We start from the raw sequence: 55,301 nt of genomic DNA, 5'->3' as shown, positions 1-55,301 counted from the left end.
TCGATCGCGTGCTGCAGGTTGGGCTCGGCCACCTGGATCGGCTGGAAGCGACGCTCCAGGGCCGGGTCCTTCTCGACGTACTTGCGGTACTCGTCGAGAGTGGTGGCACCGATGGTCTGCAGCTCGCCGCGCGCCAGCATCGGCTTGAGGATGCTCGCGGCGTCGATGGCACCCTCGGCGGCACCCGCCCCGACGAGGGTGTGGATCTCGTCGATGAACAGGATGATGTCGCCGCGCGTGCGGATCTCCTTGAGCACCTTCTTCAGGCGCTCCTCGAAGTCACCGCGGTAGCGGCTGCCGGCCACGAGCGCGCCCAGGTCCAGCGTGTAGAGCTGCTTGTCCTTGAGCGTCTCGGGCACGTCGCCGCGCACGATGTCCTGCGCGAGGCCCTCGACGACGGCGGTCTTGCCGACGCCGGGCTCCCCGATGAGGACCGGGTTGTTCTTGGTGCGGCGGGACAGCACCTGCATGACCCGCTCGATCTCCTTCTCGCGCCCGATGACCGGGTCGAGCTTGCCGTCGCGCGCAGCCTGCGTGAGGTTGCGCCCGAACTGGTCGAGGACGGCGCTGCCCGAGGGCTGACCCTCCTGCGGACCGCCGGCGGCGACGGGCTCCTTGCCCTGGTAGCCGGAGACGAGCTGGATGACCTGCTGGCGCACGCGGTTCAGGTCCGCGCCGAGCTTGTTGAGGACCTGGGCGGCGACGCCCTCGCCCTCGCGGATCAGGCCGAGCAGGATGTGCTCGGTCCCGATGTAGTTGTGGCCCAGCTGCAGCGCCTCGCGCAGCGACAGCTCGAGCACCTTCTTGGCGCGCGGGGTGAAGGGGATGTGGCCCGACGGAGCCTGCTGGCCCTCGCCGATGATCTCCTGCACCTGGGCGCGGACGGCCTCGAGCGAGATGCCGAGCGACTCGAGGGCCTTGGCGGCGACGCCCTCACCCTCGTGGATCAGGCCCAGCAGGATGTGCTCCGTGCCGATGTAGTTGTGGTTGAGCATCCGTGCCTCTTCTTGGGCAAGGACGACCACGCGACGGGCTCGGTCCGTGAATCTCTCGAACATGTGCACTCCTCACGAGCTGCGTGCCCACCGATCCCCGGGCTGGCGCACCGGGGGTCTACGAGCGGCGTTGTTCGATGCTAACGGCGGGGTGGTGCCCCGACTGCCCGTGTTCGCCGCAGGCGTGACGACGTCCCCGGGTTGCCCGGGGTCATTTATCGCCCGAGCGGGCAGGTCTAGCGTCGTTGAGCGCTGGTGGGGCTTTCCCGGGCGCGCAGGGGGCGACGACGCCGCCGGCCCAGCAACCCCGACACGCACGACTCCCAGGAAGTTGTCGAGGGGAGGGGTCCGATGGGTCCCCGACGAGTTCTTGTCCTGCTGTCCGCTGCTCTGCTCCTGGTGCTGACGCCGTCCGCGGCGAGCGCGCACCATCCGCCCGGCGACCCGGCACCGGAGCTGCTGGTGACCGGCCTGTCCGGCGGATGGGGCAGCACCGTCGGGCCGGACGGGGCCCTCTACGTCACCGAGCCGGTCGCCGGTGAGGTCTCGCGGGTCGATCCCCGCACGGGGGCGGTGACCCTGTTCGCCAGCGGTCTCCCGTCCAACAACGGCTCGGGCGTCACCGACGTGGCGTTCGTCGGCCGCACGGCGTACGTGCTCGTGACGTTCGTGACCCCCGAGGTCGGCGGCACCGGTGTCAACGGCATCTACCGGGTCGACGGGCCGACCACCTTCACCCTGCTGGCCGACCTCGGCGCCTACGCCGCGGCGAACCCGCCACCGACCGACTACTTCGTGGCGTCCGGGGTGCAGTACGCGTTCGCGCCCTACCGCGGCGGCTTCCTGGTCACCGACGGCCACCACAACCGCGTCTACCGGGTCGGGCTCGACGGCTCGGTCTCCGTGCAGATCGTCTTCGACAACATCGTCCCGACGGGCCTGGACGTCGACGGGTCGCGGGTCTACATGGCGGAGGCCGGGCCTCTGCCCCACCTCGCCGCGGACGGCAAGATCGTCACGTTCCGCTCGCGCTCGACGACGGCGACCGAGGTCGCGGCCGGCGGACCGCTGATGGTCGACGTCAAGGTCGGGCGAGGCCACGACCTCTACGCCCTCGCCCAGGGCGACTGGCCCCTCGGCGGACAGGCGGGCTCGCCGGCCGCCCCGAACACCGGGCAGCTGTTCTCGGTGGGACGGCACGGGTCGCTCGAACGGATCGCGGGCGGTCTGAACCAGCCGGTCTCGTTCCAGGTCATCCGGGGCACGGCCTACGTCGTGACGCTCGGCGGGGAGGTGTGGACGGTCGACCTCGGCCGCCGCGGGCACTGACGCACGAGGCGGAGGGCCGGGCCGAGCGCCCGGCCCTTCGTCGCGCCCCCTCGTCGAGGCCGGGGACGATCAGGCACCAACCCCCGACGTCGCGGCGCCCGTGCCCGTAGCCTGACGCAGATGACGACCCCCGACCTCGTCGTGCGCGCGGGCCGCGCCTGGATCGACGGCGCGCTGCGGCCTGCGCAGGTCCACGTCGCCGACGGCCGCATCACCGCGACCGACGGCCCGGTCCCGGACGGCGTCCCGGTGGTCGAGCTGGCCGACGACGAGGTGCTGCTGCCCGGCCTGGTCGACAGCCACGTGCACGTCAACGAGCCGGGCCGCACGGCCTGGGAGGGCTTCGCGTCGGCGACGCGCGCGGCGGCGGCCGGCGGGGTGACCACGCTGGTCGACATGCCGCTCAACTCGATCCCGCCGACGACGTCGGTCGACGCGCTCGACGCCAAGCTCGAGGCGACCGTCGGCAGGCTCAGCGTCGACGTGGCGTTCTGGGGCGGGGCGGTGCCGGGCAACCTCGGGACGCTCGGGCCGCTGCACGCGGCGGGGGTCCGGGGGTTCAAGGCGTTCCTCACGCCCTCGGGGGTCGACGAGTTCGGCCACCTCGACGCCGACCAGCTCGAGCGTGCGCTGGCCGAGGTCGCCGCGCTCGGCACCGTGCTCGTCGTGCACGCCGAGGACCCGGCCGACCTGCGCGGCGACGGCGCCCTGGGGCCGCGCTACGCGGACTTCCTGGCCAGCCGCCCGGCGGCCAGCGAGCGCCACGCCATCGCGCGCGTGATCGACGCGATGCGACGCACCGGCGCCCGGGCGCACGTCCTGCACCTGTCCGACGCCGGGTCGCTCGACCTGATCCGGTCCGCCAAGGCCGAGGGGCTGCCGCTCACGGTGGAGACGTGCCCCCACTACCTCGCGCTGCGGGCCGAGGACGTGCCCGAGGCGGCGACGCAGTTCAAGTGCTGCCCGCCCATCCGCGGCACGGCCAACCAGGAACTCCTGTGGGCCGCGGTGCTGGACGGGACCATCGACGCGATCGTCTCCGACCACTCGCCGTCCACCGCGGACCTCAAGAGCGCCGACTTCGGGCTGTCCTGGGGCGGCATCGCGGGCCTGCAGCTCGGGCTGTCGGTGGTGTGGACCGAGGCGCGGCGCCGCGGGGTGCCGCTGACCGACCTGCTCCCGCTGTTCACCACCGGTCCGGCCGCGGTCGCGGGGCTGCACGGTCTGGGCGTCCTCGCCGTCGGAGCGCCCGCCCACCTGGTCGCGTTCGCGCCCGACGCCGAGCGGGTGGTCGACGTGCACCGCCTCGAGCACCGCAACCCGGTCTCGCCGTACGACGGAGCGACGTTGGCGGGGTCGGTGCGGACGGTGTGGTTGCACGGGTCGGCGGTCGTGGAGCGCGGCGCGGTCACCCGACCCGGGACCGGCCGCGCGCTGCTGCCGGAGGTCGTCCGTGCGTGAGCCGTCAGGCCTCGCGGTGCTTGTGGCCCAGCGCCGCGGCGACCAGGGCGAGCACGCCCGCGAACAGCATGCCGACGCCGACGCCCTGCTCCCCGCCCACCTTGAGCAGGAGCGCCCCGACGCCCGCACCGACGAGGATCAGGGCCACCGCGAGGGAGCGACGCGCCCAGCCGTCGCCGGTGCCGCCGGCCAGGCGACTGTCCGCCGCGAGCCCGGTGAGCGTCGAGGTGACGACGACCGTGGTCACGTCCTTCACCGCGAGCCGGCGCGCGGTCGCGGCCTGCAGGCCCATGGCCACGGCGAGCAGGGCGGTGACGACGAGCGCCCACACGGTGCCCTCCTGCGGGGGAGCGACGAGCGCGCCGACGCCGAGCGCGACCGCAAGCACTCCGGTCGCGGCGAACGTGGTGCTCGTGCGGTGCGACCAGCCGGCCGGGGCGGTGCGCAGCACGCGTCCGCCCACCGCTGCACCGCCGAGGAACCCGACGAGCGCGAGGGCCGGGCCCAGGATCGGCAGGTCGTCGGCACCGGCGAGCGCCATGCCGAGGATGACCACGTTGCCGGTCATGTTCGCGGTGAAGACGCGGTCCAGACCCAGGTAGCCGACGGCGTCGACGATGCCGGTCGTGAACGTCAGTGCCAGCATGAGCACCAGGTGTCGGCGCGCGTCGTCCCAGGTCTTCATCACGGCGTCATGGTGGGGGTGCGGGACCGATGAGTGCAATCTTGCAGCCGGGCACGGGCGAGATCCGGGCGGCGTCCTACCTGCCGTCGACGCCGGCCACGGTCCTGTGGGGCCGGCTGCCGTGCGGTGCCGACGAGCCCGTCCTGCGCGTGGCACCGGGCACGGAGGTCACCATCGACACGGTCAGCCACGAGGGTCTGCTCGACGACCAGGGCAGCGACCCGCTGGCGTACTTCACCGGCCACGGCGTGGCGCCCGGCGACGTGCTGACCGACGCCGTCGAGATCGTCGGCACCCTCACCCGCTCCCCCCACGACGGGCCGCACGTCGTGACCGGTCCCGTCCACGTCGAGGGCGCGCAGCCGGGCGACCTGCTCGCCGTCACGGTGCTGGAGACCACGCCGCGCGTGCCGTACGGCGTGATCTCCAACCGGCACGGTCGGGGCGCGCTGGCCGGCGAGCTGCCGCGCGGCCCGTCGAACGTCTCGGTGTTCGCGACGGTCGCCGAGCGCGCGCAGGGCCTGGTCGGGTGCCTGCCCGCCGTCGAGGGTGGCGAGCGGCTGATCGAGTTCCCGCTCGCGCCGTTCCTCGGGATCATGGGGGTCGCGGTGCCCGGCGACGAGCGGCCGCACTCGGTGCCGCCCGGCGCGCACGGCGGGAACATCGACATCAACCTGCTGCAGGTGGGCGCCACGCTCTACCTCCCGGTGCTGGTGCCCGGCGCGCTCGCCTACGTCGGCGACCCCCACTTCGCGCAGGGCGACGGCGAGGTGGCGCTCACCGCGCTCGAGGCGTCGCTGCGGGTCACGCTGCGGTTCGACGTGGTGCCGGCGGACGAGGCGCTCGTGCGGTTCGGTCCGTTCGAGGGCCCGCTGGTCGAGACCCCGGAGTACCTGGTGCCGACCGGGCTCGACAAGGACCTGGGCGAGGCTGTGCGCAAGTGCGTCCGGGCCGCGCTCGCGCTGCTGCAGGCGCGCTGGGGGCTCGACGAGCACCTCGCCTACGCCTACCTGTCCGCGGCGACCGACATCGACATCTCCCAGGTGGTCGACCAGGTGTGCGGGGCGCACGCGCGGATCCGCGTCGCCGACCTGGACGGGATCACGCGATGATCCCCCCGGACCTGCAGGAGGCGTTCGACGCCTACGAGCGCGCGCTGGCCGGCGACGACGTCGAGGCCCTGGACGACGCCTTCGCGCCCGGACCGTCCACGATGCGCGGCGACAGCAACGGCCTCCTCGTCGGCCACGACGCCATCAGCGCGTTCCGCAGCACCCGCGGCGGCATCACGCCGCGGGTGCTGGACCGCGTGGAGTCCCGCCGGCTCGCCGACGACTGCTGGCTGATCGTCGCGACCTCCCGCTACGACGGCGGCGGGACGGGGCTGCAGACGCAGGTCTGGCAGCTGACGGACGGCCGCTGGCGGATCACCGCCGCGCACGTCACGGGCCGCACGCCCAGCTTCGACCGGTCGGTCTGGCGCACGGTCGGCGACCCGCTCTACCAGGGCGCGTTCGAGGGTCCGCTGCTCGGGCTGCGCGTCGCGGTCAAGGACGTGTTCGCGGTCCGCGGCTACCGCATCGGCGCCGGCAACCCCACCTGGTTGCGCGGCGCCGCCCGCGAGCGCCAGCACGCCCCCGCGGTGCTCGACCTGCTCAAGGGCGGGGCCTCCGTGCGCGGCCTGGCCCGGACCGACGAGCTCGCGTACTCGATCGCGGGCACCAACCCCCACTACGGCACCCCCGCCAACGGCGCCGTGCCAGGCGCGCTGCCGGGCGGGTCGTCGAGCGGCCCCGCCACGGCCGTCGCCACCGGGCAGGCCGACGTAGGGCTGGCCAGCGACACCGGCGGCTCGATCCGCGTGCCGGCGAGCTACCAGGGGCTGTGGGGGCTGCGCACGACCCACGGGCTGGTCCCCCGCCAGGGGATGGTGCCGCTCGCGCCGTCGTTCGACACGGTCGGCTGGCTCACCCGGGACGGGGCGACGCTCGAGCGGGTCGCGGCCTGGTGCCTCGAGGACGACGCGCCCCTGCTGCCGCCGCGCCGGGTGGTCCCGGTCGAGGTCCTGCAGCTGGTCGAGCCCGCCACCCGCGAGGCGTTCGAGGCGTGGGCCGCGGGGACCGCCGAGGAGGTCTCCGTCGGCCCGCTGGACGAGTGGGTCGAGGCCTTCCGCGTGCTGCAGGCGGCCGAGGCGTGGCGGGCGCACGGCGCCTGGCTCACCGCGCACCCGGACGCCGTCGGACCCGGCGTCCGCGAGCGGTTCGCGGTCGCGAGCGAGGTGACCCTTGCGCAGGAGGAGGCCGCCCGTGCCGAGGTCGAGCGGCTCGCCCAGACTGTGCGCGCCATCGCCGACGACGCCGTCCTCGTGCTCCCCACGACGCCCGGCCCGGCCCCGGCCCGCACCGCGAGCGCCGAGGAGCTCGACCGCGTCCGTGCGGTGACCCTGCGGATGACGGCGCTGGCCGGCATCGGCGGGCTGCCCGCCCTGTCGATCCCCGTGCTGCACTTCCCCTCGGAGCTCGGCCCGGCCCCGGTGGGCGTGTCCCTCGTCGGCCCCCGCGGCACCGACCTGTCCCTCGTCCGCCACGCCCGCTCCCTCGTCGCCAGTGCAGGAGGCCACGCATGACCGCCCCGGTGAACCCGCCGCCCCGCCTGCTCATGGGCCCCGGGCCGGTCAACGCCGACCCGCGCGTGCTGCGGGCGCTGTCCACGCCGCTGATCGGTCAGTACGACCCGGTCATGACGGGGTACATGACCGAGACGATGGCGCTCTACCGCGAGGTCTTCGCGACGACCAACGAGGCGACCCTGCTGGTCGACGGGACGTCCCGCGCGGGGATCGAGGCGGCGATCGTGTCCCTGGCCCGGCCCGGGCAGCGCGTGCTGGTGCCGGTGTTCGGCCGCTTCGGGCACCTGCTGGCGGAGATCGCGCTGCGGGCGCAGGCCGAGGTGCACACCATCGAGGTGCCCTGGGGCCAGGTGTTCACCGCGTCGGCCGTCGAGGAGGCGATCGTCCGGGTGCGCCCGCACCTGCTCGCGATGGTGCAGGGCGACACGTCGACCACGATGAACCAGCCGCTGGAGGAGCTGGGCCCGGTCTGCGAGCGCCACGGCGTCCTGCTCTACACCGACGCCACGGCGTCACTCGGCGGCAACCCGTTCGAGATGGACGCGTGGGGCATCGACGCCGCCACGGCCGGGCTGCAGAAGTGCCTGTCCGGGCCCTCGGGCAGCGCGCCGATCAGCCTGTCCGACCGCGCGGTCGAGGTGATCCACGGCCGCCGGCGCATCGAGGCCGGGCTCCGCGAGGAGTCGGACGAGGACGCGGGCGAACCCGTGCGCTCCAACTACTTCGACCTCGGCATGGTCCTCGACTACTGGGGTCCGCGGCGGCTCAACCACCACACCGAGGCGACGAGCATGCTGTACGCCGCCCGGGAGTGCGCGCGGATCCTCCTCGAGGAGGGCCGCCAGGCGGTCATCGACCGGCACGAGCGGGCCGGCGTGGCGATGCTCGCGGGCGTCCGCGGTCTGGGCCTGACCGTGTTCGGGGACGTCGCGCACAAGATGAACAACGTGGTCGCGGTCGAGATCCCGGACGGGGTGGACGGCGACGCAGCGCGCGGCGCCATGCTGCAGGACTTCGGGATCGAGATCGGCACGTCCTTCGGCCCGCTCCACGGGCGCGTCTGGCGGATCGGGACCATGGGCGCCAACGCGCGCCTGGACACCGTGCTGGTGACGCTCGCCGCCCTCGAGCAGGTGCTGCGGCGGGCCGGTGCGCGAGTTCCTCATGGGGGCGGCGTCGACGCCGCCTACTCGGCGTTCTGATGCTCGACGTCCACACCGCCGCCCGGCGCATCATGGCGCGTTGCGACGAGCTCGCGGCCTACACCTCGATGGCCGGCGGGATCGAGCGGGTCTACCTGTCCCCGGAGCATGCGCGCGTGAACCGGGTCGCCGCCCGCTGGATGCGCGAGGTGGGCCTCGACACGTGGCAGGACGAGGCCGGCAACCAGTGCGGCCACCTGGCCGGCCGGGACCCCGACGCACCCTCGCTGCTGCTGGGCTCCCACCTCGACACCGTCCGCGACGCCGGGCGGTACGACGGCATCCTCGGCGTGCTCATGGCGATCGAGGTGGTCCGCGCGCTCCGGCCGCAGCTGCCGACGTTCCGGTTCGGGCTCGACGTCGTCGCGTTCTGGGACGAGGAGGGCGCCCGGTTCGGCACGGCGCTGCTGGGCAGCTCGGCGATGGCCGGGCGCTGGAACGAGGCGTGGTGGGACCTCACCGACGAGCACGGCACCACGCTGCGCACCGCGTTCAGCGAGTTCGGGCTCGACCCGGGTCGCATCGGCGCGGCCGCGCGCTCCCGGGAGTCGCTGGCCGGGTACCTCGAGGCGCACATCGAGCAGGGCCCGGAGCTCGACGACGGCGGCGCGCCCCTGGGCGTGGTCACGTCGATCGCGAGCGCGCGCCGGTTCGCCGTGCAGATCGACGGCGAGGCCCGGCACGCGGGGGGCGCCCGGTACGAGAAGCGGCACGACGCGCTGCTCGGCGCCAGCGAGGTCGCGCTCGCCGTCGAGCGGCTGTGCCGGGCCGAGCACCACATCATCGGCACGGTCGGGCGGCTGGAGACGTTCCCGGGTGCGGTCAACGTGGTGCCCGGCGAGGCGCGGCTCACGGTCGACCTGCGCGGCGAGCACGACGACGACCGCGACCGCGTCTGGGGCAGCATCACGCGCGAGCTGGACGAGATCGCCGGCCGCCGCGGGCTGACCTGGTCCGCGCGCGAGCTGCACGAGGCCCCCGCGGTCAGGTGCGACACCCTGCTGCAGGACGTGGTCCGCGCCGGCATCGAGGACACCGGCCGTCGACACGTCCCGGCACTGTTCAGCCGCGCGGGTCACGACGCCATGGCGATCGGCGCGGTCACGGGCGTCGGCATGCTGTTCCTGCGCAACCCCGACGGCATCAGCCACCACCCGGACGAGGACGTCAGCCTGGCCGACGTCGAGACCGGGCTCCAGGCGCTGACGGCCACGGTGGAGCACCTGGCCCGCGAGACCGCCTGAGAGGATCGGTCTGTGGAGCCCCTCGTCTTCGACCCCGTCCCCGACATCCGGCTCATCGCGGTCGACATGGACGGGTCCCTGCTCGACGACGAGAAGCGGATCCACGACGACTTCTGGCCGCTGCTCGACGAGCTCGACCGCCGCGGGATCCGCCTGTGCCCCGCGAGCGGCCGCCAGTACGCCACGCTGCGCCGCCAGTTCGGCCGCGACGAGCTGGTCTACATCGCGGAGAACGGCTCGTACGTCGCGCAGCACGACGAGCAGATCAGCGCGGACGGGCTCGACCTGTCGACCGCCCGGGCCGCGATCGAGGTCGTGCGCTCGGCGGCGCACCTCGACCTGGGCACCGTCCTGTGCGGCAAGCGCTCCGCCTACGTCGAGCGCTCGGACGACGCCTTCCTCGACCAGGCGACGCCGTACTACGCGCGGCTCGAGGTCGTCGACGACCTGCTCGCCGTCGAGGACGAGGTGCTCAAGGTGGCGGTCTACGACTTCGGCTCGGCCGCCACGGGCGCGGGCCCGCTGCTCGAGCCGTTCGACGCGCTCGTCTCCGGCGAGCACTGGGTGGACGTCATGAGCCCCACCGCGGACAAGGGCCATGCCCTGCGCGCGGTGCAGACCGCCCTCGGCATCACCGCCGAGCAGACCATGGTGTTCGGCGACTACTTCAACGACATCGGCATGCTCGACGCCGCCTACTACTCGTTCGCGATGGACAACGCGCACCCGGACGTCCGCGCGCACGCCCGGTTCATCGCGCCGGCCAACACCGCCAACGGCGTGGTCCGGACCATCACGTCGGTGCTCGGGCTGTCATGAGCATCGCCGGCCTGGTGCTCACCCCCGGCTTCGGCGGGAGCCGCGAGAGCGGGCCTCTCGTCGCCGTCGAGAGGGCCGTCGCGCCGCTGCCCGTGCTGCGGCTGGACCTGCCGAAGACGGCGGCCCCTGCCGTCGCGGAGGTGCGGGCACGGGCCGAGGCGTTCGCGTCGTCCCTGGGCGTCGGCACGGAGCAGCTGGTCCTCGGCGGCCGCTCGTTCGGCGGGCGGATGTGCTCGATGGCCGTCGCCGAGGGCCTCCCCGCCGCCGGCCTCGTCCTCCTCTCCTACCCCCTGCACCCGCCGGGGAGGCCGGACACCCTGCGCATCGCTCACCTGCCCGACATCCGCGTCCCCGTGCTCGCCGTCTCCGGCTCGACCGACCCGTTCGGCTCGCCGGCCGAGCTGACGGAGCACCTCGCCACGATCCCCGGCCCGGTGACGACGGTCTTCCTCCCCGGCCCGCACCTGCCCACCAGCCAGGCCGCCGTGGCCGAGGCGGTCCGCGGCTGGCTGACCGCTCTCGACCGCGACTGACGACCTCGCCGCGGTCAGCGCGACGAAGTCGTCCCGCAGGTCGCGTCCACGCCCTACGCTCCCTCCGTGAGCTCCCGCCGACGCGCCGCCTGGATCGTCGTCGCGGCCGCGTTCGCGCTGGTCATCGTGCCGATCCTCTGGGTGCAGGGCGTGGGCCAGCGTGCCGTGCGGGGTGCCGACGACGTCCCGCCGACCCCGGTCGCTCTCGTGCTCGGCGCCGGCCTGCGGCCCGACGGCAGCCCGTCGGTGTACCTCACGCGCCGGCTCGACGCCGCACGTGCCCTGTACGAGCGCGGGGCGGTCGACGTGATCCTGGTGAGCGGCGACAACGCGCACGCGAACCACGACGAGCCGACCGCGATGCTCGACTGGCTGGTCGCGCACGGCGTCCCCGCCGACGACGTGGTCCGCGACCACGCCGGGTTCGACACCCACGACTCCTGCGTCCGGGCGCACGACGTGTTCGGCGTCGACGCCGCGGTCGTCGTCACGCAGGACTACCACCTGCGCCGCGCCCTCTTCTCGTGCACCGCGGCGGGGATCGCGGTCACGGGCGTCGGGGTGTCGTCGCAGTCCGTCCGGCCCGTGCAGGCGTTCACGTGGCGGGCCCGGGAGCTGCCGGCGTCGTGGAAGGCGGCGTTCGACGCCGCGACCGGGCGTACGCCGGTCTACGACGGACCGCCCGAGACGGCGGTACGGGACGCGCTGACGGGCTAGAGCTCGTTGGACCGGTGGTCGGGCCGCACGCTGTTGGCGTTGCGCGCCGCCGCCGGGACCACGCCGCGCTGCTCGAGGACGCGCACGACGAACGACGCGGCGACCATCGACGCTCCCGTGTAGGCCACCAGCGTGAGGACGGCGTCCAGCCATCCGAGCACCGTGTACCCGACCGGGAGCCTCGCGACGACAGTCGCGACGAACGGGCTGACGACGAGCCTGGCGACGAGCGCGACGGCCACCCCGGTCCAGAGCAGGCGGCGGGCGGTCCAGAGCGGCGGCATGACTGACCCCTTCGGCAGCGACGGTGCTGGCCACACGGTAGCGGCGCCGGCGGCCGGCGCCGCCGCGCGAGCGACGACGCGTCGTTGTGCGCGGCAGGTGCCCGCGCGACGATCGTCGGCATGGACTCCCTCGACGGCCTGCGCGGCGCGTTCGCCCCCGTGCCCGGCTACCTGGACGCCGCCACCTGCGGTCTGCCGGCGCGGGCGACGATCGAGGCGATGCGGGAGGCGCTCGACACCTGGCAGGCGGGGAAGGCGGACCTCGCCGTCTACGACGAGGCGGTCGTCGCCTCCCGGGCGGCGTTCGCCCGGCTGGTGGGCACGGACCCGTCCCGCGTCGCGATCGGCTCGCAGACGTCCGCGCTGGTCGGCACCGTCGCGGCGAGCCTGCCCGACGGCGCCGAGGTGCTGGTGGTCGACGGCGACTTCTCGTCTGTGGTGTTCCCGTTCCTCGCGCAGGCCGACCGGGGCGTCACCGTCCGGCACGCGCCGCTGGAGTCGCTGGCCGACGAGATCCGCCCGACCACCCACACGGTCGCGTTCGCGCTCGTGCAGTCGGTCGACGGCCGGGTCGCCGACGTCGACGCCGTCACCGCGGCGGCCGCCGCCGCGGGAGCACGGACGGTCTGCGACATCACGCAGGCCGCCGGCTGGCTGCCGATCGACGCCGGCCGGTTCGACGTCACCGTGTGCTCGGCCTACAAGTGGCTCTCGGCCCCGCGCGGGACGGCGTTCCTCACGGTAGGCCCCGAGCGGTCGCAGGAGATTCGGCCGGTCAACGCCAGCTGGTACGCGGGCGAGGAGATCTGGTCCTCCGTCTACGGCCCCGGCATGACGCTGGCCCGGGACGCGCGCCGGTTCGACGTCTCCCCCGCCTGGCTCTGCTGGGTGGGCGCGGTCCCCGCGCTCGAGGCGTTCGCCGCGGCCGACCCCGAGCAGGTCCGGCGCCACGCCGTCGGGCTCGCCGACAGCTTCCGGGAGGGGCTCGGCCTCGCGCCGGGCGGCAGCGCGATCGTGGCCCTGCCCGACGACGCTGCCGGCTCCCGACGCGCCCTGCTCGCGGCCGGCGGTACGCGCGCGGCAGGCCGCGGCGGCGGCGTCCGGCTCGCGTTCCACGTCTGGAACGACACCGCCGACGTCGACCGGGCCCTGGCTGCCCTGAGCAACTCCTGAGGGGAACCTGAGGGTCGGCTCGGGGGTCTCCCCGATATCCCTGGGCCGGACGACGGCGGAATCCTAGGATCGCAAGCAGCACCGGCACCGGCGCCCCGACGAGGTATCACCCGTCGAGCGGGCCGCACCTTCCCTGTCGTCGTCGACACCCCACAGAGGAACACCCATGTCTCAGGTCGCCGGATGGATCACCCATCGCTACCTCAAGTACGCCGTCATCGTCTTCTGGCTCGCGGTGCTGGCCCTGCTGGGCCCGCTGGCGGGCAAGCTCACGGGCGCGCAGGACAACGACGCGAAGTCCTGGCTCCCGAGCAACGCCGAGTCGACCGAGGTGCTCGACGTCGCCAGCAGCTTCGTGTCCGCCAACACCATCCCCGCGGTCATCGTCTTCGCGCGCGCCTCGGGCCTGACGCCCGACGACCTCGCCGCGATCCAGGCCGACGCGCAGGACTTCGGCACGCTCGACACGCTCGACGGGCAGGTCGTCGGCCCGATCCCCTCGGAGGACGGCCAGGCGGCGCAGATCATCGTCCCGCTCGACCTGGGCAAGGACGGCTGGAACCTCGCCGCCGACGCCGTCGCCGACCTGCGGGCCACCGCGGAGGACGGCCCCGACGGGCTCGACGTCTACGTCACCGGCCCGGCCGGCTCGGCCGCGGACTCGTCGAAGGCGTTCGAGGGCATCGACGGCACGCTGCTGTACGCGGCCGTCGCGGTCGTCATCGTCATCCTGCTCATCACGTACCGCAGCCCGATCCTCTGGCTCCTGCCGGTGATCTCGGCGGGCGTGGCGCTCACGGTGTCGCAGGCCGTCATCTACCTGCTGGCGGACAACTTCGACCTGACGGTCAACGCGCAGAGCGCCGGCATCCTCACGGTCCTGGTGTTCGGCGCGGGGACGGACTACGCGTTGCTGATCGTCGCCAGATACCGGGAAGAGCTCCGCAAACATCGTGACCGGCACGAGGCCATGGCCCTGGCGCTGCACCGGGCCAGCCCCGCGATCATCGCCAGCGGCGCGACCGTCGCCATCAGCATGCTCTGCCTCCTCTTCGCCACGATGAACTCGACCGCCGGCCTCGGCCCGGTCGCGGCGGTCGGCATCATCGTCGCGCTGCTGGTCATGCTCACCCTGCTGCCCGCGCTGCTGGTCACCTGCGGCCGGTGGATCTTCTGGCCCCGCACCCCGAGGCTCGGCGACGACGAGCCGTCGGTGCACGGCTTCTGGGCCCGGGTCGGGGGACGCATCGAGCGCCGCCCGCGCGCCACGTGGGTCGGCACGTCCGCGGCCCTCGCGGTCGCCTGCCTCGGCATCGTCGCGCTCAACGCCACCGGCCTGACCACCGAGGAGTCGTTCCGCGGGGTCCAGCCGTCGATCGAGGGCGAGAAGGTGCTCTCGGCCCACTTCCCGGGCGGCGCCGGGTCGCCCGTCGCCGTCATCGCGAACGCGGACCAGGCCACCCAGGTCGCCTCCGTCTTCGCCGACGTGGACGGCATCGACCCGACGAGCATCACCGAGCCCGTCGTCAAGGGCGACCTCGCGTACATCGAGGGCACCCTGACGTCGGCGCCCGACAGCGACGACGCCTACGACACGGTCGACCGGGTGCGCGACGCCGTGCATGCGGTGCCGGGCGCCGACGCCCTCGTCGGGGGCACCACGGCCGTCAACCTCGACGTCCAGCGCGCCTCGTCGGCGGACAACAAGCTGATCATCCCGATCATCCTGCTGGTCGTCTTCACCATCCTGATGATCCTGCTGAGGGCGGTGGTCGCCCCGCTGGTGCTCGTCGGCACGGTCGTGCTCTCGTTCGGCGCCGCCATCGGCATCAGCGCGCTCGTGTTCAAGTACGTCTTCGGCTACGCCGGGGCGGACACGTCCTTCCCGCTGTTCGTGTTCGTCTTCCTGGTCGCCCTGGGGATCGACTACAACATCTTCCTCATGACCCGGGTGCGGGAGGAGGCGATCCGGATCGGGCACCACCGCGGCTCGCTGGTCGGCCTGGCGGCCACCGGCGGGGTCATCACCTCGGCCGGGCTCGTCCTCGCCGGCACGTTCGCGGTGCTCGGCACGCTGCCGCTGGTGGCGTTCGCCGAGATCGGGTTCGCGGTCGCGTTCGGCGTCCTGCTGGACACCCTCGTGGTCAGGTCCGTGCTGGTCACGGCGCTGAACCTCGACATCGGCAAGGCGATGTGGTGGCCCAGCAGGCTCAGCAAGCAGGCGGACCCGGAGCCCGTCGAGGAGCCGGTGGCCGTCCCCGTCGGCTGACCTTCGCCTCGCGCACGGCCGAGATGCCCGGATCATCCCCAGATCCGGGCATCTCACGCTAGCGTCGGTTCGAGGGCCCCCTCGCGGGGCTTCGCCGGCACGAGGAGCACAGGTGACCGAGATCGCTGCCCCACCGTCCACCACTGCGCCGGCCACCCGCTGGTGGGCGCTCGAGCCGGACGCCGTCCGCGCCGAGCTCGACACGGATCTCGTCGCCGGTCTGTCCGCCGGCGAGGTGACGGCGCGGCGGGAGCGGTACGGGCCCAACACGCTCACGGCGCAGGCCGCGCCGTCGGTGTGGTCGGTGGTCTTCCAGCAGCTGCGTGACCCCATGAACATCATGCTCATCGCCGTCGCCGCGGTGAGCGCCGCCATCGGACAGGGCTCGACCGCCGTCATCGTCGGCTTCCTCGTGGTGATCAACGTCGTCATCGGCACGCGGCAGGAGATGCTCGCCCGCAAGAGCGTCGACGCCCTCGCCACCATGCAGGAGCCGCAGTCCCGGGTGCGGCGCGACGGAGTGCTCGTGCAGATCGCGGCGCGCGAGCTCGTGCCCGGCGACGTCGTCGAGCTGGAGGCGGGCGACATCGTGCCCGCGGACGGCCGGCTGGTCCGGACGGCCACGATGGAGACCCAGGAGGCGGCCCTCACCGGCGAGAGCGCGCCGATCGGCAAGGACGTCCTGACGCTTCCCGACGACGACGTCCCCCTGGGCGACCGCGCGAACATGGCGTTCCAGAACACGTCCGTGACCCGCGGCACGGGCACGATGCTCGTCACCGCCACCGGCATGACCACGCAGATCGGCACCATCGCGACCCTGCTCTCGTCGGTGGAGAAGACCAAGTCGCCGCTGCAGCGCGAGCTCGACAAGCTCACCAAGGTCCTCGGCGTGATCGCGTGGAGCGCGGTGGCCGTCATCGTGCTCATCGGGATCGCGCGCGGACAGTCGGCGAGCGACCTGCTGTTCCTCGCGACCGCCGTGGCCATCTCCGCTATCCCCACCGGCCTGCCGACGTTCGTGCAGGCGATGCTCGCGTACGGCGCGCGGCAGCTGGCGGACGCCAAGGCCGTGGTGGCCAACCTCAACGACGTGGAGACCCTCGGCGCCACCAGCTCGATCAACTCGGACAAGACCGGGACCCTGACCCTCAACGAGATGACGGTCACGGCGCTGTACACGGTCGGCCAGCACTTCACGGTCGAGGGCAACGGGTACGAGAAGTCCGGCCGGATCCTGCAGGCGGCCGGCGCGGACGTGCCCGACCTCACGCCGCTGGCGTACGGGCTCTGCCTGGCCAGCGACGCGACGGTGTCCGACGACGGCGCCGTCATCGGCGACCCCACGGAGGCCGCGCTGGTGGTGCTGGCCGCGAAGCTCGGGGTGGACGCCGAGGAGAGCCGCCGGACGTACCCGCGCGTCGCCGAGGTCCCGTTCGACTCGGCGTACAAGTTCATGGCGACTGCCCACTGGCTGCCGTGGCGCGGCGACCGGACGCTGGTCGAGGTGGTCAAGGGCGGGCCGGACGTGGTCCTGGCGCGCTGCACGCACGCACTCGCCGGTCCGGGCCAGACGGTCGAGCTCGAGACGATGCGCGCCGACATCGAGGCGGAGATGGAACGGCTCGCGGCGCAGGGTCTGCGCACCCTCGCCTTCGCGACGCGGTTCCTCACGCCGGCCGACGAGTCCGCGATCGTGGCGGACCCGATGTCGTACGTCGAGCAGCTCGTGTTCGTCGGCCTGGTCGGCATCGTCGACCCGCTGAGGCCGACGGCCAAGATCGCCGTCGAGATCGCGCTCAAGGCGGGCATCGAGGTCCGCATGATCACCGGGGACCACGCGGTGACCGCGAGCGCGATCGGCGCCCAGCTGGGCCTGGGCCCGGGCGCGATCAGCGGGCCCGAGCTCGCCCGCCTGACCGACGACGAGCTCCTCGAGCGGCTGCCGAACCTGCACGTCTTCGGCCGCGTCACGCCGGAGGACAAGCTCCGGCTGGTGCAGCTCATGCAGAAGGAAGGTCTCGTCGTCGCCATGACCGGGGACGCCGTGAACGACGCAGCCGCGATCAAGCAGGCCGACATCGGCGTGGCGATGGGCTCGGGCAGCGAGGTCACCAAGCAGGCCGCGCGCCTGGTGCTCACCGACGACAACTTCAGCACCCTGGTGCACGCGGTCGAGCTGGGCCGGAGCATCTACCAGAAGATCACGGCGTACATCCGGTTCCAGATGAGCCAGCTGATCGGCCTGGTCATCCTGTTCCTGGCCGCGAGCATCTTCGACATCGCGGACGGCGTGGCGATGACGCCGATGATGGTGCTGTTCCTCAACTTCTTCGTCTGCGTGTTCCCCGTGATCGCGATCATGCTCGACCCGGTGGGCCCCGGGATCATGGACCGGGCGCCGCGCGACCCCACCCAGGGCATCAGCAACGGCCACGCCGTGCGGCGGTGGCTCCTGTACGGCTTCGTGCTCTTCGCCTCGTCGGCGATCCCGCTGGTCGGCGGTCCGGACGAGCCGAGCCCGGACCACGCGACGGCGTCGATGACGATGGCGTTCGTCGTCATGGGCCTCGGCTCCGTGCTCTCGGGCCTCGTCCTGCGCCGCGAGCCCGAGTCCGGGCTGGCCGCCCCGCTCCTCACGGCCGTCAAGGTGCTGTCGATCCCCGTGATCCTCGTGGTGCTCGCCACCGAGCTGGGCTTCCTGCAGGAGTGGCTCACCACCCAGTCGCTGTCCGGCCCGCAGTGGCTGGCCTGCCTGGGGCTGGCCCTGCTGCTGCCGATCGTCGCCGAGCTGGACAAGGTGTTCATGCGCCGCCGGGCCGCGCGGCCGGTGGTCCTGACCACGCAGGACGCGGTGAGCCCGGCGCGCGCCCGGGTCTAGCGGTCGTCGCCGAGCACGGGCGGCGGCGCCTGCAGGTCGTAGGCGCGGAACAGCACGGCGTGCTCGACGCCCATCGCCCGTCCCTGCAGCCCCGCGATCATCGGCAGCATGTCCCGCGGCGCCGGGTGCCCGGGCAGGCCGGCGAGGTACTCGGCATGGGCCTCGAGCGACCGGACGCCCGCCTGCAGGGGCTCGCCGGTGACGTCGACGCCGTGGGTCGGGCGCGGGTCGCCGCCGACCAGCAGCCAGCGCGTCTCCCACGGCTCGAGGCCGCCGTCGAGCAGGTCGGTGAAGACCCACCGGTTGCCGGCGTCGCGCACCGCGTCCAGCGTCGCGAGCCCGGCCACGCGGTGGTCGGCCATGTTCAGGCCGGCGACGAACTCGACCTCCCACGAGCCGGTCACCACGGCGTCGGGCCGCACCTCGCGGATGCGCCGGGCGATGTCCCGCCGCAGGTCGAGGCCGTACTCCAGCACGCCGTCGGGGTGGTCGAGGAACTGCACGTCGGTGACCCCCACCGCGGCCGAGCCCGTGACCTGCTCGCGCGTGCGGATCTCGCGCGTCCGGTCCGGCGGCGAGCCGTCCATGCCCGCCTCGCCGCGCGTGAGCACCAGGTACGCCACCTCGACGCCCCGCGCGGTCCAGACGGCCACGGCGGACGACGTGCCGTACTCGACGTCGTCGGGGTGCGCCACGACGCACAGCACGCGGCGGAACTCGGAGTCCGGCAGCTCCGGCAGCAGCTCGGGCATCCTGCGACGCTAGCGGGCGTCCAGCGCGGACTGGAAGGCCCCCAGGGCGTCGGACGAGAAGAGCACGAACCGCACCAGCTCGATGCCGTGCGGCCGCGGGTGCCCGTCGGACCAGCCGGCGTCGGTCCCGTCCTCCCAGGCGCGCACGGTGCGCACGGCGACCTGTGCGACGTCACCGACCGCCCACCCGTAGACCCCCGCGCTCACGGCTGGGAACGCGATGCTCGACGCGCCGAGCCCCACCGCCAGCTCGAGCGGCCGGGCGAAGCACGACGAGAGCAGCACGGGGTCGGTCTGGCCGACGTGCCGGTCGGGGCCCACCGTGTGCACGACCCAGCGGGCCGGCAGCCGGAACGCCGGGKTCGCGACGGCGTCGCCGACGGGCAGCCCGTCCGGCAGCGTGGTCCGGCGCAGCTCCCGGCACGCCTCGAGCAGCTCGGGCCCGGCCGCCGCGTGGATCGCGCCGTCCACCCCTCCGCCGCCGAGCAGCGACGAGTTCGCGGCGTTGACGACGACGTCGACGTCCTGCGTGGTGATGTCGCCTCGGACGGCTTCGATCAGCATCGAGCCATCATCGCGTCGCCGCGCCGGCGGTGCACGGAGACGCAGCAAGGCCCCTCGGACGCTTACTCCGAGGGGCCTTTGCTGGTTGCCATGCTACCGAAGGCTGCCGCCCGGACGGGTGAACGACACACGGCCCGTCCACAAATTCTGTCCACAGCCCTGTGTTAACCGGATGTTTCCGCAGGTGAGCCTGTGGACAAGGGTGTGGGGAAACCGGTGGACAAAGAAAGGTCTCCGAAGCCCTTGTGGCCCCTTCCCGCGGGGGACTAGAAATCTCACATCGAGATCGACAGATCGAGAACCGCAGGTGAAGGATCCCGCCAGGGGAGACTGAAGCCGCAGGTCAGGTGGCCTCTTCGGAGATCGCGTGGACCGGGTGGACGACTGCTCCGGAGGGCCCGAACCTCGACGCACGACGCCTTTCGGGGAATCGAGCAGGCGGCGCAGAACGCCCTTCGGGGTGGTGGCGTCGGCGGCGACAGGCTGTGGATGTCGGGCCGACCGGAGAACGGACGACCACATCGTCGTGGCAACACGACGACCCGCGGATGACGACGCGGGGGTTGTTACGGACCGGGAGGTTGCTCGCAGTCGTCCCGCCCACGGCGGGCCGCAGGTGCTGGACTCCCCTCCGGGGTCGACGGCGCCGGTGGCGAACCGGGTGTCGGGACGTAGTCGCACCGTCAGCGCGGCGTCGGTCGCCGGTTCGCCGGGGACGGAAGACCTGAGAGCACGGAAGGCCCCTCGGACGCTTACTCCGAGGGGCCTTCTTCGTGCGTCCGATCCGAAGCGACCGTCAGGCGTCCGGCACCGACTCCAGCAGGATCGTCACCGGGCCGTCGTTGACCAGCTCGACCGCCATGTCCGCGCCGAACAGCCCCGTCGCCACCTCGAGCCCGCGGGCGCGCAGGTCCGCGACGACGGCATCGACCAGCGGTTGGGCCACGGGGCCCGGCGCCGCCGCGTTCCACGTGGGTCGCCGCCCCTTGCGGGTGTCGCCGTAGAGCGTGAACTGGCTGACGACGAGGACGGGGGCGCCGATGTCGACCGCGCACCGCTCGTCGCGCAGGATGCGCAGCTCGGCGATCTTGCGCGCGATCAGCTCGACCTGCGCGGGACCGTCGCCGGGCGTGACGCCGACCAGCGCGAGCAGCCCAGGTCGGTCGATCGCGCCGACGACGATGCCGTCGACGGTGACGGCGGCGCGCGTGACGCGCTGGACGACCGCCCTCACGGCCCGAACGCCGCGACGACCTCGCCCACCGGCGCACCGTGGCCGAGGACCGGTGTGAGCCCGACGGGCTCGACCAGGGCCGGGTCGACCCCGGCCACCGCGAGCGCGGCCGCGAGCACCGCGGGGCGCGGGCGCGACGAGCCGTCGACGACCTTGATCGCGACCGCCCCGCCGTCGGCCAGGCCGGCCGCGTAGACGCCGTCGGCCCCGTCCTTGGCCACCAGGCCGGGGACCGCCTCCATGAACCGGGTGGCGTCGCGACCCGTCCCGGCGACGTGCCAGGGGTGCGCGGACATCGCGGAGCCGACGCGCCGCTCCAGGCCGTCCCCGGCGGCCAGGCGCGCGAACGACCGGGCGAGCCCCCGCAGGGTCGTGGAGAAGAGGGGCGCCCCGCAGCCGTCGACGGTCGCCAGCTCGACCGGGACTCCCGTGAGCTCGGCGACCACGTCGCGCGTGGCCCGCTGCAGCGGGTGCGCCGGGTCCAGGTAGTCGTGGGTCGACCAGCCGGCGGCCACGCACGTCGCGAGCATGCCGGCGTGCTTGCCGGAGCAGTTCTGGGTCAGCGGCTCGGTGCCGTGGCCGTCGGCGCGCCACTGCCAGGCGGCGTCGGCGTCGAGCGGCCAGTCCGGGGTGTTCCGCAGGTCGTCGACCCCCAGGCCGGCGGCCGCGAGCACCGCCCGGACCACCTCGAGGTGCCCCGCCTCGGCGTTGTGGCTGGCGCACACGAGCGCGAGTGCGGCCCCCTCGACGTCCAGCCCCGCCCGCAGCATCGCGACCGCCTGGAGGGGCTTGAGCGACGACCGCGCCCACACCGTCGCGTCGGCGTCCCCGAGCACCCGTCGCTCGGACCCGTCGGGAGCGAGCACCACGACGTGGCCAGAGTGCACGGACTCGACCAGTCCCCCGCGCAGCACCCGCGCGAGCGGGACCGCGGCGGTGCCGATGTCGGGCACGCTCACCAGCCGCCCGACGGCCCGCTCGGGCGGCGCGGGCCCCCGCCGCGGCCCGAGTAGGGCGTGACCGCGGGCTTCACGTCGACGAGGTAGACGATCGCGCCGACGGCCGCGAGGAGCGCCAGGAACGACGGGAGGTGCGGCACGCCAGGGATCGGGATCACGCTGAACGAGACGGCGGTGGCGACCCCGACGATCGCGCCCCAGAAGCCCTTGGTCCGCTTGCCCGCACGCGGGAACGCGGACGACGGCCGCCGGAGCAGGTCGATGAGCGCCCACAGGCTGAGCCCGAAGATGGCGATGTAGAAGACGTAGAAGATGACGACCTGCAGGCTCACGATCACGGGCCGAGCCTACGAGACATCACGGGACGACCAGCAGGCCCTCGGCGCGCGCCGCGGCCGCGAGGTGCTCGTCCCAGGCGGCGACGACCAGGTCGGGCGACCGCAGCTCGAGCGCGGACGCGAGGTGCAGGGCGTCGGCGGCGCGCAGGGGGTGCCGCCCGACCAGGGCCGCGGCCGAGGTCGTCACGACGTCCCGCAGCTCGAGCACGTGCAGCCCGGGCCAGAGGCGTCCCCACGTGGCGAGCGCGTGGGCGGCGGCGTCGTCGTCCAGCCGTCCCGCGCGCCGACCCCCGGCGAGCACCGCGCGCACCTCCGCGTCGGCCAGGCGGGACGTGACCACCAGGTCTGCGCCGTCCCACAGCGCAGCGACCAGCGTGGACCCGGGCTCGTCGACGCAGAGCTTCACCAGCGCGCTGGTGTCCAGGTAGACGACCGCCATCTCAGCGGCGCAGCCGACGGACCAGGTCGGAGACCCCGCCCTTGGCCGCCGGGGCCGTGCGGTCCCCGTTGCGGGCCGGCGGGCGCGACGTCGCCGCCGCCGTCAGCAGGCCGTCGCGCTCGAGCCGGGTGAGCAGGTCCGCCGCGTCGATCGCGCTGAGCCGCGCGACGGGGATCCCGCGCTCGGTGATGACCACGTCCTCCCCCGCGCGCGCGGCCTCGATCCACTGCCTGAGCTCTGCGCGCAACGCGCTGACCGGGACGTCCACGGAGCGACCGTACCGAACCGGTGGGCCCCGCAGGCAGTGGTCGCGCGCTTCTCGATGGTGGATGCCCCCGCGCGCCCCGGGGCGAGCTGTTGACGATCGCGCTGGCCGCGTCCCTCAGATCTCCGGAAGCGAGTCCCGCGCCTCCTGCGGGGGCACGCCGGCCGCCTCGAGCAGGTCGACCACGAGCGAGCGGTGCAGCAGCACCAGGCTCTGCACCTGCCAGTCGTTCGCAGCCAGCCGGAACGGGTCGAGCGAGCGGGAGATGGCGAGCAGCTGCGTCCGGGCACGCTCCGGGTCGCGCCCGGCGCCGAGCGCGGCGGCGAGCTCCTCGGTCGCCCGCGCGGTGGCGTCGACCTGCGCGGCGATGGTCGCCATGTCATGGGTCTTCGCGTCGACCGCGGCCAGGGACCGGCGGGCCAGCACGCGGGCGTTGCGCATGGCGCGGTCGACGAGCACCGCGTTGCCCGCCAGACCGGCCAGCTCGTCGCGGTACCTCCGGATGGTCGGTGACACGCGGGCCAGCTCGCCGGCGTTGGTGGCGGTCTCGGACCACTCGTCGATCGCGGGCTGCGACGCGCGCCCGCGGACCAGCGCGTCCTCGACGTCGGCCGTCGACCCCGACGTCAGGCCGCGCCCGAGCACGCGGAGCACACCGGCCAGCTCCTCGACCGCGGCGCGCGCCAGCGCCCGGGGGTGCCGGCGCGGGTCCCGGGGGGTCAGCAGCGCCACCGCGAGCGCGACGGCGCCCCCGACGGCGGCGTCGACCCAACGCCCCAGCGGGCCGCCCGACGCCGACACGGCCGGGAGGCCGACGATCACGAGTGCCTGCACGCCCGCCTGCGTGGTGAGCATCTGCCCGCGGTCGATGAACCGCGCGATGATCGCCGCGAGGAACAGCACCACGGCCACCTGCCAGGCCCCGTTGCCGATGAGGTGCACCAGCAGGTCGCCCAGCGCGACGCCGATCGCGACGCCGACGGCCAGCTCCGCCACCCGCCGCACCGACCGGTCGGCGGTGAACCCGAGCGCCACCCAGGCGCTGACGGGCGCGAAGAACGGGAACGGGTGACCCACCACGTACCGGGCGATCGCGAACGCGATCGCGGCCGCCAGCGACGCCTGCAGGATCGGGAACCAGGCGGCACGCACCCTGGTCCAGCCCTGCCGGACCCGCGCCTCGACGACCACGCGCGCGCGCGAGTCGGTGCCCGTCACAGGCACCTCACAGCATCGGGTGCTGCCCCAGGCCGCGGGTCAGGGGCCCGCGCGCGGCCGGCCGGTCGACGGACACGCCGTCGCCGGGCACGATCTGCTCCTGGCCGGCGGCGACGGCCCCGCCCTCGCACTCGACGACCAGCTCGACGTCCGCGGGGACCGACCTCTTGACCACCGCGAGCGCGACGGGCCCGAGCTCGTGGTGCCGCGCGACGGTGGTGACCTGCCCGACGACCCGGCCGGGCTCCTGCGAGCTGTCGGTCTTCACGACGTCGTGCACGGCCGCGCCGGGCTCGGGCAGCAGGTGCCCCGACCCGTCCAGGTGCAGCAGGACGAGCCGGCGCGGCGGCCGGCCGAGGTTGTGCACGCGCGCCACCGTCTCCTGCCCGCGGTAGCAGCCCTTCTGCATGTGCACCGCGGTGCGGAGCCAGTCGAGCTCGTGCGGGATGGTCCGGTGGTCGACCTCGTGCGACGCCCGCGGCCGCCAGGCCTCGACGCGCGCGGCCTCGCTGGCCCAGGTGCCGACCAGCGGCCAGCCCGAGGCCTCGCGCGCGCGCACCTCCTCGAGCAGCCGGTCGCGAGGCACGAGCACCAGCCGCCAGGAGCGGTCGGCGCCGGGGTGCTCGTCGTCGGCAGGCCCGTAGCGCGTGCCGCCGACGGCCGTGGTCGGCCACGGGTCGCGCCAGGTCACGGGCTCGTCGGGCCCACCCTCGGCATCCACCGGCTCGCCGATGGCCGCCCAGGCGTCCGTCACGTCCGCGATCTCGACGCGCAGCATGAACTTCATGCGGTTCAGCCAGGCGGCGAGCGCGATCGGCGTCTCCGTGAGCAGCCAGGTGGTCTCGCCGTCGTCGACGACGCCCGCCGCGTGCTCGACGTGCCCCTGCGGGCTGAGGACCAGCAGCTCGGTCGACGTGCGGGGCGCGAGGGCGGTCAGCTCCTGCGAGGTGATCGAGTTCAGCCAGCTGAGCCGGTCCGGACCCGTCACGGTCACGACGCCGAGGTAGGACTGGTCGACGACCGCGCCGCCGCGGGAGAGGGCGCGCTGCTCCGCCGTCGGGTCGCCGTAGTGCCAGGCGACGCCGTCGTCGGGACCGGACGCCCGGACCGCGCCGTGCCGCGCGAGCAGGGGGCTGGCGTGCCGCGGCGGCTCGCCGTGCCCGACCGGCTCGGCGGGCGTCTCGACGGGTGCGTCGGTGGTCATCAGGCCTCGTCGTCGGTGAGGGCCTCGACGCGCGCGAGGCGGCCGGAGGCGTAGGACTGCATGGGGTGGCCGAACGCGGCGATGTCGTGCGCCCACATGAGCTCGCCGTTCACCAGGCCGTAGAGGCGCTTGCCGGCGCTGAGCTCCGCGCTGCTGGCGGTGCGGACGACCGCGTCGCTCACCAGGTCGATCCGGCCCTTGCCGACCGCGCCGATGTAGAGCGCGAGGTGCCCGGACGCGTCCGCGACCAGCAGCTCGACGGGGTGCTGGTCCGGCGTGAGCCCCCAGTCGGTGGGGCGCTCGGGCGGGATGCGCCAGTAGCCGGACTCCGTCTGCCAGACCTGCGCCGGCGGCTCGTCGACGAGGGCGCCGGTGTCCGGCGGCGCAGTGATCAGCCGGATGGTCGTCGTGTACGCGAGGTACGGGCCACCGTCGCTGGTGATGACGATCTCCTGCGCGAACGTCGCCTCGTCGATCCCGGGGTAGTCGACGACACCCTCGCCGCGCCACGTACCGACCAGCCACGCGAGCGGGTAGACCTCCGGGGCGAGGCCCTCGGGGTCGGGCAGGACGAACGGCATGTGCGGGCCTCCCAGCGTCAGGGCAGGACGTCAGCGCTGGCCCTTGAAGAGCCGGTAGACGACGAAGCAGGCGAACCAGCCGATCGTCAGCGTCGCCGCGACCAGCAGGCCGATGAAGACTCCCTCGAGCGCAGTCATGCCGACGATCCTAACGAGCGCAGACCCCTAGCCTGTTCCGATGAGCCCCACGCCACGCCCCCTCGTGATCAAGACCACGTCCGGCACGGACCGTCCGGAGGCCACGAACCAGGCGTTCACCGTGGCCGCGACCGCGGTCGCCGCCGGCGCCGAGGTCAGCCTCTGGCTCACCGGCGAGTCGGCGTGGTTCGCGCTGCCCGGTCGGGCCGGTGACCTCGTCCTCGAGCACGCGACCCCGCTGGCCGACCTGCTCGCGGTCGTCCTCGAGGGCGGCCGCGTGACCGTGTGCACGCAGTGCGCGGCCCGCCGCGGCATCGGCCCCCAGGACGTGCTGCCGGGCGTCCGGATCGCGGGCGCGGCGGTGTTCGTCGAGGAGTCCCTGGCCGAGCGGGCGCAGGCGCTCGTCTACTAGGCGGTCCTTCCCGACCGCAGCCGGATCCCGAGCAGGTACAGCTCGCAGCCGAGGCACAGGCCGAACACGGCGTTGAGGAACGCCGCGACGAGGGCGAGCGCCGCGGCGACCGGCACGGCGACGCTGACGCCCGCCAGCCCGAGCACCAGCCCGGCGCCGGTGATGATCAGGCCCACCAGCTGCGCGAACGTCGGGGGCCGCGGGTCCTCCAGCTCGGTGGGCGGTGCCAGGCGCGGCCGGACGAGCTTCCTGAACACCCAGGCCTGCCAGGTGTGGCCGACGCCGCGGAACGTGCCGATGGCGAAGCCGGCGACGACCACCGCGAGCACGGCGTAGGCCGCCGGGGTGGTGCCGAGGAGCAGTACGGCGACGAGCAGGACGAGGGTGAGGGCGGCGCCGAACCGGGGGCCCCGGGGGTCGATGCCGGCGGGGGCAGAGGTGTGCGTGGGCGTGGTCATGGGAGCTCCAGGGGGACGTGCAGGGGTCCGTCGGCCGGCCGGTGGCCGACCCGGGGGCCGAGGTCGCAGCGCGCCCGGCCGATCGCCCACGAGGGCAGGCCGTCAGGCGGCGGGGACCTCGCCCGGACAGGACGCGAGCGCGGCGAGCGCGTGGCGACGGTCCGTGGCACCGGACATGCGGCCGACCACGACGCCGCGGGCGTCGAGCAGGAGCGTGGTCGGGGTGCGCATGATGTCGAAGCGTCGCACGAGATCCAGGTGCTCGACCACGTCCATCTCGACGTGTGAGAGGCCCTCGTGCTCCGTGGCCAGCTGCGCGAGGACCGCGTGGGTCCGCCGGCAGGGCGCGCAGACCTCGCTGGAGAACTGCACGAAGGTGGCCCGGGACCCCAGCGGCGCCCCCAGCTGGGCCGCGGTCAGACGCGTGCCGTCCGCCTCGTCGGGCACCTCGTCGGGCGCCTCGTCGGGCGCGGACGCGAGCAGCGCCGGGTCGACGGCGGTGTAGCGACCGTTGCGCGCCCGCCACCACAGACCGAGCGCCGTGGCGAGGGCCAGGACGGCGACGACGAGCAGCAGCCGACCCACGTCAGCCCACCAGGACCCGGCCGACGACGTACACGAGGATGCCCGTCACGGTCACCGGCAGCGTCACCGCGGCGAGCGAGGGCCAGCGGCGCTCGAGCGACGGCAGCTGGTCGAACAGCGCGTGCAGCGTGGCGACGAGGATGCCGACCGCGAGCCCCAGCAGGGCACCGGCCAACGGGTCGATGCCGGGGAGCAGCAGCGCGCCGAGCGCCCCCGCGGCGGCGGCCGCACCGGCCGTGACGAGCGAGCCGACCCAGGGGGCGAGGTGGAGGGCCACGACGGCCGAGCCGACCGCGAGCGCCAGCGCGCCGACGACGACGAGCGGCTCGCCCCCGGGCGTGCGCCCGATCGCGACCCAGCCGGCGACGGCGACGGCGACGAGGGTCCCGGCGACCGTCCCGGAGACGGACTCGACCAGCCGCGGGCGTCCGTCGCGACGCAGCAGCTCGCTGACGAATGCCAGGAGGATCGCGGCCGCGAAGACCACGGGCAGGTACCGCAGGAACGGCTGCGTGGTGGTCAGGTGCACGACGGCGACCGCACCGACCCCGCCCAGCGCGACGACGGTGGCCGACCCGGCGACGAACGGCAGCCCCGCGAGAGAGGGCCAGCCGAGGGCGAACACGACGGCCAGGACCGCGGCGGCGATGCTCAGCGGCAACCCGCCGAGGTAGCCGGCGACGGCCACGGCGGCCGCGAGCACGGCCGTCACGACCGCCCGGGTGGCGAGCTGCATGGGTCCCCTACCGTCCCGCGACCGGGTTCACGATCGACCGGTCCGGGCGCGCGCACAGGCGGCCTGCCTGCAGGGAGGGGAGGAGCACGCCGCCGATTGTCGCATCTCGCCGCGATTTCCCTCGCGTTACGACGGGCGCATGTGAGGGACGTGACGCCATCCCTCGACATCGCTGCGCAACTTCGGTGACGCGCGCGGTACCGTGGCCCCCACTCGCACGCGGGGAGGTTCCAGGTGGCAGATCTGCTGCTGCTCACTCCAGCGTCCGGGGGCTCCGCCCAGGTGCTCCCGGCCCTCGGTCTGTTGTCCCACCGCGTCCGCGTGCTCCCCGTCGAACCGTCGGCTCTCGTGGACGCACCGGATGCGGACATCGTCGTGCTCGACGCCCGGCGCGACCTCGTCACCGCCAGGACCACGTGCCGCCTGCTGCGCGCGACCGGCCTGACGGTCCCGCTGATCCTGGTGCTCACCGAGGGCGGCCTCACGGTCGTCACGGCCGAGTGGGGCGCCGACGACATCATCCTGGAGACGGCCAACCCGGCCGAGGTGGAGACGCGGTTCCGCCTGGTCATGGAGCGCGCGGCGACCGCGGGGTACGACGACGCCCCCCAGGAGATCTCGTCGGGCGAGCTCACCATCGACGCCGGCGGCTACACCGCCCGGCTGCGCGGTCGGCCCCTCGACCTCACCTACAAGGAGTTCGAGCTCCTCAAGTACCTCGTCCAGCACCCGGGCCGCGTGTTCACCCGCGCCCAGCTGCTGCAGGAGGTCTGGGGCTACGACTACTACGGAGGCACCCGGACGGTCGACGTCCACGTGCGACGCCTGCGCGCCAAGCTCGGCCCCGAGCACGAGCAGCTGATCGGTACCGTGCGGAACGTCGGCTACCGCTTCGACCCACCGAAGGACCGACGGAACGCCGTCGACGGCCGCAACGAGGTCCCGGAGCCCGCGGACGCGTAGCCCGCTAGCCTGGGCCTCGGTGAGCCGGGAAGCCTGGTCGGCACGTCCCACCAGCCTGCCCGGAGGTGCACCCGTGTCCACGCCCGCGAGCCGCCTGTTCGCCGCGCTGACCCCCGGCTCCGAGCGCAACCTGCTCGACACGCTGCGGGAGGAACGCGTCGGCGGGGCGCTCCTGCTGACCGCCACCGTGGTCGCCCTGCTCTGGGCGAACGTGGATCCCGCGTCGTACACCACGGTGTCCGACACGGTCATCGGCCCCGCGGCGCTGCACCTCGACCTCACGGTGGCCACCTGGGCGACCGACGGCCTGCTCGCCATCTTCTTCTTCGTCGTCGGCCTCGAGCTCAAGCGCGAGATCGTCGCGGGCGAGCTGCGGAACCTGCGCACGGCCGTCGTGCCGATCGTGGCCGCGCTCGGGGGCATGCTCGTCCCCGCGATCCTCTACCTGGCCGTGAACCTCACCGCCGCGGACGGCGTCGCCCGGGGCTGGGCCGTCCCGACGGCGACGGACATCGCCTTCGCCGTCTCGGTCCTCGCCATCGTGGGCCGGAGCCTGCCGAACGCCCTGCGCGCCTTCCTGCTCACGCTCGCCGTCGTCGACGACCTGCTCGCGATCATCGTCATCGGCGTCGTCTACACCGAGACGGTCTCGGCGCTCTGGCTCGGCGTCGGTGCGGCGACCGTCGCGGTGTTCGCGCTCGTGATCCGGCGCGGCTGGGTCAGCGGCTGGCTGCTGGTCCCGCTCGGGCTGGCGGCCTGGGCCGCGGTCCACGCGTCGGGTGTGCACGCGACGATCGCGGGCGTCGCGCTCGGGCTCGTGGTCCCGGGGACCACCGCGGCCACGCGCAGGGCGCTCCGGCTGCCCACGGAGCCCGCGGAGTCGCTGGCCGAGCGGTGGGAGCACGCGTGGCGACCCCTCTCCGCGGGCGTCGCGGTGCCGGTCTTCGCGCTGTTCGCCGCCGGGGTGACCCTGACCGCCGGCGCTCTGCAGACGACGTTCGCCGACCCCGTCGCCCAAGGTGTCGCGCTCGGGCTCGTCGTCGGCAAGCCGCTCGGCATCCTCGGCGCCACCTACCTGGTCGCCCGCTTCACGCGCGCCTCGCTCGCCCCCGGCCTCGGCTGGGCCGACGTCGCGGCCGTCGGCCTGCTGGGCGGCATCGGGTTCACGGTGTCCCTGCTGGTGGGCGAGCTGGCGTTCGGTGCCGGCAGCCCGCAGGACGAGCACGTCATCGTCTCCGTGCTGATCGCGTCGCTCGTCGCGGCGCTGCTGGGCGGCGGGGCCCTGTTCCAGCGGGACCGACATCACGCACGCGAGGCGGCGACGGCACGCCCCCAGAGCGGCGAGACCGGGTAGGTTCGGCACCGATGAGCACCGTCGACTCCGCCTCGCTCCTCATCGACGGCCCCTGGGAGCACCGGTTCGTGGCCGCCAACGGCGCACGGTTCCATGTGGCCGTGGCCGGGCCCGACGACCGCGACGCCCCCCTGGTCGTGCTGCTGCACGGCGTCCCGCAGTTCTGGTGGGCGTGGCGTCACCAGCTCCCCGTCCTGGCCGACGCCGGCTACCGCGTGGCGGCCATGGACGTCCGCGGGACCGGCGGATCCGACAAGCCGCCGCAGGGGTACGACGTGCCGACCCTGGCCGCCGACGTCGCCGGGGTGATCCAGTCGGTCGGCGCAGCGGACGCCGTGGTCGTCGGCAGCGGGACGGGCGGGGAGATCGCCTGGGCCATGGCCGGCCTGCACCCGGACCGGGTGCGGGCGGTCGCCGCGCTGGCCGCCCCGCACCCGCTGGACACGCGAGGCCACCCCCGCGCCGCGGTGCGCCCGGCCGCGGTCCGGCGCCTCGCGTACATCCAGCTGCCGTCGATGCCGGAGCACGCCCTCATGGAGGGCGACCTCGTGGCCCAGCTGCTGCGCGAGTGGGGCGGCACGCCCGGCTGGCCCGATGCCGAGGCCGAGCGCACGTACCGCTCGGCAGCGCGCGTGCCGTTCGCCGCGCACAGCCAGATGGAGCAGCTGCGGTGGCTGGTCCGCTCGATGCCGCGCCTGGACGGCCGTCGCTACCACGCGGCGCTCGAGGAGACCCGACCGCTGCCCGTGCTGCAGCTGCACGGCGGTCGCGACGGGCTGCGCCCGCCGTCGCGCGCCGCGCTCTCCAAGGACACCGCCGCGCTGGTCGGTTCGCAGTACCAGTTCGAGCTGCTGCCGTCGGCCGGCCACTACCCCGCCGAGGAGACCCCCGACCGGGTCAGCGACCTCCTGCTGACGTGGCTGCGGACGGTCGCGCCGGTCTGACAGCGCTCACTGCTTGACCATCGCGGCGGCCTTGGTGGGGTCGATCTCCCCGATGCCGAAGGACGGGCACATCGACGCCACGGGGCACGCCCCGCACGCCGGCTTGCGCGCGAAGCACGTGCGCCGCCCGTGGAAGATCAGCCGGTGCGAGGCCATGGTCCAGTCCTTGCGGGGGATCAGCGCGTCGAGCTCCTTCTCCACCACCAGCGGGTCGTCGCTCGCGGTGTAGCCCAGGCGCTTCGACAGCCGCATGACGTGCGTGTCCGTGGTGATGCCCGGCACCCCGAACGCGTTGCCGAGCACGACGTTGGCCGTCTTGCGCCCCACGCCGGGCAGCGTCACGAGGTCCTTCATGCGCCCGGGCACCTCGCCGCCGAACCGCTCCACCAGCTCGCGCGACAGCCCCATGACCGACCGCGCCTTGGCGCGGAAGAACCCGGTCGGCTTGAGGATCTCCTCGAGCTCCTCCGGGTCGGCGCCGGCGAGCGCCGCGGCGTCCGGGTAGCGGGCGAAGAGGATCGGCGTGGTCAGGTTCACGCGCACGTCCGTGGTCTGCGCCGAGAGCACCGTGGCCACCAGCAGCTCGAACGGCGACGTGAAGTCCAGCTCGCAGTTCGCGTCGGGGTAGCGCACCGCCAGGGCGCGGTCGATGCGGCGGGCGCGGCGGGTGCGCGCGAGGTCGGACTCCACGTCGGTGCCTGTCACAGCGGCAGCGTACGACGCGGCGCCCACACCCGTTCGGGGGGCCTGTGACCTGCGGCGCTGCTCCCTTGGAGTGATCCCGTGGCGCACACAGGTATCCCCGCTCAAGGTCGGCCTGTACCGGGCCGAAACCACCCACAGTGCTTGAGGGGGCTCGAGTCGTCTCGGGCGAGCGTGATCGAACTTCCGCGAGGCTGTGCCCGTCCGAGGAGGACCTGCCGCATGACGCCACCCGTCGAACAACGGGTCAGTGATCTCCGCCTCGACCGGCGCGCGCTGCGCGCCGAGCACGCCCGGGTGACCTGGTGGCGTCGACTGGTGCGCGCGCGGCTCGACCTCGCCGTCGCCCAGGCGGCCCGGCCGCAGACCCTCGGCGAGGACGTGACGTTCCAGCTCCCGCTCGAGGTCGGCGTCGAGGTCCCGCGCCCCGCCGCGCTCGCCGCGGTGCTGGGCGGCACCGAGGGCGTCGCGGACGTCGACCGCCTGAACGAGCTCCGCGCCCTGGACGCCCAGCTCTCCACCTATGCCGCGGGCGTCGAGGCGGCCCTCACCCGGGCCACCGACCGCCTGATCGCACGCCTGGCCGTGGACCCCGAGGTGGCCGTCGTCGGCCTGCGGGAGCCGCTGGGCCGCGGATGACGGCCTCCATGGGGCAGACTGAGGTCGGACCGGGCGCTGACCAGCGAACGGTCCGGTTCGGCTTGTCGAGATCGAACCCTGTCGTGTGTGAACTGTCGTGAACGATGCCGCCACCGGGACGATCCGGGCAGCGCGCGGCCAGGAAGGTGAGGTGCCCTCGTGGAGGACGACATCGTGCTGTCGGCGCCGCTGTTCGCCGGGCTCGACCCGGAGGCGTCCGAGGCGCTCGTGGCGACGATGAAGGCGATCGACTTCGCCCGAGGCGACGCCTTGTTCCACGAGGGGGAGCCCGGCGACCGGCTCTACGTCGTGCGCGAGGGCAAGATCAAGCTGGGCCGACGCTCCAACGACGGGCGCGAGAACCTGCTGGCCGTCCTCGGCCCCGGCGAGATGTTCGGCGAGCTCAGCCTGTTCGACCCGGGCCCCCGCACCGCGACCGCGACCGTCGTCGCCGACGCCGTCGTGCTCGAGCTCGGGCACGGCGACCTCATCCGCTGGCTGCAGGACAAGCCCACGGTCGCGCAGCACCTGCTCCAGGCGCTCGCCCGCCGGCTGCGCCGCACCAACGAGGCGCTGGCCGACCTGGTGTTCTCCGACGTCCCCGGTCGCGTCGCCAAGGCGCTGCTCGACCTGTCGACCCGCTTCGGCGAGAAGGTCGACGAGGGCATCCGCGTCGCCCACGACCTCACGCAGGAGGAGCTCGCGCAGCTGGTCGGCGCATCGCGCGAGACCGTGAACAAGGCGCTCGCCGACTTCGCGGCCCGCGGCTGGGTGCGCCGCGAGGGCCGCGCGGTCGTGCTGCTCGACGTCGAGCGCCTGGAGCGCCGGGCCCGCTGAGGGCCTGACCTCAGGCCAGCTCGACGACGATCTCGACCTCGACGGGCGAGTCCATCGGCAGGACGGCGACGCCGACGGCCGAGCGCGCGTGCACGCCCGCGTCCCCCAGGACCTGGTGCAGCAGCAGGCTCGCGCCGTTGACGACAGCGGGCTGCGCGGTGAACGCCGGGTCGCTTGCGACGAAGCCGACCACCTTGGTCACGTGCACGATGCGGTCGAGCGCGTCCGCGCCCTGGGGACCGCCCTCGGCCGCGATCACGGCGGCGACGGCCGCGAGCGCGTTCAGCGCCGAGATCCGGGCGTAGCCGGCCGCGCTCTCCGGGTCGATCAGCCCGGCGCCCACCCCGACCTTGCCGGTGGCGACCAGCGCGCCCGCGACGAACGGCAGCTGCCCGGACGTGTAGACGTAGTCGCCCGACCGGACGGCGGGCACGTAGGCCGCGACGGGCAGGGCCACCTCCGGGAGCTCGAGCCCGAGCTCCGCGAGGCGCGCGGCGGCACCCATCAGGACTCCTTGGGCCGCTTGAGGTAGGCCACCAGGCCGGCGTCCGGTCCCTGGATCACCTGGACGAGCTCCCAGCCGTCGGCGCCCCACTGGTCGAGGATCGCCTTGGTGGCGTGAATGATGAGCGGAATCGTCGCGTACTCCCACTGCGTAGCCATGGGAGTCACCCTAGCGGGGGCGCCCGGCGGGTCGGAGCGCTCTCACGGCCCGTCGACGCCGTCGGACCCGACCAGCTCGGCCCGCCAGGACCGCACCTCGGGCCGGCGTCGCAGCAGCGCCCGGCGCTCGCGCTCGGTCATCCCGCCCCAGACCCCGAAGTCCATGCGGTTGTCCAGCGCGTCGGCCAGGCAGGCGAGCCGCACGGGGCAGCTGGTGCACACCGCGCGGGCCTCGCGCTGGGCAGCCCCCTCGACGAAGAGCGCGTCGGGCGCCAGCTTGCCCTTCCCGCACGCCGCGAGCGCAGTCCAGTGCGCGTCCTGCACGAGTGTGGTCACTCATCCTCCTGAGCACGCCGACGGGGCGTGCCGTGGCAACCGCACCCGAGTCCTGCCCGGAAACTAGCGTCCGGACAGGCATCCTGGCGAGACTCCGTTCGGGTCATATCGTCAGATGGACGCCTGACCGAGTCAGAGCGGGTGCAGGCAGGCATGTGCAGGTCCCGTGCAGGTCACGGTGTCAGCGCCCGATCCGCGCGGGAGGTGACAGGGGCGCCTACTACCCTGACGGCATGCCGAACCCTGCGCGCCGGCGCGGCCGACAGGTCAACGTCTTCCAGGCGTTGGCCCTTCTTCTGACGTTCGCCCTCGTGGCGGGCGTCGGTGGGGTCCTCGCCGCCGGTCTCGTCCTGCCCGGAGTCGCCGCCGCCAACGGCGTGACCGACCTGACGGTGACCGCCTTCGACGACCTGCCGACGGAGCTCAACGAGGCGACCCTGCCGGAGAAGTCGGAGATCCGGGCCGCCGACGGCCAGCTCCTCGCGACGTTCTTCGTGCAGAACCGCGTCGTCGTGCCGCTGACGGAGATCTCGCCGATGCTGCAGCACGCGGTGATCGCGACCGAGGACAAGCGGTTCTACCAGCACGCGGGCGTCGACCCGACCGGCATGCTCCGTGCGTTCGTCCGGAACCAGACGGACGACGGCGGCGGCCAGGAGGGCGCCTCGACGCTCACCCAGCAGTACATCAAGAACGTCCTCATCGACGAGGCGCTCTCCAAGGACACCGAGGCCGAGCGGCTCGCGGCGCTGCAGGCCGCCCGCGGCGCCAGCGGGACCGAGGGCTACGCGCGCAAGCTGCGCGAGGCCAAGCTCGCCATCGCGCTCGAGAAGCGCGACACCAAGGACCAGATCCTCGAGAAGTACCTCAACATCGCGCCGTTCGGCGCCTCGGTCTACGGGGCCGAGTCGGCGGCGCAGTACTACTTCGGCAAGCCGGCCAAGGACCTCACGTACCTCGAGGCTGCCACGATCGCGGGCATCACGCAGAGCCCGACCAAGTGGGACCCGGTGCTGCACCCGGATGCCTCGCAGGAGCGCCGCAACCGTGTGCTGCTGCTCATGAACCAGCAGGGCTTCATCACCGACGCGGAGTACGAGGCCGGCCGCGCGACCCCGCTGGCGGCCACCCTGAACGTGCACGCGCTCAAGCAGGGCTGCGCCGCGGCGGGCGACGTCATCGCCGGGTCCGGCTACTTCTGCGACTACGTCACCAAGGTCATCGCCAACGACCAGGCCTTCGGCGCGACGAAGGCCGAGCGCATCGCGCTGCTCTACCGCGGCGGGCTCACCATCACCACCACGCTGGACCCGCGGCTGCAGACGCTCGCGGACACCGAGGTGAAGAACGGGATCCCGGTCGACGACCCCTCGGGCGTCTCCAGCGCGATCGTCACGGTCGAGCCCGGCACGGGCAAGATCCTGTCGATGGCGCAGAACCGCATCTACGCCGCGGCGGCCGCGCCGGGGACCCGCGAGGAGTCCGTCAACTTCAACACCGACTCCGCGTACGGCGGGTCCGGCGGGTTCGCCCCCGGCTCCACGTTCAAGCCGTTCACGCTGCTCGAGTGGCTCAAGCAGGGCCACAGCCTCTACGAGCAGGTCAACGGCTCGGTGCGGCCGCTCAACGAGAACATGTTCACCACGTGCGGCCAGAAGGGCCCGAACGTGTCCTGGACGCCCGGCAACTCCGAGCCGGGCTCCGGCACGATGACCGTGCTCAACGCGACCATGAACTCGGTCAACCTGGCGTACCTGACGATGGCCAGCCAGCTGGACATGTGCAACATCATGCAGGACGCCCAGGACCTCGGGATGCACACCGCGAAGGTCAAGGCGGATGGCACGACGACCCCGTCGGTCAACCCGTCGAACGTCATCGGCACCGACTCCGTGGCGCCGCTGTCCATGGCGGCCGCGTTCGCGACCTTCGCCTCGGGCGGCACCTACTGCACCCCGATCGCGATCACCAGCGTCAAGGACGCCAACGGCGCCGAGCTGCCGATCCCGTCGGCCGGCTGCAAGCCGGCGATCGAGCCGAAGTACGCCAACACCGTGAACTTCGCGCTGAGCAACGTCTGGAAGGGCACCGCGGAGAAGGTCGGCGCCCCGCCGTTCCCGTCCGCGGGCAAGACGGGCACCACGAGCCACAACGAGGACACGTGGTTCGTCGGCTACACGCCGCTCATGGCGACGGCCGTGTGGGTGGGCTACAAGGAGGCCCCGCGGCCGGTGCAGAACGTCTACATCGCCGGCAAGTTCGTCAAGTACGCCTTCGGCTCGTCCATCGCCGCGCCCACCTGGAAGCGGTTCATGGTCCAGGCGCTCGACGGTGCCGCCAACCCGGGCTTCGCCGCGCCGGACGACAAGCTCGTCTTCGGCGAGAAGATCCCGATCCCGTCCGTCGTCGGCAAGTCCGAGGGCGACGCCCGCTCGATCCTCAAGGGCGCCGGGTTCAACGTCGTCACCGACCCGACCCAGGTCGGCTCGCCGTACCCGGCCGGGGCCGTCGCGTCGCAGAGCCCGTCCGGCACCGCCACGCGCGGCACGGCGATCACGCTGACGATCTCCAACGGCCAGCCGGTCGCACCCGTGGTCGACCCGAACCAGCCCGGCCCGGGCGGCGGCGGCGGGCCCGGCGGCGGTGGGCCTGGCGGGAACGGACCCGGCGGCGGTGGCGGTGGCGGCGGTAAAGGCAACGGGTGATGGGCTCGTCCAGCACCGGCGCCTCGCTCGCCCGCACCGCCGGCGCCCTCGCGCTGGCGGGCGCGGGTGCGCTCGCGTACGCCTCGCTGGTCGAGGTGCGCTGGTACACGCTGCGTGAGGTCACCGTGCCGGTGCTCCCCGCCGGCCAGGACCCGCTGCGGATCCTGCACATCTCCGACCTGCACCTGACGCCCGGCCAGCGCAAGAAGGTCGACTGGGTGCGCGACCTGGCGTCCCTCGACCCCCACCTGGTGGTCGACACGGGCGACAACTGGGCGCATCTCGACGCCATGCCGGCGCTGCTGGAGGCCCTGGAGCCGCACCTCGCGGTCCCGGGCGCGTTCGTGCTCGGCTCCAACGACTACGTCGCGCCGATGCCCAAGAACCCCGCGCGCTACCTCCTGCCCGACGCCCGCCTGACGCACCCTGTCCGGCCCCCGGAGCTGCCGTGGCGCGAGCTCACCGAGCGGTTCCGGTCGGCCGGCTGGATCGACCTCACCAACCGTCGGGACGTGGTCAAGGTCGACGGCCGGGTCCTGTCGCTCGTCGGCACCGACGACGCCCACCTGGACCGCGACCGCTTCCCGGCGGCGGGCGGCGACGACGACGCGCGCACCGGCTCGACGCCCGTGGACCTGCACCTCGGCATCACCCACGCGCCGTACCGCCGCGTGCTCGACGCCATGCACGCCGACGACGTCGACCTGGCCATCGCCGGGCACACGCACGGCGGGCAGCTCGCGCTGCCGTTCTGGGGCGCGCTGGTGACCAACTGCGACCTCGACACCCGCCGCGCGAAGGGCCTGCACGGCTGGCCCGGGCCGCGCCCCGACCAGCCCGGCGGCGCGGGATCGACCTGGATGCACGTGTCGGCGGGGCTCGGCACCTCGCCGTACGCGCCCGTGCGGTTCGCGTGCCGGCCGGAAGCGACGCTCCTCACGCTCGGGGCGGCCTGATCCGGTTTCGTCGCACGGGTGGTCGTCGGCTATCCTTACCAGGCTCCACGGGGTGTGGCGCAGCTTGGTAGCGCGCTTCGTTCGGGACGAAGAGGTCGTGGGTTCGAATCCCGCCACCCCGACACAAGAGAAAGGCCCCTGATCAGCAGATCTGCTGATCAGGGGCCTTTCTCGTGCCGTCAGCCGCGGGGGCCCAGGAAGGCCGCGTCCCCGTCGCTGGTGCGGATCCGCACGTGCGTGGACGCCGTGGGGTCGGTCGGTCCCTCGACGATCTGCCTGCCGTCCGAGGCGGAGATGTCCAGCGCGACGGGCTCCCCGGTCCCGTACACCGTGACGTCGCCGTCGCTGGCGTGCGCGTCGACGTCGCCCTGGACGTCCGCGATCTCCACGCGCCCGTCGCTCGACCGGGCGGTGACCGAGCCCGAAACGCCCGACACCGTCACGGCGCCGTCGGCCGAGCTGACCGTGACGGAGCCGCGGACGTCGCTCACGTCGGTGCTGCCGTCGGACGCGCGGACGGTGACGTCCCCGTCGATGTCGGAGATCCTCGAGTCACCGTCGCTGGCGCGGACGTCGAGCGGACCGCGCAGTGCCGTCGCGTCGACCGGGCCGTCGCTGGCGCGGACCACCACGGCGGTGCCGTCGGGGACCGTCACGTCGAGCGAGGCCGAGCAGAAGCCGGGTCGCCACGACTCGCACCGGTAGCTGACCGTCAGGCGGTCGCCGGCCTGGGCTGCGGTGTAGCGCGCCGGGGTGAGCATCGTGCGCTTGGTGCGCTCGACCTCGACGCGGTCGCCGCCGGTGGTCACCGTGACGTGGCCGTCGGCGATCAGCTCCACCACGGGCGCGGCGGGGTAGGACGCGGTATGCGAGGTCGTCGTGGCGTCGTCGGACCCCAGGACGAGCAGGCTCAGGGCGCTGAACCCGGCGAAGAGGAGGAGGACCCCGCCCACGACGGCGCCTGTCCAGGTGAGGGCGCGGGCGGCCGGCGTGGGTGCGGGCGGCGGGGTGACGGGCGGACGGTCGAGCGTCGTGGTCATGAGCGGTCTCCCGGTTCGTGCTCCAGCCAGCGCAGCACGGCGAGCACGCGGCGGTGGTCGTCGGCGGCCTGCGGGAGGTCGAGCTTGGTCAGGATGGACGTCACGTGCTTCTCGACGGCCGGCAGGCCGATCACGAGACGGTCGGCGATGGCCGCGTTCGAGCGGCCTTCCGCCATGAGGCCGAGCACGTCCCGCTCGCGCGGGGTGAGGGTCTCGAGGCCCGAGCGACGTGCCCGGGCGAGGATCTGGGCGACGACCTCGGGGTCGATCACGGTGCCGCCGCCGGCCACGCGGGCCAGGGCGTCGAGGAACTCGTCCACGTCCGCCACGCGGTCCTTGAGCACGTAGCCGAGGCCGCGGACGTCGCCGGCGAAGAGCTCGCGGGCGTACCGCTGCTCCACGTACTGCGACAGGACCAGCACGGGCAGCCGCTTGTGCAGGCTGCGCAGGTGCACGGCGGCCCGCAGGCCCTCGTCGGTGTGCGACGGCGGCATCCGCACGTCGGTCACCAGGAGGTCGGGCAGGTCGTCGGACGGCCCGAGCGCGGCGACGACGTCGTCGGCGGTGGTGTAGCCGGTGACCTCGTGCCCTTCCGCGACGAGCAGCCTGGTCAGGCCGTCGAGCAGCAGGACCGAGTCCTCGGCGATCACGATGCGCACGGCACCTCCACGGTGAGTCGGGTGCCGGCTCCGGCCGGGCTGTCCAGGTCGAAGGTGCCGTCCAGGGCGGCGACGCGGCTGCGCAGGCCGTCGAGCCCGCTGCCGGGCGTCGCGACCGCTCCCCCGCGTCCGTCGTCGGCGATGACGATGCGCAGGCGGTCCCCCGCGAGCACCGCGGTCACGGTGACCTCGTGGGCCTCGGCGTGCTTCGCGGCGTTGGTCAGGGCCTCGGCGACGACGAAGTAGGCGGCGGCCTGCGCCGACGTGCTCGCGCGGTTCAGCGACGGCGGGTCGGGCACGTCCACCCGCACGGGGACGGGGCTGCGGGCGGCGAGCGCCGAGAGGGCCGCGTCGAGGCCGCGGTCGGTGAGGACGGCCGGGTGGATGCCGCGGACCAGGTCGCGCAGCTCTGCCAGCGTCTCCTTCACCTCGCTGTGCGCGTGCTCGAGGGCCGCCGCGGCCACCGGGTCGCTCGACACCTTGCGCCGCGCCGCCCCGAGCTCGACCCCGAGCGCGACCAGGCGCTGCTGGGCACCGTCGTGCAGGTCGCGCTCGATGCGCCGGCGCTCCTCGTCGGCGGCACCGACGGCCGCGGTGCGCGTCTCGCGCAGCTGGACCGCCCGGCCCTCGGCCTGCACGGCGCGGACCTGCGCCTGGCGCGCGGCCTCGACGGCCTCGGCGCGCGGCGACGCCCCGAGCAGGGAGCGGCCGAGGCGCACGATGGCGAGCGACCCGGCCTGGGTGGCCAGGGCGGCGACCCAGGCACTCAGGGCCGCGGCCGGGACCATGAGCACCACCGGGAACGGCGGGTGGTCCAGCCCGTTCGTCAGGGCGACCACGGGGTAGACCAGGCAGCCGAGCGCGAACCCGCCGGCGACGGTCACGACGACGCTCTGGACCGTCAGCAGCAGCCCGGCGACCACGACGTACGCCACGTGCGCCCACGTCCGGCCGTCGGACAGGACCGCCCACCACGAGGCCCACGTCCCCTGGCGCCGCGGGTAGGTGGGCGTCGAGATCTCGACCCCGAGCTGGGCGCGCAGCCGGGCCCGCTCGAGCCGGGCGAACGGTCGGCAGGCCCACAGCGTCGCCACCAGCATCGGGATGCCGACGAACAGGACGACCAGGCTCAGCGAGAGCGACAGGGCGACCGTCAGGACGATGGCGGCGGCCAGCAGGACGAAGGAGCCGACGACGATCTGCGAGATCCCGCGCCAGGTGGCGACGGACACGGGGGCCGCGGCCAGGGCGCGCGGGTCCGCGAACGCGGGGGCGACGACGCGCAGGTCGTCGGACACGCTGCTCGGGGGCGTCGGGGAGGTCATGACAGTGACGCTAGGGGTCAGGGCGGCCGACCAGACAGCCTGACCACCCACGAGGGCGGGGTGGGGTTGCCCCTACCCCGCCGGGACTGGCCGGCCCTCGCGCGAGGACCGGCCCGTCCGTCGGTCGGGTCAGCCGATCGTGCAGGCCGCGCCGTTCAGGGTGAACGCCGTCGGGTTGGTGTTGGTCCCCGTGTGGGAGCCGTTGAACCCGATGTCGGTGCTCTGACCGGCCCCGAGCGTGCCGTTCCACGCCGCGTTCTTCGCGGTGACCGCCGTGCCGGACTGCGACCAGTCGGCGCTCCAGCCCTGGGTGACCTTCTGGCCGTTGGCGAACGAGAACCCGAGGGTCCAGCCGTTGATCGCCGTCGTGCCGGTGTTGGTCACCTTGACGGAGGCAGTGAAGCCCGTGTTCCAGCTGCTCGCGGTGTAGGCCACCTTGCAGGAGCTGGTCGACGTCGTGGACTTCGTGGTCACCGAGAGGGCCGACGACGCGGCGGAGATGTTCCCCGCGACGTCCCGTGCCCGGACGGTGTACTGGTACGCCGTCGCCGCCGTGAGGCCGCTGTCGGTGTACGACGCGGTGGTCGGCGAGCCGACCTTCGTCGTGCCCCGGTAGACGTCGTACCCGGCGAGGCCCGAGCCGCCCGTGTCCGTGGACGCGGTCCACGTGAGGGCGACGCTGGTCTCCGTGACGGTCGTCGCGACGAGGCCCGAGGGCACCGACGGGGCGGTCGTGTCCTGCGTGGTGCCCGGCAGGGTCGTCACCGCCAGGGCGCTCGACGCCGCGGAGATGTTCCCCGCCACGTCCTTCGCCCGCACGGTGTACGAGTACGCCGTCGCGGCCGTGAGACCCGTGTCGGAGTACGACGTCGTCGTGGTGGAGCCGACCTTCGTCGTGCCCCGGTAGACGTCGTACCCGGCCAGGCCGGAGCCGCCCGAGTTGTCGGTCGACGCCGCCCAGGACAGCGTGAGGCTGTTCTGGCTGACCGCGCTCGCGGCGAGGCCCGTGGGGACGCTCGGCGCGGTCGTGTCGGTCGGCGTGGCCTTCGTCGTGACGGGCAGGGCCGACGACGCCGCGGACACGTTGCCCGCCACGTCCTTCGCGCGGACCGTGTACGAGTAGGCGGTCGAGGCCGTCAGGCCGGTGTCGGTGAACGACGTGGTGGTCGAGGAGCCGACCTTCGTCGAGCCGCGGTAGACGTCGTACCCGGCGACGCCGGAGCCGCCGGTGTTGTCCGTCGAGGCCGTCCACGAGATCGTGGCCGACGTGGCGGTGGTGGTGCCGGCGAGCAGGCCCGTCGGGACGCTCGGGGCGACCGTGTCGACCGGCGGGGGCGTGGTGCCCTCGAACAGCCGCGAGTAGTCACCGAGCGCGGCCGCGATGGCCGTCTGCGCCCAGAACCGGTGGAACGACAGCGTCGGTGCGACGCCCGTGGCCAGGGCGGTCTCGACCTTCGACCACTGCGGGTCGTTCTTGTACCAGGTGCGGATGTCGAGGAAGGAGACGCCGGGCTTGATGGTGTCGCCGTTCGGCATCTTGCCCGTCCAGCCCGCCGGCACGTAGACCCCGTTGCCGCCGGGGACGTACGTGTCGTCGAACCGAAGGAAGTCCGCGCGGGTCTCGGGCGTCGTGATGCCGATCGGGTCCTGGTTCGACGCCCAGATGGCGTCGAGCAGCGCCTTGGCCTTGTCGCGCGACGCGGTGTCGCCGGACTTGGCGGCGTAGAACAGCAGCGCGCGGGCGGTGTCGCCGGCGACGCCGACGTCCTGGCCGTAGCTCTTGACCGCGACGGACAGCCCGCTGTTGGAGCCCGGCGTGGTCTTGTTCCAGGTGTCCGGCTTGCCGGTCCAGGTCAGCTCCGAGGGCACCTTCCAGTTCGCCCCGTCCGTGCCGATGTTGGCGACGACCCAGGGGACCCACTTGTCGAGGATCTTCTTGGCCTGCGCGTTGCCCGAGGCGTAGTACAGCTCCGCCACGCGCTGGACACCCCACGCCTGCATGCCGAACCACTGGTTCGACGGCGGGTCGTTGTAGACCGGCGCCTCCGTGTACGCCATGCCGTAGAACGTCGGCGTCCCGCTCGGGGGCGTCGCGTAGGCGCCGTCCCAGCTGTTCGTCGCGCCGCCGGCGATGCCGCCCTGCGGCGACTGCAGCCACGTGTAGAACTCGAGCTGACGCTCGAGCGACGTCGACCAGTCGGTCTTGGCGGTCGGCGACTTGGGCGTCAGTGCCGCGTCGTTCGACAGCACCCAGGCCGTCAGCGGGTTCTGGTACCCGAAGTGCGCGTGCGACGAGCCGATGCGCCAGGCCCAGCCGGCCGACGAGTCGAGCGCGCCGCCCCAGGCGTAGTACCAGGACAGCAGGTAGTGCTCGCTGCTCTTGCCGGACCCCGCGGGGCACGACGGCGACGTGCAGCCGATCGTCTTGAAGTACTTGTCGAACAGCGAGTACCGCAGGTAGTCGCCCATCTTGGCGGCCTTCGCCACCGTGCCGGCGACGTCCGCCTGCTTGCCCTGCGCCGTGGCCCACTGGTTGGCCCAGTAGACGGCCTCGATCGCGCGCGCGTCGGCGTCCGGGGCGTTGGTGTACTTCCACTGCTTCGCGTACGACGAGTCCTTGGTGAACAGGTCGAGGAAGCCGTTGGGGCCGCCGTACTTGAACTCCTCGCACGACGGCTGCGGGATGGTCTCCCAGACCGACTCCTGGGGGCCGCGCTGGAAGGTGTTGATGTAGGACGTGCCGGTCGCGGTCGGGCCGAGCTCGCAGCCCGCACCCGGGGTCGCGCCGAACCCGTACTTGTTGTCGACGTCCGCCAGCCAGTGCATGCCGTAGACGTCCGCGGTGCCGTAGGTGGACTTGAGCTCGGCTCCGATCGGGTCGCTGCCGGACGTCACGCCGCTCTGCAGCTGCGACGGGTAGCTGCTCGGGTGGTTGAACTCCGAGGCGTAGGTGGCCGGGCTGGCCGGGTTGTAGAACGAGTTGGTCGGCTGGTCCGCGGCCGTCGGGATCATGTACTTCTCGAGGGTGTCCCACGCGTGGTTCAGCGGCGCCCAGTCCTGCGTGACCTGGCCGTACAGCGCCTCGAGCCAGACCCAGTACGAGTACGCCTCGGACGTCGTCTCGTGGCCGTAGTCCGGCGCCTCGACGATGAGGGTCTCCACCGAGTGGTACGGGATGCCCTGCGGGCTGAAGTAGCCGTTCGCGGGGTCCTTGATCTTGTTGTACTGCGCGAGGAACCGCTGGGCGTACTCGCCGGTGGGTGCGGCAGCGGCGGCCGCCGCCCGGATCGGCGCGGTGGCCGGGACGTTCGCGGCCATCGCGGGCTGGATCCCGCAGATGGCCAGCAGCGATGCTGCGCCGAGCGTGGCCGTGGCCACCCAGGCAGATCGCCGTCGGGTCGATGAGGACATCATTCGTACCTTTCTGGCTGTCGGGCGCGCCGCAGCATCGCGGGCACGGCCCGGCGCCCCGCACGCGGGCGTGCGGGGCGTGGACGGAGGTGCACCGTCGGTGCCGGCGCGACCCGCAACGGTGCGGGTCCCCGGGCAGACGGCGGTCGGGTCGGCGCCCACTGTCCGGCCGCGCACAGGCGGCGTCCAGACTCCTAAACGCTTCGGTGGGAGCGCGACCACGTGGGGCGGCACCGCCCGACGCACCTCACGACCAGCGGAACAGGCGCGACGCCACCGGGACGCCGACCGCCGCCCAGGCGGCCATCACCAGCAGCGAGGTCGTCGGGAACGGCTGCCCGTACCAGGCCGCGGCGAGTGCCTGGCTGCCGGCGCCGAGCGGCGTGAAGCCGGAGATCGTCTGGATGACCTCGGGCATCAGCGGCAGGGGCAACCACACGCCGGCGAAGAACAGCGAGGTGAAGTACAGGCTCATCCCCCACCCGGTGGCGGCGCCCGCGGTGGGCGCCACGGCGGCGATGACGGCACCGACCGCGAACGCGGCGAGCACGGTGAGCACGAGCGCGAGGAGCAGCACGAGCGGTTCCGCGGGTGCGGCGACGCCGACCACGGTCGCCCCGAGGACGTACATGAGGACGGCGGCGACCAGCAGCGCACCCAGGTTCACCAGCAGCTGGGCGACGAGGATCCGCGACGGCGGGACGGGCGTGGTGGACAGGCGCTTGAGCACGCCGCGCGCGCGATACCCGGCGATGATCGTCGGGAAGGTGGACAGGGCGACCGTCGCGACCGCCAGCGCCAGGACCGTCGGCGCGTACCCGGTGATGCCGTTGACCTGCGACAGGATCGGGTCCTTGGCGTCGAACGGGAGGTCCGCCCAGGGCATGACGAGGCCGAGGACGGTGAGCAGCACGGCGGGGAACAGGATTGCGAAGAACGCCCCCGACGGCTCCCGGACGAACAGCCGGGACTCGACGGCGGTGAGCCGGGTCAGTGCGCTGGTGCTCATGATCGGACCTCTCTTCTTGTCGGTCAGGCCGTCGTGAGTGCGACGAAGGCGTCCTCGAGCGAGGTCTGCTCGAGGCGAAGGCGCTCGGGCCGGATCCCGTGCTGGGCGAGCGCGACGAGCACGTCCTGGACCACGTTGTCGCGGCCGCGGACCTCGACCTCGCCGCCGCGCTCGGTCAGCGCGCCGAGGCCGTCGAGGAGACCGACCGGCACGGGGGTCGACGGACGGAACCGCAGCACCTGCTCGGCGGTCGCCCGCGCCACGAGCTCGCCCGGCGTGCCCGTCGCGACCACCCGGCCCGCGTCGATGAGGGCGATGCGGTCGCAGAGACGCTCCGCCTCCTCCATGAGGTGCGTGACGAGCACGATGGTGACGCCGCGGGCGCGGACGCGCTCCACCACCTCCCAGGTGTCGCGGCGGGCGTGCGGGTCGAGGCCCGTCGTGAGCTCGTCGAGGATCGCGACCTGTGGGTTGCCGACGAGCGCGAGCGCGACCGACACCCGCTGCTTCTGGCCGCCCGACAGCTGGTCGAAGCGGGCTGCCGACCGGTCCGTCAGGCCGAGCTCGTCGAGGAGCGCCGCGGGGTCTGCCGGGTCCGGGTAGAACGACGCGTACAGGTCGAGCGCCTCGCGGACCGTGATCTTCGGCTGGAGCTGGCTCTCCTGGAGCTGGAGGCCGACCACCTCCCGGAGGCGGCCGCGGTCGCGCACGGGGTCGAGGCCGAGCACCTGGACGGTGCCCGCGTCGGCGGTCCGGAGGCCCCCGATGATCTCGACGGTGGTCGTCTTCCCGGCGCCGTTGCGACCCAGGACGCCGAAGATCTCGCCGCGGTGGACCTCGAGGCTCACGTCGTCGACCGCGACCGTGTCGCCGTAGCGCTTGTGCAGGTGCTCGACCTGGATGACGGGCATGGCGGTCCTCCGGAGGGTGTGCTCGACCGCGGGAGCGGCGCAGGGCCGGTCCCGGGGGTGGTGGACGGGGTCAGAAGGTGCGCGTGGGCACGGCGGCGCCGCGCGTCAGGCGGTCGAACGCGAACGCCATCGCGGCCGCGATCAGGACGGTCGCCGCGGTGGCGACCAGGAGGGGCTGCCCACCGCCGAGCCACTCGGCCGTGGAGAACGGGCCGGTGTCCTGCGAGAACAGCGCGGAGACGACGAAGACCGGTCCGGCTGTCAGGGGCAGCGCGAGCGTGCCCCACCAGCCGCCGACGCGCTGGTACGTCATGAAGACCAGCAGGCCGGAGATGTAGGCGACCCCGAACGTCAGGCCGCTGGCGACGAGGAACGCGTTCGAGTCGGCCGCGTACGGCACGAGGTCCCCGAGGACCTCCCACCTCCAGCCCAGCGCGTCGAACACCGTGCGCTCGGTCAGCAGCAGCCCGTCGAACACCACGGCGTAGACCGCCCCCATCACGACGGCGGCGACGAGCGTGCCCAGGGAGAGCGCGCGGCGGGTCAGACCGGCGGCGACGTGCACCGGCAGGTACGCGGCCGTCACGGCGATGAACATCGAGAACGGGAACCAGAGGGCGGCCTGCCGGCTGAAGGCGACGACGCTGTGCTCCGGAGCGTCGAACCGGCTGATGATGACGATCGCCGTGGTCAGGACCACGGCGGCGATCCCCCAGAACCAGGCCGCCAGGTGGAGGTGGAGGTTCAGCATCCAGCCCGCGGTGGCGCGGACGGTGCGTCGGGGTGGCGCGGTGGGCAGGTCGATGCTCATGGCGCCACCTCCGTGGTCGCTCGTTCGGTCAGGTGCACGAACAGGTCCTGCAGGGCCACCGGGCCGAGCTCGAGCCCGGCCGCACGCGCTCGCTCGCGGTCGTCGGGCAGCGCGCCCACCAGGGTGGCCTGGGCGGTGCGGCCCAGGTGCTGCCGGGCGACCACCTGCCGGTCCGCGACGAACGCCGCGACGCTCTCGGCCGGGCCGGTGACCGTGAACCCGCTCGAGCGCAGCGTGTCGGCGTCGGCGACCGTGAGCACCGTCCCGCGGTCGAGCACCACGACGTCCTCGAGCAGCCTCTCGATCTCGCCGATCAGGTGGCTCGAGAGCACGATCGTGCGCGGGTGCTCGACCCAGTCGGCCAGCAAGGCGTCGTAGAACGCGTACCGCGACGGCGCGTCCATGCCCAGGTGAACCTCGTCGAGCAGCGTCAGCGGGGCCCGGCAGGCGATGCCGAGGACCACGCCGAAGGCCGACTGCTTGCCGCGCGAGAGCTTGCGGGGGTGCCGCGCCGGGTCGAGCTCGAAGGTGTCGAGCAGTGCTCCCGCCAGGTCGCGGTCGAAGTGCGGCCGGCGGTCCGCGACGAAGCTCATCGTCTCCCGGAGCGGCCGGTCGGGCAGCACGTCGCCACTCTCGCGGATCAGGCACGTCCCGGCCATCACGCGCTCGTTCTCCCACGGGTCCTCGCCGTCGACCAGCAGCGTGCCGGACGTCCTGCGCCGGAAGGCCGCGACGATCGACAGGGCGGTCGTCTTGCCCGAGCCGTTGCGCCCGAGTAGCCCCGTGATCACGCCGGGACGGATCGTGAAGGTCGCCGTGTCCAGCGCGGTCGTCGACCCGTACCGGACCGCCAGGTCGCGCACCTCGACGCCGAAGCCGCTCATCGGGATCCCTCCTGGAGGCGCCGGATGATCTCGTCCGGCTCGATGCCGAGCACCCGCGCCTGCTCGAGCACCGGGTCGACCACGTCGGCGAAGAAGCTCCGCCGACGCTCGGCCAGGAGCTTCTCCCGGGCACCCTCGGCGACGAACATGCCGATGCCGCGCCGCTTGTAGAGGACGCCCTCGTCGACCAGCTCGGTGAACGCCTTCGCGGCGGTCGCGGGGTTGATGCGGAAGGTCGTCGCGTACTGCGTCGTGGACATGACCTGCTCCTCCGCGCTCAGCGCGCCCGACAGGACGTCGGCGCGGATCTGGTCGGCGATCTGCACGTACAGGGGGTCACGCCCGTCGAACATCGCGCGACTCCTTCCTTGGTTCATTACATGACCAACTAACCATAGAACCCCGCTGGCGACAACCCCCGGACGCAGCAACGTCCGCACTCGTGCGGGCCGGAGCCCCCTCGAGTGCGGACGTTGCGCGGTGGGGTCAGACGGTGGTGAGGCGCTGCGCCGCGACCAGCTCGGCGATCTGCACCGCGTTCAGCGCGGCACCCTTGCGGAGGTTGTCGTTGCTGATGAAGAGCGCCAGCCCGCGGCCGCCCTCGACGCCTTCGTCCTGGCGCAGGCGGCCGACGAACGACGGGTCCTGACCGGCTGCCTCCAGCGGCGTCGGGACGTCGGTCAGCTGGACGCCCGGGGCGTCGGCCAGCAGCTCGGCGGCACGCTCCGGGCTCAGCGGACGCTCGAACTCCGCGTTGATCGACAGCGAGTGGCCCGTGAAGACGGGCACGCGCACGCAGGTGCCGGACACCAGCAGGCCGGGGATGTCGAGGATCTTGCGCGACTCGTGCCGGAGCTTCTGCTCCTCGTCGGTCTCGTTCAGCCCGTCGTCGACGATCGAACCGGCCAGCGGGATGACGTCGAACGCGATCGGCCGGACGTACTTCACCGGGGCGGGCAGCGTCACGGCGGACCCGTCGTGCACCAGCGCGAGCGTGTCCTGCTCGACGGCGGCGCGGATCTGGCTGTCGAGCTCGTCGGCACCCGCGAGACCCGACCCTGACACGGCCTGGTAAGTCGAGACGACCAGTCGCTTGAGGCCGGCCTCGTCGTGCAGCACCTTGAGCACCGGCATCGCGGCCATGGTCGTGCAGTTCGGGTTGGCGATGATGCCCTTGACGGCGCCGGACAGGGCGCCGGGGTTCACCTCGGAGACGATGAGCGGGACCTCCGGGTCGCGACGCCACGCCGAGGAGTTGTCGATGACGAGCGCGCCCGCCGCGGCGAACCGCGGGGCGTGCACCTTCGAGGCCGCGCCGCCGGCGGAGAACAGGGCGACGTCGATGCCCGACAGGTCCTCGGTCTCGACGTCCTCGACGACGACGTCCGCGCCCTTCCACGGCAGCGTCGTGCCCGCGGAGCGCGCGGACGCGAAGTAGCGGATCGAGGCGACCGGGAAGTCGCGCTCCTCGAGCAGGCGGCGCATGACGCCGCCGACCTGGCCGGTCGCGCCGACCACCGCGATGTTCAGTCCCATGGCCCTACCGCCCCGTCCCGCCGTACACGACGGCCTCGTCTTCCGTGGAGTCCAGGTCGAACGCCGTGTGCACCGCGCGGACCGCCTCGTCGAGCGAGTCGGCCCGGGTGACCACGGAGATGCGGATCTCCGACGTCGAGATCATCTCGATGTTGATGCCGGCGTCCGACAGCGCGGCGAAGAACCGCGCGGAGACGCCGGGGTGCGACTTCATGCCCGCGCCGATGAGCGAGAGCTTGCCGATGGTGTCGTCGTACTGCAGCGACGCGAAGCCGATGTCCGGCTGGTGCTCGGTCAGCGCCGCCGTGCCCGCCGCACCGTCCGTCGCCGGCAGCGTGAACGAGATGTCGGTCAGGCCCGTGGCCGCGACCGACACGTTCTGCACGATCATGTCGATGTTGACGCCGGCCCCGGCGACGACCTCGAAGATGCGCGCGGCCTTGCCGGGCACGTCGGGGACGCCCACGACCGTGATCTTGGCCTCGCTGCGGTCGTGCGCGACGCCGGCGATGATCGGCTGCTCCACGGTCTCTCCCTCGTCTGCAGGCTGGTCGGTCACCAGCGTGCCCTTGTGTGTGCTGAACGACGAACGCACGTGGATCGGTACCCCGTAGCGCCGGGCGTACTCCACGCAGCGCAGGACCAGCACCTTGGCGCCGCTGGCCGCGAGCTCGAGCATCTCGTCGTAGCTGACCCGGTCGAGCTTGCGCGCGTTGGGCACGATGCGCGGGTCCGCCGTGAACACGCCGTCCACGTCGGTGTAAATCTCGCAGACGTCGGCCTTGAGCGACGCCGCGAGCGCGACGGCCGTGGTGTCCGAGCCGCCCCGGCCGAGCGTCGTGACGTCGTTGGTCGACGGGTTGACGCCCTGGAAGCCGGCGACGATGGCGACCGAGCCCCTCGCGACCGTGTCCCGGATCCGGCTGGGTGAGACGTCGATGATCCGCGCCTTGCCGTACGCCTCGTCGGTGATCACGCCGGCCTGCTGCCCGGTGAACGACTTCGCGTCGACACCGAGGTTGTGGATCGCCATCGCCAGCAGCGACATCGAGATGCGCTCGCCGGCGGTCAGCAGGATGTCCATCTCGCGCTGGGGGGGCAGCGGGGTCACCTGGCGCGCGAGGTCGATGAGCTCGTCCGTCGTGTCGCCCATCGCGCTCACGACGACCACCACGTCGTGGCCGGCGCGCTTGGCCTCGGCCACCCGCTTCGCCACGCGCTTGATGCTGCTGGCGTCGGCGACGGACGAACCGCCGTACTTCTGCACGATCAGGGCCACGGGAGAGCTCTTTCGCGGGCTCGGGACAGGACCGGGCGAGTGTACGGCCGTGCCCACCAGGTGGGCATCGAGTTTCAGATGCCGGATCGTCGCGGCTCAGCCTCCACAACTCTCGCACAGACTTCGCGGGCCGAACGCGCCCGTCAGGGCCCCGAGCGGACCTAGGTTGTCGCCATGTCGAGCACCGTCGATGACGACGCCGCCGTCCCACCCCCGGCTCCGCTCAGCCCGCCGGGTGACGGCATCGTCGTGCACGGGCTGCACCGCGCCTTCGGGACCGTCACGGCACTCGACGGCGTCGAGCTGACCGCGCGCGCCGGAGCGGTGACCGCGCTCGTCGGCCCCAACGGCTCGGGCAAGACGACGCTGCTCCTCGTGCTCGCCGGCCTGCTCGTGCCGGACGCCGGAGCGGTGACTGTCGCGGGTCACGACCCTGTCACCCACGGCGCGGAGGCCCGCGCGCGCACGGGCTGGATGCCGGACACGTTTGGGACGTGGGACTCGCTGACCGCCCGTGAGGTGCTGCTGACGTTCGCCGCCGCGTACCGCCTGGCCCCCGCGACGGCGTCCCGGCGCGTGACCGAGCTCCTCGCCACGGTGCACCTCACCGAGTACGCCGACCGCCCCGCGAGCGTGCTCTCCCGCGGCCAGAAGCAGCGCCTCGGCCTGGCGCGCGCCCTGGTGCACGGCCCGGCCGTCCTGCTCCTCGACGAGCCGGCGAGCGGGCTCGACCCGCGCTCACGCGTCGACCTGCGGATCCTGCTGCGCCGGCTTGCCGACGAGGGCCGCACGGTGCTCGTGTCCAGCCACGTGCTCTCCGAGCTGGACGAGATGGCCGACGACGCGGTCTTCCTCTCGAAGGGCCGCACGGTCGTCCCGGTCACCGACGCGTCACCGACCCGCGCGTGGCACGTCCGCGCCCTCTCGCACGAGGCGCTCACCACGTGGCTGACCAGCACGGGCGCCGCCTGGCGACCCGACGAGGCACCGGTCTCGCCCACCGGCGCGGGCGGCGTGCTGCTCGAGCTCGACGGCGAGGAGGGCGCCGCGCGTCTGGTCCGCGACGCCGTCGCCGCGGGCGTGCCCCTGGTGTCCCTGGTCCCCGCCGGCGGGGCGCTCGAACAGGCCTACCTGACCCTCGAGGAGGAGCGGCGATGACGCTGTCCGAGGTCGAGCTCGAGCACGAGCCCTCGACGACGCCCCCACGGTCGCCGCGGTCTGCCACCTGGGGGCTGACCTGGCACGGCGTCCGCACGGTCGCCGTCCTCGAGCTCCGGCAGCGCGTGCGCTCGACCCGGTGGGTCGTGGCGCTCATCGTCTGGTTCGTCGTCGTCGGCGGAATCACGCTGCTCACGTCCGGCGCGCTCACCAACCTCTCCCCCGGCGGCTCGTCGGGCCGGAGCTCGCAGGGGCCGCTGCTGTTCGGCGCGGTGACGTTCCTGGTGCTCGGGCTCGGCCTGCTGGTGACGCCGACGCTCGCCTCGACGGGGATCAACGGAGACCGCAACGCAGGCACCCTGGCCACGCTGCAGGTCACGCTCCTGACGCCTGCCGAGATCGCGGCCGGCAAGCTCCTCGCGGCCTGGGCGGCCGCGTGCGCCTTCCTCGTCGCGAGCATCCCGTTCTTCGCCATCGCGCTGGCGACAGGGGACACCCCCGGGACGGCCCTGCTGCGTGTCGTGGTCGTGGTCGCCGTCATCCTGGCGGCGGTCTGCGGGATCGGGCTCGGGTTCTCCGCGCTGACCACCCGCACGGCAGGTTCGACCGTGCTGACCTTCCTCACCGTCGCCGCGCTCGCCCTGCTGACCCCGGTGCTGTTCGGGCTGACGTACCCGTCCATCTCCACCCAGCAGGAGGTCGAGGTTTACACGGTCCCGCTCGACTGGAACGGCGCGTCGAACCCCCAGTGCGAGGTCCGCGTCGAGGAGCGCACCGTCGCCCGCACCGAGCGCACCTGGTGGCTGCTCGGCCTCAACCCGTTCGTCGTCGTGGCCGACGCGGCCGGCACCGCCGAGCACGCCGACCCGTCGGACAACGGCAACGACCCTCTCGGGGCCATCCGGGACGGCGTCCGCGAGCTCCGTGCCGGCCCCGACACCCCGCTGCAGGAGTGCTGGACGAGCTCGTCGGTCGACACCACGCCTCGTACCGTTTCCCGGGCGCCCGTCTGGCCCTGGGGGCTTGCCGTGAACGTGCTGCTCGGCGCCGCCGGGTTCGTGGTCGCCGTCCGCCGGCTCCGCATCCCCACCGACAAGCTCGCCCGCGGCACGCGCGTCGCCTGAGGTCAGGGCCGGAGCCTCGGGTTACGGCTGCAGGGCGTCGTACTCCGCCTCTGCGGCGACGTCGTCCTCCACGTCCAGCCGCAGGTGGGCCAGCATCGTCTGCAGGGTCCGGAGCACGCTCGACGCGCGCTCGCCCCAGAACGACAGGTAGGAGAACTGCCACCACCACAGGGCCTCGAGCACCCCGCCGGTCTCGTAGTGCCGCAGGCCCTGGGCCAGCGCCCCGGCGATGGCGACGAGGTCGCCCGACACGCTGGCCGGCTGGACGTCGACACCCAGCAGCGGGTCGACCACCTCGGCGTACTCGTCGATGCCCTCGAACACGTTGGCCAGGTTGGCGCGCAGCGGCTCGACGTCGGGGTCGGGGCCGAGGTCCGGCTCGAACCGTTCCGTCGGGACCACGTCCGTCGTCGCGCCCAGGCGGGCGCCGGCGGCGAGCATGTCGCTGACCGCGAGGAGCAGCAGCGGCAGCGACGCGTCCGGGTTCGAGCCCGATGCCACCTCGGTGATCGTCGTCAGGTAGCTGCGGGCCTCGGTCGCGACCGCGCTCGCGATGTCCCGGAGGTCGGCGTCGGCCGGTGTGCTCATCTGCATCCCCTACGCGCTGATCCGTCGACGGCCCTCGAACGCCCGCCCGAGCGTGACCTCGTCGGCGTACTCCAGGTCCCCGCCCACCGGGAGTCCCGACGCCAGCCTGCTGACCGTCAGGCCCATCGGGACGAGCAGGCGGGCGAGGTAGGTGGCCGTCGCCTCGCCCTCGACGTTCGGGTCCGTGGCCAGGATGACCTCGGTGACCGTGCCGTCCGCGAGCCGCGTCATCAGCGGCGCGATGCGCAGGTCGTCCGGGCCCACGCCCGCGATCGGGTTGATGGCGCCGCCGAGCACGTGGTACTTGCCGCGGAACTCACGGGTGCGCTCGATGGCGACGACGTCCTTGGGCTCCTCGACCACGCAGATGGTCAGCGGCGAGCGGCGCGGGTCCCGGCAGATCCGGCACTGCGGTTCCTGCGCGACGTTGCCGCAGATCTCGCAGAACCGGACGCGCAGCTTGACCTCGGTGAGCGCGTCGGCCAGCCGCCGGACGTCCGCCGGGTCCGCCGACAGCAGGTGGAACGCGATCCGCTGGGCGCTCTTGGGACCGACTCCGGGCAACCGCCCGAGCTCGTCGATCAGGTCCTGGACCGCGCCCTCGTACACGACCGCCAGCCTACGTGGTCGCGGCCACCGACCGGTCGGACGCCGGGCCGTCCGTCGCCACCAGCTCGACCTCGAAGCCCTGCCCGTCCTCGAGGTAGGCGGCGTAGTGGTCCGGGCCGCCCGCGAACGGGTGGCGGTCCGCGAACAGGAGCGACCAGCCGCGGTTCGGGGCCTCCTCGACGAGCGCGTCGAGCTCGGAGCGTGCGCCGGCCCGGAAGGCGACGTGGTTGAGCCCTGGCCGCAAGCGGTCGTGCGCCGCCGACGCCACGTCGGGGCCCGACTCGAGCACCACGTACGGTCCCGTCGCCCGGGCCCAGCTCACGCCGGCGGGCCACCGGTCGCGCACCGTGTAGCCCAGCTCCGTCAGCAACCAGCCCCAGCTCACCTCCGCCGCGGCCAGGTCCGCCACCCAGATCTCGAGGTGGTGGAGGCCGCCGCGCGGCTCAGCCGTCACGACGAGCCGTCGTCGACGGGAGGTCCGCGGCGCGACCAGCGGTCACGACGAGCCGTCGTCCAGCTGCTCGTCGATGACGGTCCCGCCGAGCATCTGCGCGACCAGGGGCGCGCCGATGAGGCTCGACGTGGTGATGTCGGGGTCGTCCGGTGACGGCTCGTCGGGCACGCCGGGGATCACGCGGGCCGCCGACTCGCGGGCGGCCGCCATCCCCCGCTCGCGAGCGGTGCCGGGCGCCGGGGCACCGGGGGCCTCCGGCGCGAGGTCGTGCGGCGGCGGCGCGGCCTCGCCGGGCTCGCC

Annotated in this window: 57 protein-coding genes and 1 tRNA gene (1 of these 58 running past the window's edge); 23 read left to right on the top strand and 35 right to left on the bottom strand. The window is 73.5% G+C overall.

Going from position 1 to position 55,301, the window contains the following annotated elements:
* Positions 1-1,058, bottom strand: the 5' end (the start) of a protein-coding gene (locus AC1DT4_RS07120) for an ATP-dependent Clp protease ATP-binding subunit (RefSeq protein WP_477089079.1). 1,528 nt of this gene lie to the left of the window's left edge; 1,058 of the gene's 2,586 nt are visible here — the first part of the coding sequence; the start codon lies at positions 1,056-1,058; its stop codon lies beyond the left edge, outside the window.
* A gap of 288 nt (positions 1,059-1,346) precedes the next feature.
* Between AC1DT4_RS07120 and AC1DT4_RS07115 the strand changes: the two genes are divergently transcribed.
* Together AC1DT4_RS07115 and allB are read left to right on the top strand one after the other, a co-directional pair.
* Entirely contained in the window at positions 1,347-2,324 is a 978-nt protein-coding gene (locus tag AC1DT4_RS07115) for a ScyD/ScyE family protein (RefSeq protein ID WP_477089078.1), read from the top strand.
* A gap of 120 nt (positions 2,325-2,444) precedes the next feature.
* Positions 2,445-3,785 carry an allantoinase AllB gene (gene allB / locus AC1DT4_RS07110; RefSeq protein ID WP_477089077.1) on the top strand — a complete coding sequence of 447 codons (1,341 nt, stop codon included), beginning with the start codon at positions 2,445-2,447 and terminating at the stop codon, positions 3,783-3,785.
* Positions 3,786-3,789: 4 nt separating this feature from the next.
* On the opposite strand, the gene AC1DT4_RS07105 is transcribed toward allB, so the two are convergent.
* Positions 3,790-4,470: a YoaK family protein gene (locus AC1DT4_RS07105; protein WP_477089145.1), complete on the bottom strand. Its 681-nt coding sequence runs from the start codon at positions 4,468-4,470 to the stop codon at positions 3,790-3,792.
* Between the two features lie 29 nt (positions 4,471-4,499).
* On the opposite strand from AC1DT4_RS07105, the gene AC1DT4_RS07100 reads away from it, so the two are divergent.
* The 7 genes from AC1DT4_RS07100 (at position 4,500) to AC1DT4_RS07070 (ending at position 11,614) form a co-directional block, all read left to right on the top strand.
* Complete coding sequence (locus AC1DT4_RS07100) at positions 4,500-5,582, top strand: acetamidase/formamidase family protein (protein ID WP_477089076.1); 1,083 nt, start codon at positions 4,500-4,502, stop codon at positions 5,580-5,582.
* Positions 5,579-7,096: an amidase gene (locus AC1DT4_RS07095; RefSeq protein WP_477089075.1), complete on the top strand. Its 1,518-nt coding sequence runs from the start codon at positions 5,579-5,581 to the stop codon at positions 7,094-7,096. The genes AC1DT4_RS07100 and AC1DT4_RS07095 overlap by 4 nt, the downstream gene beginning before the upstream one ends.
* Complete coding sequence (locus tag AC1DT4_RS07090; protein ID WP_477089074.1) at positions 7,093-8,301, top strand: pyridoxal-phosphate-dependent aminotransferase family protein; 1,209 nt, start codon at positions 7,093-7,095, stop codon at positions 8,299-8,301. The genes AC1DT4_RS07095 and AC1DT4_RS07090 overlap by 4 nt, the downstream gene beginning before the upstream one ends.
* A complete protein-coding gene (locus AC1DT4_RS07085; RefSeq protein ID WP_477089073.1) occupies positions 8,301-9,545 on the top strand; it encodes an allantoate amidohydrolase in 1,245 nt (414 codons plus the stop codon). Before AC1DT4_RS07090 ends, AC1DT4_RS07085 begins: the two co-directional genes overlap by 1 nt.
* Before the next feature lie 12 nt (positions 9,546-9,557).
* Complete coding sequence (locus tag AC1DT4_RS07080) at positions 9,558-10,364, top strand: Cof-type HAD-IIB family hydrolase (protein WP_477089072.1); 807 nt, start codon at positions 9,558-9,560, stop codon at positions 10,362-10,364.
* Positions 10,361-10,897 (top strand): alpha/beta hydrolase family protein, encoded by a 537-nt coding sequence (locus AC1DT4_RS07075; protein WP_477089071.1) that lies wholly within the window; start codon positions 10,361-10,363, stop codon positions 10,895-10,897. Before AC1DT4_RS07080 ends, AC1DT4_RS07075 begins: the two co-directional genes overlap by 4 nt.
* A 66-nt stretch (positions 10,898-10,963) precedes the next feature.
* Positions 10,964-11,614, top strand: a complete 651-nt coding sequence (locus tag AC1DT4_RS07070) for a SanA/YdcF family protein (protein ID WP_477089070.1) — start codon at positions 10,964-10,966, stop codon at positions 11,612-11,614.
* Here AC1DT4_RS07070 and AC1DT4_RS07065 read toward each other — a convergent pair.
* The gene (locus AC1DT4_RS07065) at positions 11,611-11,898 is read right to left on the bottom strand and encodes a hypothetical protein (protein WP_477089069.1); all 288 of its coding nucleotides are present in this window, start codon (positions 11,896-11,898) and stop codon (positions 11,611-11,613) included. The two genes, AC1DT4_RS07070 and AC1DT4_RS07065, sit on opposite strands and share 4 nt — an antisense overlap.
* A gap of 120 nt (positions 11,899-12,018) precedes the next feature.
* On the opposite strand from AC1DT4_RS07065, the gene AC1DT4_RS07060 reads away from it, so the two are divergent.
* The 3 genes from AC1DT4_RS07060 (at position 12,019) to AC1DT4_RS07050 (ending at position 18,221) form a co-directional block, all read left to right on the top strand.
* Entirely contained in the window at positions 12,019-13,071 is a 1,053-nt protein-coding gene (locus AC1DT4_RS07060) for an aminotransferase class V-fold PLP-dependent enzyme (protein ID WP_477089068.1), read from the top strand.
* A 166-nt stretch (positions 13,072-13,237) separates the two neighbouring features.
* Positions 13,238-15,340, top strand: coding sequence for an MMPL family transporter (locus AC1DT4_RS07055; protein WP_477089067.1), 2,103 nt, complete (start codon positions 13,238-13,240; stop codon positions 15,338-15,340).
* 112 nt (positions 15,341-15,452) lie between these two features.
* Complete coding sequence (locus AC1DT4_RS07050; RefSeq protein ID WP_477089066.1) at positions 15,453-18,221, top strand: cation-translocating P-type ATPase; 2,769 nt, start codon at positions 15,453-15,455, stop codon at positions 18,219-18,221.
* Here AC1DT4_RS07050 and AC1DT4_RS07045 read toward each other — a convergent pair.
* The 10 genes from AC1DT4_RS07045 to AC1DT4_RS07000 all read right to left on the bottom strand — a co-directional run bounded on the left by AC1DT4_RS07045 (position 18,218) and on the right by AC1DT4_RS07000 (position 25,775).
* Positions 18,218-18,973: a PIG-L deacetylase family protein gene (locus AC1DT4_RS07045; RefSeq protein WP_477089065.1), complete on the bottom strand. Its 756-nt coding sequence runs from the start codon at positions 18,971-18,973 to the stop codon at positions 18,218-18,220. The genes AC1DT4_RS07050 and AC1DT4_RS07045 overlap by 4 nt on opposite strands.
* 9 nt (positions 18,974-18,982) lie before the next feature.
* Positions 18,983-19,537 carry an O-acetyl-ADP-ribose deacetylase gene (locus AC1DT4_RS07040; RefSeq protein ID WP_477089064.1) on the bottom strand — a complete coding sequence of 185 codons (555 nt, stop codon included), beginning with the start codon at positions 19,535-19,537 and terminating at the stop codon, positions 18,983-18,985.
* Positions 19,538-20,333: 796 nt separating this feature from the next.
* Positions 20,334-20,771, bottom strand: coding sequence for a D-aminoacyl-tRNA deacylase (gene dtd, locus AC1DT4_RS07035; protein ID WP_477089063.1), 438 nt, complete (start codon positions 20,769-20,771; stop codon positions 20,334-20,336).
* Positions 20,768-21,733 (bottom strand): asparaginase, encoded by a 966-nt coding sequence (locus tag AC1DT4_RS07030; protein WP_477089144.1) that lies wholly within the window; start codon positions 21,731-21,733, stop codon positions 20,768-20,770. Before AC1DT4_RS07030 ends, dtd begins: the two co-directional genes overlap by 4 nt.
* Complete coding sequence (locus AC1DT4_RS07025) at positions 21,727-22,068, bottom strand: DUF2516 family protein (RefSeq protein ID WP_477089062.1); 342 nt, start codon at positions 22,066-22,068, stop codon at positions 21,727-21,729. Before AC1DT4_RS07025 ends, AC1DT4_RS07030 begins: the two co-directional genes overlap by 7 nt.
* Before the next feature lie 19 nt (positions 22,069-22,087).
* Entirely contained in the window at positions 22,088-22,507 is a 420-nt protein-coding gene (locus tag AC1DT4_RS07020; protein ID WP_477089061.1) for a type II toxin-antitoxin system VapC family toxin, read from the bottom strand.
* A 1-nt stretch (position 22,508) separates the two neighbouring features.
* The gene (locus AC1DT4_RS07015; RefSeq protein WP_477089060.1) at positions 22,509-22,775 is read right to left on the bottom strand and encodes a type II toxin-antitoxin system Phd/YefM family antitoxin; all 267 of its coding nucleotides are present in this window, start codon (positions 22,773-22,775) and stop codon (positions 22,509-22,511) included.
* Between the two features lie 114 nt (positions 22,776-22,889).
* A complete protein-coding gene (locus tag AC1DT4_RS07010) occupies positions 22,890-23,990 on the bottom strand; it encodes an FUSC family protein (RefSeq protein ID WP_477089059.1) in 1,101 nt (366 codons plus the stop codon).
* 7 nt (positions 23,991-23,997) lie between these two features.
* On the bottom strand, positions 23,998-25,194 hold the full coding sequence (ygfZ, locus tag AC1DT4_RS07005; protein WP_477089058.1) for a CAF17-like 4Fe-4S cluster assembly/insertion protein YgfZ: 1,197 nt from the start codon (positions 25,192-25,194) through the stop codon (positions 23,998-24,000).
* Entirely contained in the window at positions 25,194-25,775 is a 582-nt protein-coding gene (locus AC1DT4_RS07000; RefSeq protein ID WP_477089057.1) for a heme-binding beta-barrel domain-containing protein, read from the bottom strand. Before AC1DT4_RS07000 ends, ygfZ begins: the two co-directional genes overlap by 1 nt.
* Positions 25,776-25,953: 178 nt before the next feature.
* Here AC1DT4_RS07000 and AC1DT4_RS06995 point away from each other — a divergent pair, with 178 nt between their 5' ends.
* Positions 25,954-26,325 carry a DsrE family protein gene (locus tag AC1DT4_RS06995; protein ID WP_477089056.1) on the top strand — a complete coding sequence of 124 codons (372 nt, stop codon included), beginning with the start codon at positions 25,954-25,956 and terminating at the stop codon, positions 26,323-26,325.
* On the opposite strand, the gene AC1DT4_RS06990 is transcribed toward AC1DT4_RS06995, so the two are convergent.
* From AC1DT4_RS06990 to AC1DT4_RS06980, 3 genes are all read right to left on the bottom strand, one after another.
* Positions 26,322-26,783, bottom strand: a complete 462-nt coding sequence (locus AC1DT4_RS06990) for a DUF4395 domain-containing protein (protein ID WP_477089055.1) — start codon at positions 26,781-26,783, stop codon at positions 26,322-26,324. The genes AC1DT4_RS06995 and AC1DT4_RS06990 overlap by 4 nt on opposite strands.
* Before the next feature lie 102 nt (positions 26,784-26,885).
* Positions 26,886-27,368: a thioredoxin family protein gene (locus tag AC1DT4_RS06985; RefSeq protein ID WP_477089054.1), complete on the bottom strand. Its 483-nt coding sequence runs from the start codon at positions 27,366-27,368 to the stop codon at positions 26,886-26,888.
* A 1-nt stretch (position 27,369) separates the two neighbouring features.
* Positions 27,370-28,104: a hypothetical protein gene (locus AC1DT4_RS06980; protein ID WP_477089053.1), complete on the bottom strand. Its 735-nt coding sequence runs from the start codon at positions 28,102-28,104 to the stop codon at positions 27,370-27,372.
* Between the two features lie 234 nt (positions 28,105-28,338).
* On the opposite strand from AC1DT4_RS06980, the gene AC1DT4_RS06975 reads away from it, so the two are divergent.
* The 3 genes from AC1DT4_RS06975 (at position 28,339) to AC1DT4_RS06965 (ending at position 31,365) form a co-directional block, all read left to right on the top strand.
* Positions 28,339-29,067: a winged helix-turn-helix transcriptional regulator gene (locus AC1DT4_RS06975; RefSeq protein ID WP_477089052.1), complete on the top strand. Its 729-nt coding sequence runs from the start codon at positions 28,339-28,341 to the stop codon at positions 29,065-29,067.
* Between the two features lie 73 nt (positions 29,068-29,140).
* Positions 29,141-30,421, top strand: coding sequence for a Na+/H+ antiporter NhaA (nhaA, locus tag AC1DT4_RS06970; RefSeq protein ID WP_477089051.1), 1,281 nt, complete (start codon positions 29,141-29,143; stop codon positions 30,419-30,421).
* An 11-nt stretch (positions 30,422-30,432) separates the two neighbouring features.
* Positions 30,433-31,365 carry an alpha/beta fold hydrolase gene (locus tag AC1DT4_RS06965; protein WP_477089050.1) on the top strand — a complete coding sequence of 311 codons (933 nt, stop codon included), beginning with the start codon at positions 30,433-30,435 and terminating at the stop codon, positions 31,363-31,365.
* Positions 31,366-31,371: 6 nt separating this feature from the next.
* Here the strand turns inward: AC1DT4_RS06965 and nth are convergent, their stop codons facing one another.
* Complete coding sequence (gene nth / locus AC1DT4_RS06960) at positions 31,372-32,070, bottom strand: endonuclease III (protein ID WP_477089049.1); 699 nt, start codon at positions 32,068-32,070, stop codon at positions 31,372-31,374.
* A 219-nt stretch (positions 32,071-32,289) separates the two neighbouring features.
* Between nth and AC1DT4_RS06955 the strand changes: the two genes are divergently transcribed.
* Complete coding sequence (locus tag AC1DT4_RS06955) at positions 32,290-32,706, top strand: hypothetical protein (RefSeq protein WP_477089048.1); 417 nt, start codon at positions 32,290-32,292, stop codon at positions 32,704-32,706.
* Between the two features lie 159 nt (positions 32,707-32,865).
* On the top strand, positions 32,866-33,543 hold the full coding sequence (locus tag AC1DT4_RS06950; protein ID WP_477089047.1) for a Crp/Fnr family transcriptional regulator: 678 nt from the start codon (positions 32,866-32,868) through the stop codon (positions 33,541-33,543).
* 10 nt (positions 33,544-33,553) lie between these two features.
* Here AC1DT4_RS06950 and AC1DT4_RS06945 read toward each other — a convergent pair whose 3' ends face one another.
* The 3 genes from AC1DT4_RS06945 to AC1DT4_RS06935 are packed head-to-tail and all read right to left on the bottom strand — an operon-like array spanning position 33,554 to position 34,542.
* Positions 33,554-34,048 (bottom strand): RidA family protein, encoded by a 495-nt coding sequence (locus AC1DT4_RS06945; protein ID WP_477089046.1) that lies wholly within the window; start codon positions 34,046-34,048, stop codon positions 33,554-33,556.
* Positions 34,048-34,206 carry a DUF4177 domain-containing protein gene (locus tag AC1DT4_RS06940; protein ID WP_146925896.1) on the bottom strand — a complete coding sequence of 53 codons (159 nt, stop codon included), beginning with the start codon at positions 34,204-34,206 and terminating at the stop codon, positions 34,048-34,050. The genes AC1DT4_RS06945 and AC1DT4_RS06940 overlap by 1 nt, the downstream gene beginning before the upstream one ends.
* A gap of 42 nt (positions 34,207-34,248) precedes the next feature.
* A complete protein-coding gene (locus tag AC1DT4_RS06935) occupies positions 34,249-34,542 on the bottom strand; it encodes a WhiB family transcriptional regulator (protein WP_477089045.1) in 294 nt (97 codons plus the stop codon).
* 233 nt (positions 34,543-34,775) lie between these two features.
* Here AC1DT4_RS06935 and AC1DT4_RS06930 point away from each other — a divergent pair, with 233 nt between their 5' ends.
* The 3 genes from AC1DT4_RS06930 (at position 34,776) to AC1DT4_RS06920 (ending at position 38,325) form a co-directional block, all read left to right on the top strand.
* Positions 34,776-37,247: a penicillin-binding protein gene (locus tag AC1DT4_RS06930; protein WP_477089044.1), complete on the top strand. Its 2,472-nt coding sequence runs from the start codon at positions 34,776-34,778 to the stop codon at positions 37,245-37,247.
* Positions 37,247-38,203 carry a metallophosphoesterase gene (locus tag AC1DT4_RS06925; RefSeq protein WP_477089043.1) on the top strand — a complete coding sequence of 319 codons (957 nt, stop codon included), beginning with the start codon at positions 37,247-37,249 and terminating at the stop codon, positions 38,201-38,203. The genes AC1DT4_RS06930 and AC1DT4_RS06925 overlap by 1 nt, the downstream gene beginning before the upstream one ends.
* Positions 38,204-38,251: 48 nt before the next feature.
* Positions 38,252-38,325: transfer RNA gene (locus tag AC1DT4_RS06920), tRNA-Pro, on the top strand.
* Positions 38,326-38,382: 57 nt separating this feature from the next.
* On the opposite strand, the gene AC1DT4_RS06915 is transcribed toward AC1DT4_RS06920, so the two are convergent.
* The 11 genes from AC1DT4_RS06915 to AC1DT4_RS06865 all read right to left on the bottom strand — a co-directional run bounded on the left by AC1DT4_RS06915 (position 38,383) and on the right by AC1DT4_RS06865 (position 51,068).
* A complete protein-coding gene (locus AC1DT4_RS06915; RefSeq protein ID WP_477089042.1) occupies positions 38,383-39,243 on the bottom strand; it encodes a DUF4097 family beta strand repeat-containing protein in 861 nt (286 codons plus the stop codon).
* The gene (locus tag AC1DT4_RS06910; protein WP_477089041.1) at positions 39,240-39,902 is read right to left on the bottom strand and encodes a response regulator; all 663 of its coding nucleotides are present in this window, start codon (positions 39,900-39,902) and stop codon (positions 39,240-39,242) included. The genes AC1DT4_RS06915 and AC1DT4_RS06910 overlap by 4 nt, the downstream gene beginning before the upstream one ends.
* Positions 39,890-41,227 (bottom strand): sensor histidine kinase, encoded by a 1,338-nt coding sequence (locus tag AC1DT4_RS06905; protein WP_477089040.1) that lies wholly within the window; start codon positions 41,225-41,227, stop codon positions 39,890-39,892. The genes AC1DT4_RS06910 and AC1DT4_RS06905 overlap by 13 nt, the downstream gene beginning before the upstream one ends.
* Before the next feature lie 129 nt (positions 41,228-41,356).
* Positions 41,357-44,638 (bottom strand): glycoside hydrolase family 48 protein, encoded by a 3,282-nt coding sequence (locus AC1DT4_RS06900; RefSeq protein WP_477089039.1) that lies wholly within the window; start codon positions 44,636-44,638, stop codon positions 41,357-41,359.
* Positions 44,639-44,885: 247 nt separating this feature from the next.
* Entirely contained in the window at positions 44,886-45,647 is a 762-nt protein-coding gene (locus tag AC1DT4_RS06895; RefSeq protein ID WP_477089038.1) for an ABC transporter permease, read from the bottom strand.
* Between the two features lie 23 nt (positions 45,648-45,670).
* Positions 45,671-46,558: an ABC transporter ATP-binding protein gene (locus AC1DT4_RS06890; protein WP_477089037.1), complete on the bottom strand. Its 888-nt coding sequence runs from the start codon at positions 46,556-46,558 to the stop codon at positions 45,671-45,673.
* 70 nt (positions 46,559-46,628) lie between these two features.
* A complete protein-coding gene (locus AC1DT4_RS06885) occupies positions 46,629-47,369 on the bottom strand; it encodes a hypothetical protein (RefSeq protein WP_477089036.1) in 741 nt (246 codons plus the stop codon).
* On the bottom strand, positions 47,366-48,253 hold the full coding sequence (locus tag AC1DT4_RS06880; protein ID WP_477089035.1) for an ATP-binding cassette domain-containing protein: 888 nt from the start codon (positions 48,251-48,253) through the stop codon (positions 47,366-47,368). Before AC1DT4_RS06880 ends, AC1DT4_RS06885 begins: the two co-directional genes overlap by 4 nt.
* Positions 48,250-48,606, bottom strand: a complete 357-nt coding sequence (locus AC1DT4_RS06875) for a GntR family transcriptional regulator (RefSeq protein WP_477089034.1) — start codon at positions 48,604-48,606, stop codon at positions 48,250-48,252. Before AC1DT4_RS06875 ends, AC1DT4_RS06880 begins: the two co-directional genes overlap by 4 nt.
* A 133-nt stretch (positions 48,607-48,739) precedes the next feature.
* Positions 48,740-49,789: an aspartate-semialdehyde dehydrogenase gene (locus AC1DT4_RS06870; protein ID WP_477089033.1), complete on the bottom strand. Its 1,050-nt coding sequence runs from the start codon at positions 49,787-49,789 to the stop codon at positions 48,740-48,742.
* A gap of 4 nt (positions 49,790-49,793) precedes the next feature.
* Positions 49,794-51,068, bottom strand: a complete 1,275-nt coding sequence (locus AC1DT4_RS06865; protein ID WP_477089032.1) for an aspartate kinase — start codon at positions 51,066-51,068, stop codon at positions 49,794-49,796.
* Positions 51,069-51,242: 174 nt separating this feature from the next.
* Here AC1DT4_RS06865 and AC1DT4_RS06860 point away from each other — a divergent pair, with 174 nt between their 5' ends.
* On the top strand, positions 51,243-52,226 hold the full coding sequence (locus AC1DT4_RS06860) for an ABC transporter ATP-binding protein (protein ID WP_477089031.1): 984 nt from the start codon (positions 51,243-51,245) through the stop codon (positions 52,224-52,226).
* Positions 52,223-53,350: an ABC transporter permease subunit gene (locus AC1DT4_RS06855; RefSeq protein ID WP_477089030.1), complete on the top strand. Its 1,128-nt coding sequence runs from the start codon at positions 52,223-52,225 to the stop codon at positions 53,348-53,350. Before AC1DT4_RS06860 ends, AC1DT4_RS06855 begins: the two co-directional genes overlap by 4 nt.
* A gap of 21 nt (positions 53,351-53,371) precedes the next feature.
* Here the strand turns inward: AC1DT4_RS06855 and AC1DT4_RS06850 are convergent, their stop codons facing one another.
* The 4 genes from AC1DT4_RS06850 to AC1DT4_RS06835 form a co-directional block, all read right to left on the bottom strand.
* Positions 53,372-53,938, bottom strand: coding sequence for a DUF5063 domain-containing protein (locus AC1DT4_RS06850; RefSeq protein WP_477089029.1), 567 nt, complete (start codon positions 53,936-53,938; stop codon positions 53,372-53,374).
* A gap of 9 nt (positions 53,939-53,947) precedes the next feature.
* Positions 53,948-54,547: a recombination mediator RecR gene (gene recR, locus AC1DT4_RS06845; RefSeq protein ID WP_477089028.1), complete on the bottom strand. Its 600-nt coding sequence runs from the start codon at positions 54,545-54,547 to the stop codon at positions 53,948-53,950.
* A 10-nt stretch (positions 54,548-54,557) separates the two neighbouring features.
* Complete coding sequence (locus AC1DT4_RS06840; protein ID WP_477089027.1) at positions 54,558-55,001, bottom strand: VOC family protein; 444 nt, start codon at positions 54,999-55,001, stop codon at positions 54,558-54,560.
* Between the two features lie 42 nt (positions 55,002-55,043).
* A partial coding sequence (locus AC1DT4_RS06835) for a hypothetical protein (RefSeq protein ID WP_477089026.1) occupies positions 55,044-55,301 on the bottom strand: 258 nt, incomplete at its 5' end.

The sequence above is a fragment of the Cellulomonas sp. P4_D11 genome, assembly GCF_056401915.1.
The sequence above is the reverse complement of the archived record's forward strand: the minus strand, read 5'-3'. Positions and strand labels throughout refer to the sequence as shown.

Bases quoted from the DNA above. Each gene is read 5' to 3' on its own strand.
- AC1DT4_RS07115 (WP_477089078.1), top strand. From the start codon at position 1,347: ATGGGTCCCCGACGAGTTCTTGTCCTGCTGTCCGCTGCTCTGCTCCTG.
- allB (WP_477089077.1), top strand. From the start codon at position 2,445: ATGACGACCCCCGACCTCGTCGTGCGCGCGGGCCGCGCCTGGATCGAC.
- AC1DT4_RS07105 (WP_477089145.1), bottom strand. From the start codon at position 4,470: ATGAAGACCTGGGACGACGCGCGCCGACACCTGGTGCTCATGCTGGCA.
- AC1DT4_RS07100 (WP_477089076.1), top strand. From the start codon at position 4,500: ATGAGTGCAATCTTGCAGCCGGGCACGGGCGAGATCCGGGCGGCGTCC.
- AC1DT4_RS07095 (WP_477089075.1), top strand. From the start codon at position 5,579: ATGATCCCCCCGGACCTGCAGGAGGCGTTCGACGCCTACGAGCGCGCG.
- AC1DT4_RS07090 (WP_477089074.1), top strand. From the start codon at position 7,093: ATGACCGCCCCGGTGAACCCGCCGCCCCGCCTGCTCATGGGCCCCGGG.
- AC1DT4_RS07085 (WP_477089073.1), top strand. From the start codon at position 8,301: ATGCTCGACGTCCACACCGCCGCCCGGCGCATCATGGCGCGTTGCGAC.
- AC1DT4_RS07075 (WP_477089071.1), top strand. From the start codon at position 10,361: ATGAGCATCGCCGGCCTGGTGCTCACCCCCGGCTTCGGCGGGAGCCGC.
- AC1DT4_RS07065 (WP_477089069.1), bottom strand. From the start codon at position 11,898: ATGCCGCCGCTCTGGACCGCCCGCCGCCTGCTCTGGACCGGGGTGGCC.
- AC1DT4_RS07060 (WP_477089068.1), top strand. From the start codon at position 12,019: ATGGACTCCCTCGACGGCCTGCGCGGCGCGTTCGCCCCCGTGCCCGGC.
- AC1DT4_RS07055 (WP_477089067.1), top strand. From the start codon at position 13,238: ATGTCTCAGGTCGCCGGATGGATCACCCATCGCTACCTCAAGTACGCC.
- AC1DT4_RS07045 (WP_477089065.1), bottom strand. From the start codon at position 18,973: ATGCCCGAGCTGCTGCCGGAGCTGCCGGACTCCGAGTTCCGCCGCGTG.
- AC1DT4_RS07020 (WP_477089061.1), bottom strand. From the start codon at position 22,507: ATGGCGGTCGTCTACCTGGACACCAGCGCGCTGGTGAAGCTCTGCGTC.
- ygfZ (WP_477089058.1), bottom strand. From the start codon at position 25,194: ATGACCACCGACGCACCCGTCGAGACGCCCGCCGAGCCGGTCGGGCAC.
- AC1DT4_RS07000 (WP_477089057.1), bottom strand. From the start codon at position 25,775: ATGCCGTTCGTCCTGCCCGACCCCGAGGGCCTCGCCCCGGAGGTCTAC.
- AC1DT4_RS06995 (WP_477089056.1), top strand. From the start codon at position 25,954: ATGAGCCCCACGCCACGCCCCCTCGTGATCAAGACCACGTCCGGCACG.
- AC1DT4_RS06990 (WP_477089055.1), bottom strand. From the start codon at position 26,783: ATGACCACGCCCACGCACACCTCTGCCCCCGCCGGCATCGACCCCCGG.
- AC1DT4_RS06980 (WP_477089053.1), bottom strand. From the start codon at position 28,104: ATGCAGCTCGCCACCCGGGCGGTCGTGACGGCCGTGCTCGCGGCCGCC.
- AC1DT4_RS06965 (WP_477089050.1), top strand. From the start codon at position 30,433: ATGAGCACCGTCGACTCCGCCTCGCTCCTCATCGACGGCCCCTGGGAG.
- AC1DT4_RS06955 (WP_477089048.1), top strand. From the start codon at position 32,290: ATGACGCCACCCGTCGAACAACGGGTCAGTGATCTCCGCCTCGACCGG.
- AC1DT4_RS06945 (WP_477089046.1), bottom strand. From the start codon at position 34,048: ATGGGTGCCGCCGCGCGCCTCGCGGAGCTCGGGCTCGAGCTCCCGGAG.
- AC1DT4_RS06940 (WP_146925896.1), bottom strand. From the start codon at position 34,206: ATGGCTACGCAGTGGGAGTACGCGACGATTCCGCTCATCATTCACGCC.
- AC1DT4_RS06930 (WP_477089044.1), top strand. From the start codon at position 34,776: ATGCCGAACCCTGCGCGCCGGCGCGGCCGACAGGTCAACGTCTTCCAG.
- AC1DT4_RS06925 (WP_477089043.1), top strand. From the start codon at position 37,247: ATGGGCTCGTCCAGCACCGGCGCCTCGCTCGCCCGCACCGCCGGCGCC.
- AC1DT4_RS06915 (WP_477089042.1), bottom strand. From the start codon at position 39,243: ATGACCACGACGCTCGACCGTCCGCCCGTCACCCCGCCGCCCGCACCC.
- AC1DT4_RS06905 (WP_477089040.1), bottom strand. From the start codon at position 41,227: ATGACCTCCCCGACGCCCCCGAGCAGCGTGTCCGACGACCTGCGCGTC.
- AC1DT4_RS06900 (WP_477089039.1), bottom strand. From the start codon at position 44,638: ATGTCCTCATCGACCCGACGGCGATCTGCCTGGGTGGCCACGGCCACG.
- AC1DT4_RS06895 (WP_477089038.1), bottom strand. From the start codon at position 45,647: ATGAGCACCAGCGCACTGACCCGGCTCACCGCCGTCGAGTCCCGGCTG.
- AC1DT4_RS06890 (WP_477089037.1), bottom strand. From the start codon at position 46,558: ATGCCCGTCATCCAGGTCGAGCACCTGCACAAGCGCTACGGCGACACG.
- AC1DT4_RS06885 (WP_477089036.1), bottom strand. From the start codon at position 47,369: ATGAGCATCGACCTGCCCACCGCGCCACCCCGACGCACCGTCCGCGCC.
- AC1DT4_RS06880 (WP_477089035.1), bottom strand. From the start codon at position 48,253: ATGAGCGGCTTCGGCGTCGAGGTGCGCGACCTGGCGGTCCGGTACGGG.
- AC1DT4_RS06875 (WP_477089034.1), bottom strand. From the start codon at position 48,606: ATGTTCGACGGGCGTGACCCCCTGTACGTGCAGATCGCCGACCAGATC.
- AC1DT4_RS06870 (WP_477089033.1), bottom strand. From the start codon at position 49,789: ATGGGACTGAACATCGCGGTGGTCGGCGCGACCGGCCAGGTCGGCGGC.
- AC1DT4_RS06860 (WP_477089031.1), top strand. From the start codon at position 51,243: ATGTCGAGCACCGTCGATGACGACGCCGCCGTCCCACCCCCGGCTCCG.
- AC1DT4_RS06855 (WP_477089030.1), top strand. From the start codon at position 52,223: ATGACGCTGTCCGAGGTCGAGCTCGAGCACGAGCCCTCGACGACGCCC.
- AC1DT4_RS06850 (WP_477089029.1), bottom strand. From the start codon at position 53,938: ATGAGCACACCGGCCGACGCCGACCTCCGGGACATCGCGAGCGCGGTC.